This is a genomic window from Ramlibacter pinisoli (assembly GCF_009758015.1).
GTDB classification, from domain to species: domain Bacteria; phylum Pseudomonadota; class Gammaproteobacteria; order Burkholderiales; family Burkholderiaceae_C; genus Ramlibacter; species Ramlibacter pinisoli.
In genome coordinates this window covers 1619114-1673117 of the sequence record NZ_WSEL01000009.1, presented here as the reverse complement: position 1 = coordinate 1673117, position 54004 = coordinate 1619114, and the positions used below count along the sequence as shown (strand labels likewise).

Here is a 54004-nt window from a genome sequence, read left to right as displayed (position 1 = left end):
ACGCGCTACCCGCCCCTGGGCGTGCGCGGGGTGGGCAGCGCCGTGGGGCGCGCGTCGCGCTGGAGCAGCCGCACCGACTACCTCGACGTGGCCGACGGCGAGGTCTGCCTGCTGGTGCAGGCCGAGACCACCACCGCGCTGGCGAACATCGAGGCGATCTGTGCCGTCGACGGCATCGACGGCGTCTTCATCGGCCCGGCCGACCTGGCGGCGTCGATGGGACACCGCGGCCGCCCCGGCCACCCGGAGGTGCAGGCGGCCATCGAGCAGGCCATGCGCACCATCGTCGGCTGCGGTAAGGCAGCCGGCACGCTGACCTCCGACCCGGCGCTGGCGCGCCGCTACCTCGAACTGGGCTGCACCTTCGTGGCCACCGGCGTCGACGTGCTGCTGTACGCGGGGGCCGCGCGCAAGCTCGCCGCCTCGTTCCTGCAGCCGGCGGCCGCCGCCGACGACGCGCCGCGCGCCGGCTACTGAGACCGGATCAGCCCCGGGCCTGCCAGCCGCCGTCGATCGGCAGGGTGGCGCCGGTGATGTCGCGCGCGTCGTCGCCGCCGGGAAGGCGGGCGACGCAAGACCATGCCAACCGCCGCCGCGGGCAGGCGCACCGCCGGCAGTTGATCGTTTGATGGGATGGCAGCCGCGGGCTGCCGGTCGGCCTAGCCCGAACGGGCGCGCGAACCGGTGCCGGCGCGCACGCGCTTGCGCACCAGGGGCTGGGTGAGGGTGCTGTCGTCGTGGCTGGAGTCGAGCGACACCCGCACGCCGTAGTCATGGCGCACTTCGGTGAAGCGCAGGAACTTCGCCTCGCAGTGGGTGCAGTGGTAATGCTTGGAGAACGGCAGCAGGCGCATCCACCAGGTGCGCGGGATGCGGACCACGTAGGCGTTTTTGACGATGCAGGTGCACTTCACGGCTTCAGATTACTTCTTTTTGTTGCGCTCGCCCCCCGGCGAGCGTCCTTCGGGCGTCCGGTCGTGAGATGCATCACGACGGGGTGCGAGCGGCTGGCATGGAAGCAACATTTGTTCATCCGGTACAGCGCAAACGCACATGGAGCGCATCTTAGGTGGCGGGCGCGAGGAGTCCATCGCCCATCCGGGCGACAGCGGCTCTGGCTGGGCGTTGCGGCGGCGCGGTGGGCCTACAGGCGGGCAACTGGAGGCGCGCTAGGCTGCAGCCATGTTCCAGATCGGGGGCGCCAGGCCCCAGGCACCGTCCAGGACATCACCGGACCGACCGAAGCGCGCTGCGACGCCGCGAAGGGTGGCGGTGACCGTCCAACTCGAACCGCACCAGCGGGACAAGCTGGCCCGGCTGGGCGGGGATGCCTGGTTGCGCGAGCAGATCGATGGCGCCCGCCTGCCGGCCGACGGCGCCGACTGACCTCAGGAAGCGGTCGGCGCGAGGACGTCCGGCAACGCGTCCAGCAGGTTGGAATGGTCGGCGGTGCGCGCGTACAGGCGTTCGCTTCCCGTCTCGCCCAGCAGCTCCGCGCGGTGCCGTTCGCCGGCATGTTCCATCTCGAACACGTAGCGCCCGGTGCGCGCCGCCAGCAGGGCATCGGCCAGGCTGAGCCGCCAGCGGCGCTGGCCATTGGTGCCGTGCAGCGCCGTCACGCTCGACGTGCCGTCGGGCTGGGGCTGGCGCTCGACGCCCGTGACGACGAGCCGGACGATGGGGCCCTGGGGGCGGACTCTGGAGGTACTGACCACGGCGACACTTTACGCACCGGTTGGTCACTGAACTGTAGGAACAGGCCGTGCGCTGCCGTCATGCCCAGCGCGTGGCCGTTGGCGGGAGGGCCGCCGGTCATGGAACAATCCGCCGCTTCCAACCGAACAGGAACCGTTCCCGATGCCCACGCTCACGCTGGCCCAGGCCAACCAGATCATCTCCGCCGCCCTCGCCCACTCCAAGGCAGCCGGCTACAAGCCGATGGGCATCGCCGTCCTGGACGATGCCGGCAACGTCAAGGCCTTCGCCAGCGAAGACGGCGCCAGCATGTTCCGTTTCGACATCGCGCGCGGCAAGGCCTGGGCCGCCGTCGGCATGGGTGCCTCCAGCCGGGCGCTGGCCGAGCGTGCCAAGGACAACCCCAATTTCTTCGTCGCCCTGGCCGCCACGGCCGGCGGCAAGTTCCTGCCGCAGCCGGGTGCCGTGCTGATCAAGGATGCCCAGGGCACCATCCTGGGCGCGGTGGGTGCCAGCGGCGGCACCGGCGACGAGGACGAGGCCATCTGCAAGGCCGGCGTCGCCGCCGCCGGACTGGTCAGCGGCTGAGCGGCTCAGGCCGGCAGCGGCTCGTTCGGCCCGCGCCGGTTCACCGCGTGCACCACCCCGCGCAGCCAGACATGGCCGGCGTCGTGGTGCATGCGCCGGTGCCAGAACTGCTGCACCTCGATCTGCGGCGGCTTGAACGGCAGCTCGATGCGCCGCACGGCGATGTGGCGCTCCAGCACGGTGGCGATGTCCTGCGGCACCGTGGCCACCAGGTCCGTGCCGGGCAGCAGCGCCAGGAGGCTGATGAAGTGCGACAGCTCCAGGGCCACGTCGCGCTCCAGGCCCTTGTCGCGCAGGAACCGGTCGAGCGCGTGCTCGCGCCCGTCCGGCCGCACCACCACGTGCTTGGCCGCCAGGTACTGCTTCATCGTCATGCGTGAGGGCGCCGCCGCGTTGCCGGCCGCCGTGATGCAGGCATAGGACGTCCGGAACAGCCCCTGCTGGAAGAACCCGGCCTTGTGCAGGTCGGGGAAGAAGCCCACCGCCAGCTCGGCGGCCCCGGACTCCAGCGCCCCCGCCGCCGCCTCGCGCGGCATCGCCCGCGCCTGCAGTTGCACGTGCGGCGCCTCCGCCCGCAGCCGGCGCAGCACGCCCGGCAGGAACGCCACTTCGCCGATGTCCGGGGTCAGCAGGGTGAAGGCGCGCCGCGACCTGGGCGGGTCGAACGCGGCCGGCTGCAGGATCTCGCGGTGGATGGTCTCCACCACCTGGCGCACCACCGGCGCCAGCTCCAGCGCGCGCGGCGTCGGCTCCATCTGCGCGCCGGCGCGCACGAACAGCGGGTCGCCGAACACCGCCCGCAGGCGGGCCAGGGCGGCGCTGGTGGCCGGCTGGCTCAGGCCCACGGCCTCGGCCGTGCGGCTGACGCCGCGGTGGCGCGCCATGGCGTCGAAGATCACCAGCAGGTTGAGGTCGACGTCGCGCGGATTCATGGCGTGGATTCTAGGTATCCACGGAATCATCTAGGCGGATGGGGTCGGGTTGCCTAGCATCCGCCCCGGAGACACCCATGACGATGCCGACCGAGAGGGCGCACGACCGCCCCATCCGCCTGCGCTGCGCCTGCGGCATCGATGCCCACGCCCACGTGGTGCCGGAGCACTTCCCGCGCTACCTGGGGTCGGCCGTGCCGGCCGACTGGCCGTCGATGGAGGCGGCGCACGCCTGCCACCGCAACGTGGTGATCGCCGGCAAGACCTACCGCACCGTCTCGGACCGGTGCTGGGACGCGCCCCGGCGCATCGCCGACCTGCCTGCCATGGGCCTGGACCTGCAGGTGCTCTCGCCGATGCCGGAGCTGCTGTCGTACTGGATGCAACCGTCCGATGCGCAGCAGCTGCTGCGCTACACCAACGAGGTCATCGCCGGCATGGCCGCCTCCAGCGGCGGCCGGCTGGCCGGCCTGGGCGCGGTGCCGCTGCAGGACGTCGACCTCGCCATCCGCGAACTGGAGCACGTGGTGCGCACGCTCGGCTTTCCCGGCGTGGAGGTGGGCAGCAACATCAATGGCGTGCCGATCGGCGCGCCGGCGTTCGATCCCTTCTTCGAGGCCTGCGAGGCGCTGGGCGCCGCGGTGTTCGTGCACGCCATCCGCCCGGCCGGCATGGACCGGCTGGTCGGCCCGCCGGCGCTGCAGCAGGTGCTGGGCTATCCCGGCGACGTCGGCCTGGCCGCCGCCTCGGTGATCACCGGCAACCTGCTGGTGCGCCGGACCGGGCTGCGCATCGCCTTCAGCCACGGCGGCGGCACGCTGGCCTCGCTGCTCCCGCGCCTGCAGCAGGGCTGGAACGTGTTTCCTGCGCTGCAGGAGGCCGTGACCCAGTCGCCCGCCGAGCAGGCCCGCCGCCTCTACTACGACACCCTGGTGTTCGACACGCCGATGCTGCGCCACCTGGTGGCGACCTTCGGCGCCTCGCAACTCCTCATCGGCACCGACTACCCGTTCAACTTCCACGACCGCACGCCGGTGGCGCGCATCGAGGAGGCGGGCTTCGAGCCCGCCGTCGCGGCGCAGCTGGTGCGCCACAACGCCGAGCGCTTCCTCGGCCTTCCGGACACCGCAACGACATGAGCTCTCCCTGGATCCTCGGCCTGCGCAGCGTGGCGCTGGACGTCCCCGACCTGGCGCGTGCCGAACGCTTCTACACCCAGGTGTGGCACCTCGAGGTGGCGCACCGCGCCGACGGCGTGCTGTACCTGCGCGGCAGCGGCGCGGACGGCTACCTGCTCGCGCTGCACGCGGGCGGACCGGTGCCGCAGATCCGCCACGTGACGCTGCGCGCCCGCGACGAGGCCGGGCTGCAGGCGGTGGCCGACCACGCCGTGGCGGCCGGCGGCACGCTGGTGCGCGCCATCGGCCCGCTCGCGGACGACCCGGCCGGCGGCATCGGCCTGCTGCTGCGCGACCCGCACGGACGCGTGTTCCAGGTCGTGCACGGCGACCGGCGCGGCACGCCGGCGCCGGCCCGCGACCGGCCCGAGCGCATCACCCATGTGGTGCTGAACAGCCATGCCGTCGACGACACCCAGCGCTTCCTGGAGCAGGCGCTCGGCTTCACCCTGGCCGACCGCACCGTGGCCATCGCCTTCATGAACTGCAACGGCGACCACCACACGCTGGCGGTGGGCGTGGCCGACAACGACGCGCTGAACCACATCGCCTTCCTCATGCCCGACGGCGAGTCGGTGATGCGCGGCGGCGGCCGCATGAAGGACGCCGGCTTCCCCATCCAGTGGGGGCCGGGACGGCACGGACCCGGCAACAACCTCTTCAACTACTTCATCGACCCGTTCGGCATCGTCATCGAGTACACGGCCGAGGTGCAGCAGGTGGACGCCGGCTACGTGCCGCGCGGCCCCGCCGACTGGAAGTGGCCGCCCGGCCGCGTCGACCAGTGGGGCATCTCGCCGCCGCCGGGCCCCGACCTGAAGGAGGCGCAGCGGCGGGTGCTGTTCGCGCCCATCGCCTGACACCCCTGTTCCCCTGCGAGCCCACCCATGCAATTCACCACCTACCTGCGCGACGGCGCACCCCGCCTGGCGGTCGCCGCCGGCACCGACCTGATCGACCTGAACGCCGCGCAGCCGCACGTGCCGCCGGACCTGCGCGCCGCGCTCAAGGCCGGCATCGACCTGCACGCGGCCGCCCGCGCCGCCCTGGACAGCCGGGCCCCGCGCATCCCGATGGCATCGGTGCGGCTGGCGCCGCTGGTGCCCGAGCCCGGCAAGATCGTCTGCCTGGGCCTGAACTACTACGACCACGCCAAGGAAGGCGGCCGCGACAAGCCCGACTACCCCTGGTTCTTCTTCCGCGGCGCCTCCTCGCTGATGGCGCATGGCGAGCCGGGCGTGGTGCCCCGCGTGTCGACCCGGTTCGACTACGAGGCCGAGATGGCCGTGGTGATCGGCAGGACGGTGCCGCGCCACACGAAGGAGGCCGATGCGCTGCCCTACGTGTTCGGCTACAGCTGCTTCAACGACATGAGCGTGCGCGACTACCAGAAGCGCACGCCGCAGTGGACCATCGGCAAGAACTTCGATGCCACCGGCGGCTTCGGCCCGGTGCTGGTGACCGCGGACGAACTGCCGCCGGGCGCCACCGGCCTGCGCATCCAGGGCCGCCTGAACGGCCGGGTGATGCAGGACGCCGACACCACCGACATGATCTTCGGCGTGGCCGAGACCATCGCGCTGCTGGCCGACGTGATGACGCTGGAGCCGGGCGACGTGCTGGTGATGGGCACGCCGGCCGGCGTCGGCCAGGCCCGCACGCCGCCGGTGTGGATGAAGGCCGGCGACACCTACGAGGTGGAGATCGAGCGCGTCGGCGTGCTGTCCAACCCCATCGTGGACGAGGCGGCATGAGCGGTCCCGTGGTCGACGTCGCCATCGTCGGGCTGGGGCCGAGCGGCGCCGTGGCGGCGGCGCTGCTCGGGCAGGCGGGCCACAGCGTCTACGCCTGCGACCGGCTGCCCGGCGTGTACGAGATCCCGCGTGCCATCGCGCTGGACCACGAGATCATGCGGGTGTTCCAGCAGCTGGGCCTGGTGGACGCGATCGCGCCGCACTGCGAGCCCTTCACGCCGTCGGAGTACTTCGGCGCCGACGGCCAGCTGATCCGCCGCATGACGATGGTCGCGCCGCCCTATCCCCAGGGCTACACGCCGTCCATCGTCTTCACCCAGCCGCCGGTGGAGCGGGCCCTGCGGGACCGCCTCGCGGCCCTGCCCAACATGCGGGTGGAGCTGGAGGCGCAGGTGGTGGCGGTGGCGCAGGGACCGCAGGGCGCGTCGCTGCAGGTGCTGGACGCGCAGGGGCGCACGACCACCGTCACGGCCCGGTACGTGATCGCCTGCGACGGCGGGGCCAGCTTCGTGCGCACCGCGCTCGACCTGCCGCTGGACGACCTCGATTTCGACGAGCCCTGGCTGGTGGTCGACGTGCTGGTCAACGACAAGGGCCTGGCCCGGCTGCCGGCGACCAGCGTGCAGTACTGCGAGCCGCAGCGGCCCTGCACCCTGGTGATAGGGCCGAAGAACCACCGCCGCTGGGAGATCTCGCTGCTGCCGGGCGAGGACCCGCGCGAGGCCGCCACCGAGGCGCGCACCTGGGAGCTGCTGGCGCGCTGGATCACGCCCGACGAGGGCCGGCTCTGGCGCCAGGCGAGCTACCGCTTCCATGCGCTGGTGGCCAGCCGCTGGCGCGCCGGCCGCATCTTCCTGGCCGGCGACGCCGCCCACATGCAGCCGCCGTTCCTGGGCCAGGGCATGTGCCAGGGCGTGCGCGACGTCGCCAACCTGGCCTGGAAGCTGGATGCCGTGCTGCGCGGCGAGGCGACCGGTGCCGCCGCCGACGACCTGCTCGACAGCTACGGCACCGAGCGGCAGGCGCACGTGCGCGAGCTCACCAGCCGCATCAAGGCGATCGGTGCGGTGATCTGCGAGCGCGACCCGGCCAGCGCGCGGGCGCGCGACGCCAGGCTGCTGGCCGACTGCGGCGGGGTGGTGAAGGACACGCCGCGCCAGGACGTGCTGCCCCGGCTGGAGGGCGGCTTCCTGGCCGCCGGCGACACCAGCGGGCGCGGCACGCTGTTCCCGCAACCCCGGCTGGCCGACGACGGCCGGCTGATGGACGAGAGCGTGGGCCGCGGCTGGCGCCTGGTGCTGGCCGCCGGCGCACGCGCGCCCCGCCACCTGCCGCACCGGCTGGCGCTGCTCGACCTGGCGCAGCGGCCGGAAGCCGACGGCGTGGTCGCGCAGTGGATGGATCGCCACGGCTGCGTTGCCGCGCTGGTGCGGCCGGACCACTACGTGTACGGCACCGCGACGGACGACGCCGGAATCGCCTCGCTGCTGGCGGGGTGGGCGCGGCGCCTGCAGTCCATCCCCGCATCCGAACCATCCCTCGAGGAGACAACACCATGAGACGCCGCACCTTCGCCCTGTCCGCTGCCGCCTCCGCGCTGGCCGGACTGCACCCGCATGCCTTCGCCCAGGGCCAGTGGCCGGAGCGGCCCGTCAAGCTGATCCTCTCGCAGCCGGCCGGCTCGGGCCCGGACATCCTGGCGCGCTACCTGGGCGAGCAGCTGTCGCGCAGCTGGAAGCAGCCGGTGGTGATCGACAACAAGCCCGGTGGGCAGAACGTGATCGGCGCGCAGGCGGCGGCGCGGTCGCCGGCCGACGGCTACACCTTCTACTACGCCACCACGGCGGCGATGGTGACCAATGTCTACACGTTCAAGTCGCTGCCGTACGACCCGGCGAAGGACTTCGTGCCGGTGCGCCTGGTCGGGCGCAGCCCGTTCCTGCTGGCGGCGCGGGCCGATTTCCCGGCCCGCACCCTGGCCGAAGTGCTCGCCAAGGCCAAGGCCGCGCCCGGCTCCGTGAGCGTCGCCACCGAAGGTCCCAAGACCTTCTCCGGCATGCTGGCCGACAGCGTGGCGGAGCTGGGCGGGGTGAAGTTCAACCACGTGCCCTACACCAAGGCCACCGATGCCATGCAGGACGTGATCGGCGGCCGGATCGACCTGGTGTGCCTGCCCGACGCCGCCCTGTCGGCCTACGTCAAGGGCGGCCAGGTGCGTGCCCTCGCCACCAGCACCGCGCAGCGGCTGGCCGAGATGCCCACCGTGCCCAGCCTGTCGGAAACCTTCGCCGGCTTCGAGTACACGGGGTGGAATGGCCTGTTCGCGCCGGCCGGCACCCCCGCCGATGTGGTGGCGCGGGTGAACCGCGACGTCGAGGCCCTGTTGCGCCAGCCCGAGGTGGTGCAGCGCCTGCAGGCGCTGGGCTCCATCGCGGAACCGAAGATGTCCGTCGCCGAGTTCGACGCCTTCATGCGCGCCGAGCGCGAGCGCTGGTCGCGCCTGGTGCAGACGCTGCGCATCCAGGCTGAATAGGCCAGCCGGCGGCGCTCAGGCACCGCGCGCGTGCACCTCGATCCGCATCCAGGCGCGCAGCGTCTCGCCCGGCGCCAGCGCCGTGCGGCCGAGCAGCCCGGGCGGCAGGCCCTCGCCCAGCGCCGGCTCGCCGAACACGTTGTTGGCATGGCTCACCGGCTCGATGGCGACGGCGGCGCGCGACGGGTTGGTGAACACCACGACGTGGCGCAGCGACGAGGTGACGCGCACCGCGAGCGCGTCGTCGACCAGCTCCGCCTGGCCGTCCCAGCCATCGAAGCAGTGGTCGACGTCGAGCGTGTCGCATGGCTGGTCGATGCCGCGGTCGGGCGTGCGCACCGTCGGCAGCTTGTCCTCGCCCATCTGCCAGCGGGCCGTCGTCGCCACCTGCAGCCGGGCGCCCGGCCGCTTGACGAAGAAGGGATGCCAGCCGAGCCCGGCGGGGGCCGGTTCGGGCGCCCGGTTGGTCAGGGCCAGCTCGAGCACCAGCGCCTGGGGCTCGATGCGCAGTGCCTGCTCGCAGCGGAAGGCGAACGGCCAGCTGGCGTCGCCCGGGTGGTCGAGCGCGAGCAGTGCGGAGGCCCCGTCGTGCCGCACGACCGTCCAGGCCCGCTGCCAGCCGATGCCATGGATGGCGTGGGGCTCCGGCGGGTTGTTGGGCGTGAGCGGCCAGGTCCTGCCGTTCCAGGCCAGCCGGGCGTTCGCCACGCGGTTCGAGCAGGGCACGAGCGGGTAGCTGCCGGCCTGGCGGGCGGTCGGCAGGTCGGCCGGCGAGGGGCGCAGCACGGGCAGCGTGCCCAGCGTCAGCGAGCGCAGGCAGGCGCCCAGCGCCGGTTCGACCACGCAGGCGAGGGCGCCGGATTGCAACTGCAGGGAGGAGGCGGGGGAGGGGGACGGCATGGGCAAGGTCATCGTACAACTTTGCCGAATGCATTCAAGATGGATGAGCTTGGAAGGTAGCGCAACCTCCGGGATTACCCGTAGATGTCCCGGGGAGCGAGTCACGATAATCCCCGAAGTCGTACGACAACTGACATCTGAATTCAGGCCATGACCACCGACGCGCGCTTCCACCGTCTCCTGCTCACCGGCGCCGCCGGCGGCCTCGGCCTGGTCCTGCGCGACCGCCTGCCAGCCTTCGCCGAGGTGCTGCGGGTGTCCGACATCGCTCCGATGGCCCCGGCCCGTGCCGGCGAGGAGGTGGTGCCCTGCGACCTGGCCGACAAGGCGGGGGTCGACCGGCTGGTGCAGGGCTGTGACGCCATCGTGCACCTGGGCGGCATCTCGACCGAGCACGCCTTCGAGCAGATCGTCGAGGCCAACATCAAGGGCGTGTTCCACCTCTACGAGGGCGCCCGCCGCCACGGCGTCAAGCGCGTGGTGTTCGCCAGCTCCAACCACGTCATCGGCTTCCATCCGCAGGGCCTGCAGCTGGACGCCGATGCGCCGCGCCGGCCCGACAGCTACTACGGCCTGTCCAAGTCGTTCGGCGAGGACCTGTCGCGCTTCTACTTCGACCGCTACGGCATCGAGACGGCCTGCGTGCGCATCGGCTCGTCCTTCGCCGAGCCGAAGGACCGCCGGATGATGGTCACGTTCCTCAGCTACGACGACCTGACCGAGCTGGTGCGCTGCTGCCTCTTCGCGCCGGAGCTGGGCCACACCATCGTCTACGGCATGTCGGCCAACCGCGAGGTGTGGTGGGACAACGCCAAGGCCGCCCACCTCGGCTACCGTCCCAAGGACAGCTCGGAGCCGTTCCGCGCCAAGGTCGAGGCCCAGCCCGCGCTGGATCCGTCCGACCTGGGCGGCAAGTTCCAGGGCGGCGGCTTCGTCAAGGCCGGCCCCTTCGAAACCCTCTGAGCCGACCGATGGACGCCGAGCTGCTGCTGGATGCCCGCAATGCGGTCGGCGAGAGCCCGGTGTGGTCGGTGGCCGAGCAGGCGCTGTACTGGTCCGACATCCCCAACCGGCTGCTGCTGCGCTGGCGCGAGGACGGCAGCGTCACGCGCTGGACCCTGCCCGAGATGGCCGGCTGCATCGCGGCCGACGGCCAGGGCGGCTGGATCGCCGCGATGGAAAGCGGCGTGTTCCGGCTCACGCTGCCGGCCGGCGGCGGGGCCGCCGCCGCGACGCGGCTGGCGGCCGTGCGGCACGCGGCGGGCGGCATGCGCTTCAACGACGGCCGCTGCGACCGCCAGGGCCGCCTGCTGGCCGGCACCATGGTGATGGACATGGGCCTGGCGCGCCCCGACGGCGTGCTCTACGCGCTGGACGGCCGCGGCCTGCGGACGCTGGAGCAGGGCTTCATCACCCCGAACGGCATGGCCTTCAGCCCGGACGGCCGCACCATGTACCTCAGCGATTCGCACCCCCAGGTGCAGCAGGTCTGGGCCTACGACTACGACACCGACAGCGGCACGCCGCGCAACCGCCGGCCGTTCGTCGACATGCGCCCGCTGCCGGGCCGCCCCGACGGCGCGGCCGTCGATGCCGACGGCTGCTACTGGATCTGCGGCAACGACGCCGGCCTGGTGCATCGCTTCACGCCCGACGGCCGCCTCGACCGCTCGCTGGCCGTGCCGGTGAAGAAGCCGGCCATGTGCGCCTTCGGCGGCGCCGGGCTCGACCTGCTGCTCGTCACTTCCATCCGGCCGGGCGGCGACCTCGCCGACCAGCCGCTCGCCGGCGGCCTGTTCGCGTTGCGCCCCGGCGTGCGCGGCCTGGCCGAGCCGGCCTGCACCGTGTTCCCCACCCAAGACTTCACCACCCAGGAGACAGCATGAAGCTCAAGACGCTCGCCACCGCCGTCCTGGCCCTGACGGCGCTCGGCGCCCAGGCCACGGAATTCCGTTCGTCCGACATCCACCCGGACGGCTATCCCACCGTCGAGGCGGTGAAGTTCATGGGCGAGCGCCTGAAGGCGCTGACCAACGGCAAGCACACCATCAAGGTGTTCAACAACAGCGCCCTGGGCAGCGAGAAGGACACCATCGAGCAGACCAAGATCGGCGCGCTGGCGATGACCCGCGTGAACATCGCGCCGATGAACAACATCTGCCCCGAGACGCAGGTGCCCACCATGCCGTTCCTGTTCCGCAGCAAGGCGCACATGCGCCAGGTGCTGGACGGCGCGATCGGCGAGGAGATCCTGGCGGCCTGCGCGCCGCAGGGCTTCGTCGGCCTGGCCTACTACGACAGCGGCGCGCGCAACCTGTACACGGCCAAGAAGCCGGTCAAGACGCTGGCCGATGCCAAGGGCATGAAGATCCGCGTGCAGCAGTCCGACCTGTGGGTCGCGCTGCTGGAGGCCATGGGAGCCAACGCCACCCCGATGCCCTTCGGCGAGGTCTACACCGCGCTCAAGACCGGCCTGGTCGACGGCGCCGAGAACAACTACCCCTCGTTCGAGAGCTCGCGCCACTTCGAGGTGGCCAAGTACTACTCGGTCACCGAGCACTCGATGGCCCCCGAGATGCTGCTGTTCTCCAAGCGCGTGTGGGACACCCTGACGCCGGATGACCAGAAGGCGATCCGCCAGGCCGCCAAGGAGTCGGTGCCCTACATGCGCAAGCTGTGGGACGAGCGCGAGGAGAAGTCGCTGGCCACCGTCAAGGCCGGCGGCGCCGAGATCATCCAGGTCGACAAGGCCTCGTTCCAGAACGCCATGAAGCCGGTGTACGACAAGTTCATCACCGACGCCAAGCTCAAGGCGATGATCAAGCGCGTGCAGGACACCAAGTGAGCTCGCAGGCGATGCCCCTCCCGGCCGATGGCAAGGCCCCGCTGCCGCTGGATGCGGCGCAGGCCGCGCAGGCCGCCGGCACCGAAGGCGTGCCGGCGGCCGCGCCGGCCAGCTGGTACACGCGCCTGTGCCGCGCCATTGCGCGCGGCTGCATGTGGCTGGGCATCGCCGGCATCGTGGCCCTGATCTGCGCAGTCACCTGGCAGGTCTTCGGCCGCTACGTCCTGAACAGCACGCCCACCTGGGCCGAGAGCCTGGCGCTGCTGCTGGTGCTGTACGTCACCATGCTGGGCACCGCCGTGGGCGTGCGCGACGCCGGCCACATCGGCCTCGAATCGTTCCTGGTGCTGGCGCCCGAGGCGCTGCGCCTGAAGATGGAATACCTGATCCAGGCCCTGATCCTCATCTTCGGCGCGGCCATGGCCTGGAACTGCGCCTACCTGGTCCACTCGGTGTGGACCTACCGGCTGCCCACGCTGGGCATCTCGGAAGGCTGGAAGTACGTGCCGGCCGCCGTCTGCGGCGCCCTCATGGTGCTGTTCTCGATCGAGCACCTGATCGCCCTGGCACAGGGCCGCGAAGTGGAGCCTGCCTGGCAATGACGATCCCTCTCCTCATCCTCTCGGGCAGCTTCTTCGGGCTGCTGCTGCTGGGCGTGCCGGTCGCCTTCTCGATCGGCCTGTCGGCCCTGGGCACGCTGCTGTACGAGGGCCTGCCGCTGGCGGTGGGCTTCCAGCAGATGACCTCCGGCATGGGCGCGTTCTCGTTCCTGGCCATCCCGTTCTTCATCTTCGCCGGCGAGCTGATGCTGTACGGCGGCATCGCCGACCGCATCGTCGACTTCGCCAAGAGCCTGATCGGCCACGTGCGCGGCGGCCTGGGCATGTCCAACGTGGTGGCCTGCACGCTGTTCGGCGGCGTCTCGGGCTCGCCCGTGGCGGACGTCTCGGCCATGGGCGCCGTGATGATCCCGATGATGAAGAAGGAGGGCTACCACGCCGACTACGCCGTCAACGTGACGACCCATGCCTCGCTGGTCGGCGCCCTCATGCCCACCAGCCACAACATGATCATCTACACGCTGGCGGCGGGCGGAAAGGTGTCCATCGCGGCGCTGATCCTGGCCGGCCTGATGCCCGCGGCCGTGCTCACCATCTGCATGCTGGTGGCGGCCTACCTGGTGGCCGTCTCGCGCGGCTACCCGGCCGGCAAGTTCCCGGGCTGGAATGCCGTCGCCCGCGCCTTCGCCTCCGCCCTGCCGGGGCTGCTGGTGGTGGTGCTGATCCTGGCCGGCATCCTGTCGGGCGTGTTCACCGCCACCGAATCGGCGGCGGTGGCGGTGCTGTACGCGCTGGCGCTGACGGTGTTCGTGTACCGGTCGCTCAGCCGCCAGCAGTTCATCAAGGCGGCGTCCAAGGCCGTGAAGACCACCGGGGTCATCCTGCTGCTGATCGGCATCTCGTCGACCTTCGGCTACCTGATCAGCCTGTACGGCGTGGCCGACCTCACCGGCAAGATGCTGGGTTCGATCACCACCCAGCCCTGGCTGATCTTCCTGCTGGTCAACGTGTTTCTGTTCATCCTGGGCACGTTCCTGGACATGGCGGCCACCATCCTGCTGTGCACGCCGATCTTCCTGCCGATCTGCCAGCACTACGGCATGAGCTCGGTGCAGTTCGGCATGATGCTGCTGATCAACTGCGCGCTCGGCCTGAACACGCCGCCGGTGGGCACGACCCAGTTCGTCGGCTGCGCCATCGGCGGGGTCTCGGTGGGCTACGTCATGCGCACCATCTGGCCGTTCTACGGCGCCCTCATCGCCGCGCTGCTGATCGTCACCTACGTGCCGGCCTTCTCGCTCTGGCTGCCGTCGGTGGTGCTCGGACACTGATCCAGGACGCCCCCCCGGGGGGCGTCCTGCTTCCTGGCCCCAGGCCGGCACGCCGGCCGCAACAAAAGGAGACAAGCCATGCACCGCAGGACCCTCACCCGCCTTGCCGCGCTCGCGGCCTTCGCGCTGGCGGCGCCGCTGGCCGGCGCCCAGACCACCAAGCTGAAGTGGGCGCACGTCTACGAGACCTCCGAGCCGTACCACAAGCAGGCGGTGTGGGCGGGCGAGGAGATCAAGAAGCGCTCGGGCGGCCGCTACGAGATCGAGGTGTTCCCGGCCTCGTCGCTGGGCAAGGAGACCGAGATCAACCAGGGCCTCACGCTGGGCACGGTGGACATCATCTACACCGGCATGGCGTTCGCCGGCCGCGCCTACCCGCCGATGTCGATCGCGTCGGCGCCGTTCGTGTTCCGCGACTACGCGCACTGGCAGGCGTTCCGCAACGGGCCGGTGTTCAAGGACATCGTGGCCGCCTACGGCCAGAAGACCGGCGGCCAGCACATCGCCGGCTACACCTACTACGGGCTGCGGCACATGACGTCGAACAAGCCCATCACCAAGCCCGAGGACATGAAGGGGCTGAAGCTGCGCGTGCCGGACGCGCCGTTGTTCACGATGTTCCCGAAGGCGGTGGGCGCCAACCCGACGCCGATCGCGTTCGCCGAGGTCTACCTGGCGCTGCAGAACGGTACCGTCGACGCGCAGGAGAACCCGCTGCCGACCATCGAGGCCAAGAAGTTCTACGAGGTCCAGAAGTACATCACCCTCACCGGCCACATCACCGAGTCGCTGGTCACCATCGTGGCGGGGCCGACCTGGAACAAGCTGAATGCGGCGGACCGCAAGCTGTTCGACGAGGTGCTCTGGGAAGCGTCCTCGCGTGCCGGCCAGGAGATCTACGACGCCGAGACGCGCCTGGTGGCCGACTTCGAGAAGAAGGGCAAGACGGTGGCCAAGGTCGACCGGGCGCCGTTCGCCGCCGCGGTGAAGGGACCGCTGACCGCGCCCGACGCGCCGTGGCCGCGCGAGCTGTACGACCGCATCCAGGCGATCAAGTAGCCTGCACCGGCGCGCCCTGCGGGTGCGCCTTCTCCCAGGCCTCCTCGTGCTGCAGGCACAGGCGGGCCTCCGGACGGGCCTGCAGGCGGCCCAGGGGAATCGGCTCGTCGCACTCCTCGCAGCGCCCGTAGTCGCCGCTGCGCATGCGGTCGCGGGCATGCAGCACGGCGTGCAGTTCGTCCTCCAGCCGGCGCAGCTGCGTCAGCTCGGTGCTGGAGGCGGCGCGCGCGTCGCCGTCCTCCACCGAGTCGCGTACCTCCGCCACCCCGGCAGGGGCGGCCAGCGCCTCGCGCAGCAGGCGGATGCCGGCACGCAGGTCGGCCTCGCGCCGATCGAGCAACTGGCGCAGTTCACCGCGCTGGGCGTCGGTGATCGAGGGGGTCTGGACAGTGGCCATCGGACCATTCTTGCGCGTTTGGCGCCCCGCCAGCAGACCAAGGTACCGGGTTGTTACCGAGGGCCCTGGGGCTGTCGCCGGAACGAGCTCATCAGTCGAAGGACTTACTCCCGCCGGCCCGCGCGGGCCTTCCGACGACCTGGCGACGGCTGCCGACGACCGCATGGGGCTTTGTCCTACACGACCCCCGCTGAGCTTGGCCAAGGATGGGGTACCTCTTTTCTTCACCCAGGAGCCAACCATGACCCAGCCTTCGGATACCCCTCGCAAGCGCGGTTTCGCCCTTCTCGACGCCGAGAAGATGAAGCAGGTGGCAGCCCTCGGTGGCCGCACTGCCCATGCAGCCGGCCGCGCCCACCAGTTCTCGCGCGAGGAGGCCCGGGCGGCTGCCCGTCGCAGCGTCGAGGTGCGCACCCGCCGCGCCGCCGAAGCCCGCTCCACCCCGTCCAGCGAAGGCCCGAGCGCCTGATCCCGGCGGCCCGCCTGGGTCGCTGGTCGCGAGACAGCAGAAGCCCCGGTCTCCCGGGGTTTTTTCATGGGGCACCCCTAGGCCGGGAAGACGGACTCGGGTTCCGCGTCCACCAGGCCCTCGCCGGCCGCCCGGCGCAGCCGTTCGGCCAGTCCGTGCACGGCCAGCCGCTGGTCGGCCCACAGGGCCATGAAGCGGGCGTCGTGGTCCGACTCCAGCCAGGCCTCGGGGTCGCGGGTGCGCAGCAGCTGCTGCTGCCACAGGAAATCGAGGATGCGCGCATGCACCTCCAGCAGGGGCACCAGGGCGGCGGCCAGCTCGGGGAAGCACGCCTGCTGGGCCCGGCGCACCTCCGCCAAGGGAGAGCTCCCCGCCGCCCGGTCGCCCTGGAAGAGCGCCGTGCGGCGCTGCAGCGCGAGCCACTCCGAATAGCGTGCCAGCGCGTCCAGCGCCTGCTCCGCCGTGGCGCGGCGCAGGTCGCTCCAGCGCAGGCGGCGCGCGATCAGGGCGCTGGCCAGCGCGATCAGCGCCAGCGCCGCGGCAACCCAGAGCGCGTGGTAGAGCAGGGGCTGCACGGTCAGGCGGCGCGCTTGGCGCGCGACTTGGCGGGTGCCGCCTTCTTGGGGGTGGCGGTCTTGCGGGCGGCCGGCTTGCGTGCCACGGCCGGTGCGGGCGCAGCGGCGTCCTTGCCGCCCCGCAGGCTGCGCCTGAGCAGTTCGGTGAGATCGATGACGTCGGCGCCGCCGGCCGGCGTGGCGGGCTCGACCTTGGTCACCTCGGCCGTGTCACCTGCCTTGGCCTTGGACTCGACCAGCTTCATGATCTCGTCCTTGAACGAATCGCGGAAATCGTCGGCGCTCCAGTGCGCCGTCATGCCCTCGATCAGCTGCTTGGCCATGGTCAGTTCGGCTTCCTTGACGCCCGCCGACTTGGCGTCCGCGGGCGGCAGCCGCAGGTCCTCCCAGGAGCGGATCTCGCCGCCCCAGCGCAACAGGTTCAGCACCAGCGCCGGCCCGCACGGGATCACCACCGCCAGGTGCTGCCTGGTCTGGATCACCACCTTGGCGATCCCGACCTTGTTGGTCTGCTTCAGTGCCTCGCGCAGCAACGCGTAGACCTTGTCGCCCTTGTTCACGGGACCGACGTAGTAGGGCCGCTCGAGGTAGACGAAGGGCACCTCGTCGGCGTCGACGAAGGCCTCGATCTCGATCGTCTGGGTGGTGCGCGGATAGGCCTTGGCGATCTCCTCCGCACTGACCACGACGTACTCGTCGCCCTGCCACTTCACGCCCTTGACGATGTCGGCCTTGTCGATGTCCTTGCCGGTCTTCTTGTTGATGCGCTTGTAGCCCACCGGGTCCATGGTGCGGCGGTCGAGCCAGTCGAAGTCGACGCCGCTCTCCGCAGTGGCGGAATACAGGCCGATCGGGATGTGGACCAGGCCGAACGTGATGGCACCCTTCCACAGCGCGCGCGTGGAGGTGGGGGCCATGCCTTTGGTCTTCGCCATCGTGCGGGGTTCAGGTGGAAGGCGAAGTCTGCAGTTCGCGCGCCCGCGCGCTTGTCGGCACCACGCGCCGCGTGGTGTAGGTGCGTGCGCACAGTCGCGCCGCGCTCACCGTAGCCCGAGCCGGTGCAGCAGCGTGGTCCAGCGCGACGGTGCGGTACCGGCGTGCAGCCGGTCGGCCTGTGCCTGCCAGCGCGCGCCCAGGCGGGCGAAGCGCCGCCGGCAATCGGGCGAGAAGCATTCCTGCTGGTGCAGCGTCTCGAAGTTGCGGGCGATGCGGCGCGCCATCAGCACGCGGTGCGCCGGCGCCTGCGTCTGCATGAACGCGGCCATCAGCGACAGCGTCGCGAGCCACAGCGCCCGACTCGCCTCGTGCAACGGGGCGAGCGGGTCGGAGTGGGTCTCGGTGGTCATCGGATCCTGCCTGCGCCATATCGTGGAACGGATGCAGGCAGCGCCGTGTCGGCGGGGAGGGGTGGCCGACCGCCGCCGTGTCCTACAGCTCGACGGTGAGGCCGGCTTCAGCGCGGGCTGTCGGCGCCACTGCGTGCCGCGTGCCGCTTCTTGCCGGCGGCACGGGCCTCCTCGGTGGTGAATTCGTGGGCATGCCCGCTCTGGTGGGCGGCACGTCCGCCGAGACTGGCGATCTCGCGCTGGCGCTGCGGGTCCATCGCCGCGAAGCCACGCAGGCTGCGACGCGGGCCGGAGCCCGAGGTGTCCTGCTTCTGGGGGGTGGAGTCTTGCGAAGCCATGGGATGCCTGTCCTTTCCGGTTGGATGAACGTTGTCGGAGCCCGAAGATTGGCAACGGGCGTGCCCGGCCCCACTGCCTGCGTGCCCATCCGCAGGCGCGCCCAAACCTTGTGCGGTCTGCATCCGGATGAAAAAGAAGCGATCGGCAAGGACCCGGTGGTGTCCGGTGGCGTCCGCGCGCACTAGAGGCCGTAGTCCTTCAGCCGGTTGTACAGGGTCTTGAGCGACACGCCGAGAGCCGCGGCGGTGCGCTCCTTGTGGTGGCCGTAGTAGTTCAGGGTTGCCAGGATCACCTGGCGTTCCACCGCCGCCAGCGTCGTGCCCACCGTCACCTCGATGGTGGCGGCTCCCGGGGCGGCGGCTCCCGGGGCCGGGGCCGCCACCGCCGGCACCGCCACGCCTGCCGTGAGCGGCACGTTCCGGGGCAGCCACTGGTCGGTGATCTCGGGCCCGCTGGTCATCACCCAGGCGCGCTGCAGCACGTTGCGCAACTCGCGCACGTTGCCCGGCCAGCGGTACTGCGCCAGCCGGTCCAGCGCTGCCTGGGTCACGCGCTTGGTGGCGCCTTCGCGCTGTCCGATGTCGTGCAGGAAGTGCGTGACCAGCAGCGGCAGGTCGTCGGGCCGCTCGCGCAATGGGGGCAGCTCGATCGGGAAGACGTTCAGGCGGTACAGCAGGTCCTCGCGGAAGCGGCCCTGCGACACCGCCTGCGCCGGGTCGCGGTTCGCTGCGGCGACCACGCGCACGTCGGTCTCCTGGGGGGTCGTCGAGCCCACCCGCATCAGGGTGCCAGTCTCCAGCACCCGCAGCAGCTTGACCTGCAGCTCCAGCGGCATCTCGGTGATCTCGTCCAGGAACAGGGTGCCGCCGTGCGCGCGCTCGAAGAAGCCCTGGTGCTGGCGCTCGGCGCCGGTGAAGCTGCCCTTCTCGTGGCCGAAGATCTCGCTCTCGATCAGGTTGGGCGAGATGGCGCCGCAGTTGACGGCCAGGAAGGGCTTGGCGCGCCGGCGGCTCAGGTCGTGCACGGTGCGCGCCACCAGTTCCTTGCCGGTTCCGCTCTCGCCGGTGACGAAGACGGTGACCGAGGTCCCGGCCACGCGGGCGACCTGCTCGTAGACCAGCTCCATCGCCGGCGAGGTGCCCACCAGGTGGCCGAAGCGGCCGGTGCGCCGCAGGTCGTCGTGCAGCGTGCGCACCTCGTCCTGCAGCACCGAGGGCTTCATCACCCGCGACAGGATGCCCTGCAGCTGGCGCGCACTGACCGGCTTGACCAGGTAGTCGGCGGCACCGTAGCGCAGCGCCTGGATCGAGGTCTCCAGGGTAGCGTGGCCGGTCATGAGCACGACTTCGGAGTTGCCCATCAGGTCGGCGTCGTCGAGCAGGGCCATGCCGTTGCCATCGGGCAGCTGCAGGTCGAGCAGGACCACGTCGGGTTGCTGCATGGCCATCTGGCGGCGCGCCTCGCGCAGCGACTGCGCGGTGGCTGCAGAGAACCCTTCGGCCGCGACCAGCTGCGCCATCATGCGTGCGGCGTCGACGTCGTCTTCGACGATCAGTGCGTGGGCCATGGGAATCCTGAACCTCCCCCTGCTTCCCTCCCGCCTGCGGGCGGGCAAATGCCGGGCTGATTATTCGCGCGCATGGGCCTGCGGTGGTGTAACCGCACGCATGCGTTGGAAGAAAGATCAGCTCCCTCGCACTGAAGCCCAGCGGTCAGGCCGCGCGGAGGCTGGCGCGCAGCTCGCCCCGTTCCACCGGCTTGACGAGGTAGGCGTCGAAGCCCGCCACCAGGGCATCGTGGATGTCGCGCTCCTGCCCGTAGCCCGACAGCGCGATCATGCGGCCCGCATAGCCCGCGGCGCGCGCATGGCGGGCCAGTTCGTAGCCGGTGAGGCCGGGCAGGCCGATGTCGACGATGGACACCTCGGGCTGCTGGCGCAGCAGGCGGTTGAGCCCGTCGATGCCGTCGGCGGCCGTGCTCACGCTGTGGCCGTCGAGCTCGAGCTTGCTGCGCAGTGCCGCCAGCACGTCGGCGTTGTCGTCGATCACCAGCACCCGGCGCCGCCGTCCCGGCGGCAGGGTGTCGCCCTCCGGCTGCAACGGCGGGTCGATGGCCGGCAGGCGCAGCGTGAAGCAGGTGCCCTCGGGCGAGCTGGTGGCCGCGACGGTGCCGCCGTGCAGTTCCACCACGCGGCGCACCAGCGTGAGGCCGATGCCCAGGCCGCCGGCACGCCGGTCGAGCGGGCGTTCGCCCTGGACGAAGAGGTCGAACACGCGCGGCAGCAGTGCCGGCGCAATGCCGCTGCCGGTGTCCCGTACCTCGATCACGGCCGTGGCGCCCTCGGCGCGGATCGTCACGTCGATCCGGCGGCCGGCCGGCGTGTACTTCAGGGCATTGCCGAGCAGGTTGGACAGCACCTGTTCGAGGCGCACGGCGTCGCCGTGGACCCAGACATCCTGCGCATCCAGGTGCAGCTCGTGGGCCCCGGATTCGCCGGTCACCTGCAGGGTGCCACGCAGCCGGTCCAGCACGCTGGCCAGGTTGACCGGGCGGCGCGCCAGCGTGAGCTGGCCGGTGATCGCACGGCCGACGTCGAGCAGCTCGTGGACCATGTGGGCCAGGTTGCGCGCCTGCCGGCCGATGATGGCGCGGGCCTCGCCGGCACTGTTGCTGGCCGGCGGTGCGGCCTCGAGCACGTCGGCGGCGGCCGAGATCGCACCCAGCGGGTTGCGCAGCTCATGGCCCAGCATGGCCAGGAGTTCATCCTTCGCGCGGCTGGCCGCCTCGGCGTCGCGCCGGGCCGTCACCTCGCGCCGGGTGAGCTCCTCGCGCTGCAGCTCGGCTTCGCGCTGGTCGGTCATGTCGACCGAGACGCCCGCGAACTGCAGCGGCGCACCGGCGTCGTCGTATTCGAACTGCAGCCGGCTGGACAGCCAGCGGGCGGTGTCGTCCGGCTGCGGCACCGCGTACTCGACCGTCAGCGCGTCGTGCCGTTCGGCACAGGCGGTGTCCAGCAGGCCGCGCACGCGCTCGCGATCCTCCGGTCCGATGCGGTCGAGCCAGGCAGCCAGGCCGTCACCGTCCAGCCCGTCGAGCCCGAACAGCTTGCAGTGGCCCTGGGTCCAGAACAGCTCGCCGGTGTCGAACCGGTACTGGCAAAAGCCCACCCGCCCGGCCTCCTGGGTCAGCTCGATCAGGCGTTGCTGCTCCTGCAGCACCTGGTGGGCCTCGAGCAGTTCGTCCTCGATGCGGCGCCGCTTCGCGATGTCCTCTTCCAGCGCCCGGCGCGAGCGGGCATCGCTGAGCGAGGCCGCCTGGAGGGCGTCGCGCAGCATGGCGATCTCCTGCACCTCGATGGGGCCCGGCAGCCCCGCATGGCCTTCGGCCGCCAGCGTCCTGAGCGGTCGGGTGACCCGGCGCGCGGCGAGCGAGGCCAGCAAGGCCCCTAGCAGCAGGCTGCCGGCGCCGGCCGCCAGCGCGGTCGCCACGGTGCGCTGGCGGGCGGCCACGATGGGGGCGGCCGGCACCATGATCTGCACCCCCCAGCCCGGCGCGGACCGCACCACCTGCCAGGCCGCATAGACCTCGCTGCCGTCGAGGCCGGCCGTGCGCTCGACGCCGAACGGGCGGCCGCGGGAGGCGGCGACGGGGCCGGGCGGCAACTGGGCGCCCGGCTTCAGCGGGCCGGGCAGGCTGGTGGCGATGACGCGCTGGCGGGCGTCGTGCAACACCGCGTACCCGCCTTCCGGCCGCCCCGCCGCCCCCGCCAGGCGCTGCCAGGTGGCGGCCGGCAGGCGCGCGCCCAGCACCCCGGTCTGGTCGTCCAGGGCAACCGGCACGGCCAGCAGCACGAGCTCGCGGCCAGGTCCTTCCAGCACCGACGACACGGCGGGCTGGCTGGTCTCCAGCACCCGTTGGCGCAGCGCCGGCAACGCGTCGGCAATCGGCGCGCGGTTCGCGCCGGAATCCAGCAGCAAGCGGCCGCGCGGGTCGACCAGGAAGACGCCCTGCCAGTCGCGGCGCGTCGGCGGGCGCGTGCGCAGCAGGCGCTCGAAGGCCGCCGGCAGGTCGCGGCGCAGGGCCTCGGCGTGCGACAGCGCGGTGAGGGCGTCGAGCGAGGCCAGGATCTCGCTGTCCACCGCTGCCGCGAACGCGGCCGCCGAGCGCGCGAGGTCGCCCTCGATCTGCGCCTGTTCGTCGCCTGCCGTGCGCACGATCTGCCAGGCCAGCAGCGCCGCGAGCGGCAGCAGCGCCAGGACCACCACGCTCACCAGGTAGCGCCGCAGCGGCGCGAGCAGGCGGTAGCGTTCCGGCGGCGCGGCCAGGGGATCCACGGACGGCGCGGCGGAGTTCCGCATGACCTGGCAAGAGTAGACCCCGCTCAGTTCGGGCGGGGGGCTGGGCAACATCCTGTTTCCACGGCCGCGCTGTGCTCGGCCGTTCTTGCTGCAAGTCCTGCCGTCAGTGCCGATCGGTCCGGCTGGCATTCCGCAGGATCGACGGCCACCTGGCGCCTTTCCGCCACGGTCGTCGGACTTGCGCCGCGCCTGCGGCGGCTGCCGTTGTGACGGACGGTCTCAATGGTGACCGCCCGGCAACCCGCAGCGCGACCGGCACGGCCTTTGCGGCTGCGTCGCATGCGCGCCCGTCGCGCCAGGAGATCCGATTGCATTCCCTGAGCTTGCAGGTCACCTCGACCCTCCAGCCCACGCTTTCGCCGCGCCTGCAGCGCGCGGTGCGGTTGCTGCAGATGTCATCGCTCGATTTCGCGCAGGCGGTGCGCGACGCGCTCGACAACAATCCCTTCCTCGAAGCCGACGAGACGGCGCCGGTGGCCGACCTGCCGCTGGTGGCCGCGGCGCCCGACGCTGAGGCCCCCGACGACGCGGCGGCGCCGCCGGCCGACGGCAGTTCCTGGGGCGCCGAGCCCATCGCCCGCTCGCGCATGGTCGACGGCGACGGGGTGTTCGACACGCTCGCCGCGCCTTCGTCGCTCGCGGACTACCTGACCGGCCAGCTCAACCTGCTGAACCTGCCCGAGCGCGACTGGGCGCTGGCCGCGGCGGTCATCGAGTCCCTGGACGACGACGGCTACCTGCGCGCGCCGCTGGCCGACATCGGCACCCTGGTCCCGCTCGATCCGCCCGCCGACAGCGACGAACTGGCCATCGCCCTGTGCCGCGTGCAGTCGCTGGAACCGGGCGTCGCCGCCCGCGACGTGGTCGAGTGCCTGCGGCTGCAGCTGCCGCTGATCGAGCCGCCGCCGCGCCGGGCGCTGGCCGCCCGCATCCTGCGCGACTGCGTGCAGTGCCTGGCCCACCACGACGTGGCGGCGGTCGCCCGCCGGCTGGACGCGACGCTGGCGCAGGCCGAGGAGGCGTGCGTGGCGTTGCGCCGGCTCGATCCCCGCCCGGGCTGGCGCCACGGCACGCCGCAGACCCAGTACGTCACGCCCGACGTGCTGGTGCACAAGGTGCGCGGGCAGTGGACCGCGGTGCTGAACGAAGCCGTGGTGCCCAGGGTGCGGCTCAACCGCGGTTATGCGGAGCTGTTCCGGCGCCATCGCAACGCCGAGCATGCCGAACTGGGGGCCCACCTGCAGGAGGCGCGCTGGACGGTGCGCAACGTGGAGCAGCGCTTTTCCACCATCCTGGCGGTGGCGCAGGCCATCCTGAAGCGGCAGCACCGCTTCCTGGCCTACGGCGCGATGGCGATGAAGCCGCTGGCCTTGCGCGAGATCGCGCAGGAGGTCGGCGTGCACGAGTCCACGGTCTCGCGCGTGACCAACAACAAGTTCATGGCCACGCCCTGCGGTGTCTTCGAGCTGAAGTACTTCTTCTCGCGCGGGCTGGCCACGGCCAGCGGCGGCGAGTGCTCGCCCACCGCGATCCGGGGGCTGATGCAGGAACTGATTGCCGCCGAGGCGCCGGCGCAGCCGCTGTCGGACGTCGAGATCGCGCGCCAGCTCTCGGTGCAGGGCCTGCAGGTCGCGCGGCGCACCGTCACCAAGTACCGCCAGCAGCTGAAGATCGCGTCGGCCGAGCGGCGCCGCCACTGAGGGCCGGGGCCGCGGCCCGGCGCGGCCAAGTGACAATCGGGGGGTGAAGCCGCACGCCATCCCCGCCGAGCCCGCCGCCGACGAGGCCGCCTGGGTCGAGGGCGAGCTGGTGCGCGGGCTGATGCGCACCCAGCGCACCACCCGGATCCTGGGCCTGCTGCTGATCGCGCTGGTGCTGGCCGTGCTGTGGCCGGACGTCCCGCGCCCGGCGCTGCTGGGATGGGCCGTGCTGACCACCGCCGTGGGCGCCGTGCGCCTGGCCATCATGCGGCTCTATGCCCGCGAGGTCGCGCCGGCCGGCCCGCACGAGCACCTGGCCTTCGTGCGCCGCTGGGGACTGGTGTGGCCGGTCACCGGCGCGATGTGGGGCCTGAGCACGCTGCTGTTCTTCGACCGCGCCTCGCTGGAGGACCAGTTCGTGTGCTGGCTGGTGCTCTCGGGCCTGTCGATGTTCGCCATCAACACCCTCTCCAGCCACCTCGCCACCATGCGCTCCTACCTGGATGCCCTGGCGGCCACCGCGCTGGGCGTGATGGTCTGGCGCATGGGCTTCGACCTGCGCTTCACCGGGCCGGCCTACCACTGGTGGATGGTGCTGCTGCTGATGCTCTTCTGGCAGGTGCTGCGCCAGGCCGGCCTGCGCCAGCACGTGACGCAGCGCAAGAACTACGAGCTGCAGTACCGCAACAACCAGCTGATCGAATCGCTGACGCGCCAGACCCAGGCCGCCCTCGACGCGGTGGAGGTCAAGAACCGCTTCCTGGCCAGCGCGGCCCACGACATCCGCCAGCCGGTGCATGCGCTGGGCCTGTACGCCGACTGGCTGGGCAGCGAACCGGAGCTGGTGCACGACCTGGCGCCCAAGATCGTGGAGTCGACCAAGGCGGTGAACTCGCTGTTCGACTCGCTGTTCGACATGGCCCGGCTGGACTCCGGCAAGATCCGGCTGCACGTCGAGACCCTGCGGCTGGACAAGTTGCTGCAGGACCTGGAACTGCACTACCGCCCGCTGGCCGAAGCCAAGGGCCTGAAGTTCCGCGTCCACTCGGTGACCGGCAGCGTGGCGTCCGACCCCATCCTGCTGCAGCGGGTGGTGGGCAACCTGATCTCCAACGCGGTGAAGTACACCCAGCGCGGCGGCGTGCTGGTGGCCGCGCGCGTGACGCCCGCTGGCGCCCGCATCGAGGTCTGGGACACCGGCGTGGGCATCGCGCCCATGCACCAGCGCGAGATCTTCCGGGAGTTCTACAAGGTGCCCAGCCACGCCGGCACCGACGACGGGTTCGGCCTGGGCCTGTACATCGTGGCGCGGCTCGCGCACATCCTGGGCCATCCCCTGCACATGGCCTCGCGGCCCGGCCGCGGCACCGTGTTCCGGCTGCTGCTGCGGCCCACCGATCCGGTCGAGGCTGCGCAGCGCGCGGCCTCGTCGATCGACACCATCAAGTACGGCCGGCCGGAAGTGCTGCTGGGGCCGCCCATCATCACCGGGCGCGACGCCCGGCCCGCGACCTCAGTGGCTCAGTAGCCCGTGGGTGCGGGCGTAGTGGATGGTCTGGGTGCGGCTCTTGACGCCCAGGCGGCGGAACAGCCGCCACAGGTGCACCTTCACCGTGTGCTCGCTGATGCCCAGTTCGTCGGCGATCTCGCGGTTGGACAGGCCGCGGTCGAGCATCACGATGAGCTGGTTCTGCCGCTTGGACAGCTTGCTGTCGGTGGGTGCCAGCTCCTCGAAGCTGCCATCGGTGGTGAGCAGGGCGCGCAGCGCGTTGCCGATCTCCTGCGCGCCGGACGACTTCTCGATGTAGATGTCGGCGCCGGCCTCGATGCAGGCCTCCTCGGCATCGGCGGCGGGCGACGCCGACAGCACCGCCAGCGGCGCGTCGGCGAAGCGGTTCTTCATCTCGTGCACGCCCGAGGTGCCGGTGGTGTCGGGCAGCTTGAGGTCCAGGCAGATCAGGTCCGGGAAGCCGTGCTGGCGCACCGACGACTCCATGCCGCCGATGCGATCGAGTTCGATGACGTTGGCGCCCGGACGCATGCGACGCAGGAGCATCACCACCGCTTCGCGCATCAGCGGGTGGTCGTCGATGACGTACAGGGTGGCGGGATTCGGGGTGGGCTTCATGGCAACGGGAAGGATACCTTGGCCGCCGGCGGCGGCGGATGCGGGGGTGGTCATGCGGCGAGCTGCGCCAGGGCCGCGCGGATGGTGGCTTCGTCGATGCCCGGTGCGGGCTGGGCGGCGGTCTCGGCGCCTGCCGGCCAGCCCTGCTGCTTCAGGCGGGCGACCGCCCGGCCGGCCTCCTGCGGCGCCTCGAAGCCGGTGCTTTGCAGCAGCAGCGCGCCGGCGGCGTCGACCAGCTTGAAATAGTGCTTGCCGTCGGCCTCGCGGTACTGCTTGAAGGCGGGCAGCGCCGCCTTGCCGGCCTTGGACCTGGCCGCTTGCGGCTGGTCGGCCAGGTTGCGCAGGCCGACCGCGTGGCGCAGGCGCTGCAGGAACGGTGCCGAGCGGCCGCGGGCCTTGTCGGCGCCGGCACGCAGGATGGCCTCCAACTGCGCCGGCTCGGCCACCAGGGCGTCGTAGCGCTCGCGCATGGGCGCGATCTCGCGGTCGATGCGCTCGAACAGCACCTGCTTGGCGTCGGCCCAGGCGATGCCGTCGGCGTAGGCCTTGCGCAGCTGCGCGGTCTCTTCGGCGTCGGCGAAGGCCTGGTAGATCTGGAACAGGGCGGAGCCCTCGGTGTCCTTGGGCTCGCCGGGCGCGCGCGAGTCGGTGACGATGGAGAAGATCTGCTTGCGGACCTGCTCGCGCGGGGCGAACAGGCCGATGACGTTGTCGTAGCTCTTGCTCATCTTGCGCCCGTCCAGGCCCGGCAGCAGGGCCACCGAGTCGTCGACGGCCGCCTCCGGCAGCACGAAGTGCTCGCCGTACAGGTGGTTGAAGCTGGCCGCCATGTCGCGCGCCATCTCGATGTGCTGGACCTGGTCGCGCCCGACGGGAATCTTGTGGGCGTTGAACAGGATGATGTCGGCCGCCATCAGCACCGGATACATGAACAGGCCGGCCGTGACGTCGGCGTCCGGGTCGGCGCCGGCCGCGGCGTTGCGGTCCATCGCGGCCTTGTAGGCATGCGCGCGATTGAGCAGGCCCTTGCCGGTGACGCAGGTGAGGAACCAGGTCAGCTCCGTCACCTCGGGGATGTCGGACTGGCGGTAGAAGAACACCTGGTCGGGGTCGAGGCCGGCGGCCAGCCAGCAGGCGGCGATCTCCAGCGTGGAGCGCTGGATGCGGGCCGGCTCGTCGCACTTGATCAGCGCGTGGTAGTCGGCCAGGAAGTAGAAGTTCTCGGTGCCCGGGCGGCGGCTGGCCTGCACGGCGGGACGGATGGCGCCGACGTAGTTGCCCAGGTGCGGCGTGCCGGTGGTGGTGATGCCGGTGAGGTAGCGGATCGGTGCGGTCATGGCGTCAGAACAGCGCGGTGAGCGGCGTGAGCAGGAGGCCGAGCACGGTATAGCCCACCGAGATGAGCGGCCGCAGCCACCAGGTGCCGACGATGCCGGCGACCACCAGGCCCATCACGATGAAGAAGCCCCACGGCTCGATGCGGCTGAAGTTCCAGGCGGCGCGCCGCGGCAGCAGGCCGGCGACGATGCGGCCGCCGTCCAGCGGCGGCAGCGGGAACAGGTTGAAGGCCCACATCACCAGGTTGACCAGCACGCCGGCCTTGGCCATCTCGATGAAGAAGCGCTCGGTGACGCCGCTGCCGGCCAGCACCGTGAACACGATGGCCCACAGCAGGGCCTGGATGAAGTTGGAGGCCGGGCCGGCCAGCGCCACCCACACCATGTCGCGCTTGGGCCGGCGCAGCTGGCCGAAATTCACCGGCACCGGCTTGGCGTAGCCGAAGAGGAAGGCGCCGGAGGTGGCGAAATACAGCACCAGCGGCATCAGGATGGTGCCGACCGGGTCGATGTGCTTGATCGGGTTGAGGGTCACGCGGCCCATGGCGTAGGCCGTGTTGTCACCCAGGTAGCGGGCCACGTAGCCGTGCGCCGCCTCGTGGACCGTGATCGCGAACAGCACCGGGAGGGCGTAGATCAGGACCGTCTGTATGAGGGAGTCGATATTCACCCGTCGATTGTCTCAGAGGGCCGCCGGGCGCCGCCGCGCCCTCCGTTCACAGCCCCAGGGTGGCGGGGTCGCCGCGCCCCAGGCGCGTGATCACCGGGTCGCCGCCCGTCCCCATGGGCGACAGGTCGACCACCGTGGTGGGCTGCAGCGGGCAGGCCCCGGCGTCCACCACGCCGGCGATCTGGTGCTGCAGGCGCTGGCGGATCTCCTGGGCGTCGTTCAGGGGAGCGTCCTCGCCGCGCGGGATCAGCGTGGTGGCCAGCAGCGGGCCGCCGTGCAGGTCCAGCAGCTGCTGCAGCACCGGGTGGTCGGGCACGCGCAGGCCGATGGTCTTGCGCTGCGGGTGGCTCAGGCGCCGGGGCACCTCGCGCGTGGCCTCCAGGATGAATGCGAACGGCCCCGGGGTGGCGAGCTTGAGCAGCCGGTACTGGCGGTTGTCGACGCGGGCGTACGTGGACAGCTCGCTCAGGTCGCGGCACAGCAGGGTGAGGTGGTGCTTCTCGTCGACCCCGCGCACCTGGCGCAGGCGGTCGGCGGCGGCCTTGTCGTCCAGCTGGCAGGCCAGGGCGTAGCTGGAGTCGGTGGGAACCGCGAGCACGCCGCCCTGCGCCAGCAGCGCCACGGCCTGCTTCAGCAGGCGGGGCTGCGGGTTGTCGGGGTGGAGCTCGAAATATTGCGCCATGGCCGCCTCAGGCTCGCGCGGGGCGCGGTGCCGCCGCCGACCGCGATTCGAACACGGTGAGCCACGCGCCGGCCGCGCCGCAGATCGCGATGGTCACCATGCCCAGGAGCGACCAGCCGTCCGGGACATGCGAGAACACCAGCCAGCCCAGCAGCATGGCGAAGCCGATCTGCGAATACAGGTAGGGCGTGAGCGTGGCGGCGGGCGCATTGCGGTAGGCGAGGATCAGCAGGAAGTGGCCGACGGTGCCCATCAGCCCCATGAAGCACAGGCCGACCCAGAGCAGCGGGTCGTGCACCGGCGTCCACACGAACGGCAGCGCCAGCGATGCGAGCAGCGTGCCCACCCAGCCGGTGTACAGGTGCATGGTGACCGGGTCCTCGGTCCGCGCCATCTTGCTGGTGAGCACCTGGAACCAGGCGTTGGTCACCGTCAGGCCCAGGGGCAGCAGCATGGCCCAGCTGAACGACTCGCCGCCCGGCCGGATGATGACCAGGGTGGCGGCGAAACCGCCGGCCACCAGGGTCCAGCGCAGGCGCGAGACATGTTCCTTCAGCACCGTCGCCGCCAGCAGCGTCACCGCCAGTGGCGCCATCATCACGATGGCGGTGAACTCCCCGACCGGCATGTAGCGCAGGCTGAGGAAGGCCAGCAGGCTGCTGGTGAGCAGCAGCACGCCGCGCAGGCACTGGAACGGCAGGTGGCGGGTGCGCAGCGCCGCGGTGCCGCGCCAGGGCAGGACGACGGCGGTGGTGGCGAGCGCCTGGAAGGCGTAGCGGAACCACAGCGCCATCAGCAGGGGCACGGAGGCGCTGACGCCCTTGGTGGTGGTGTCCAGCGCGGAAAAGCAGGCCGATGCGGCCAGCACGAGGCCGATGCCCAGCAGCTCGTTGCGCGCCGGGCGTGGCGCCCCGGGGCCGGTCACCGGATGCGATCCGCCAGCAGATGCCAGACCGGCGTCAGCGCGTCGGGCAGGTAGGGCAGCTGGCCCAGGTCGGTGTGGCTCTCGCCGGGGCTGTGGAAGTCGCTGCCGCGCGAGGCAGCCAGGCCGAACTCCCGCGCCGTGCCGGCGTAACGCACGGCCTCGGCGGCGGTGTGGCTGCCGGTGACCACCTCGACCCCGCGACCGCCATGGGCCTTGAACTCCGAAAACAGCGCGTATTCCTCGTTGGCCGTGAACTTGTAGCGCGCCGGATGGGCGATGACGGCCACGCCGCCGGAGCGCGAGATCCACTGCACCGCGTCCTTCAGCGACGCCCAGCGGTGCGGCACGTAGCCGGGCTTGCCCTCGGTGAGGAACTTGCGGAAGACCTCGGCGGTGTCGCGGCAGGCGCCGACCTCGACCAGGAAGCGGGCGAAGTGGGTGCGCGAGATGAGTTCGGGGTTGCCGGCGTACTTCAGGGCGCCCTCGTAGGCGCCCGGGATGCCCACCGCGGCCAGCTGGCTGGCCATCTCGCGGGCCCGGCCGCCGCGGCCGCCGCGCGTGGCTTCCAGCCCCTCGAGCATGCGCGGGTCGTCGGCATCGAAGCCCAGGCCGACGATGTGCACGGTCTCGTTGGCGAAGGTGACCGAGATCTCGACGCCGGTCAGGTACTGCAGGCCGTTGGCACGGGCCGCGGCCAGCGCCCTGGCCTGGCCGCCGATCTCGTCGTGGTCGGTCAGGGCCCACAGCTCGACGCCGTTGGCCTTGGCCCGGGCGGCCAGCTCTTCGGGCGTGAGGGTGCCATCGGACACCACGGAGTGGCAGTGCAGGTCGGCGTTGAGGGTGGCCACGTCCCGATTTTACGGCGCGGCCGGGCAGGGACCGCCGCTCGCGCGGCGCCGGTCGTCAGCTGATCGCGCCGGCCTGCAGGCGGACGTCGACCTGCGTGCGCAAGGCGCACTGCAACGCGACCTCCAGGCCGCGCACCACCTGCTCGTGCGTCATGGAGGGCGCGCCCTGCTGGGGCAGCCAGGGCACGTGCACCATCCCGCCGCGCACCCCGCTCCAGCGCCGGTCGGTGGCCAGCAGGTGCATGAGTCCGTAGAACACATGGTTGCAAACGAAAGTGCCGGCGGTCTGCGAGACGTCGGCCCGGATGCCCTCGGCCAGCAGTGCGGCCAGCATGGCCTTGATCGGCAGGGTGGTGAAGTAGGCCGCCGGGCCGTCCGCGATCACCGGTGTGTCGATCGGCTGCCGGCCGGCGTTGTCCGGGATGCGGGCGTCCTCGATGTTGATGGCCACCCGCTCCAGCGAGAGGGCCGCCCGGCCGCCGGCCTGGCCGGTGCACAGCACCAGGGCCGGCCGGTGCTGGCCCAGCAGGTCTTGCAGAGTCGCCAGCGCATCCCCGAATCGGGTCGGCAGCTGGGCCGCCACCACGCGGTGCCCGTCGATCTCGGCGCCGTCGAGCGTCTGGGTCGCCAGCCAGCTGGGGTTGACCGGCTGGCCGCCGAAAGGGTCGAAACCCGTGACCAGGATGCGGGCTTGGCCGACAGGCGGCTTGGCGGCAGGGCTTAGCATCGGACCACTGTAGCAAGGGAGCCGCACCATGCGCTGGGAAGGCGAACGCGAATCGAGCAACGTCGAGGACTACCGCGGAGACGGCGGCGGTGGTGGCGGCGGCCTGGGCGGCTTCGGCATCGGCGGCCGCAGCATCGGCATCGGCACCATCGTCATCGCCCTGGTCGGCGGGGCCATCTTCGGCATCAACCCGCTCACCATCCTGAGCCTGCTGAGCGGCGGTCCCGCGCCGCAGACGCAGCAGGCGCCGGCCCACCAGCCGCCGGCGCAGGACCGCACGGCCCGCTTCGTCTCCACCGTGCTGGCCGACACCGAGGAGGTCTGGAAGCAGCAGTTCGCCCAGGGCGGCGCGACCTACCGCGAGCCCAAGCTGGCGCTGTTCGACGGCGCCATCCGCACGGGGTGCGGCGCCGGCCAGTCGGCCATGGGCCCGTTCTACTGCCCGGCCGACGAGAAGGTCTACATCGACCTGGGCTTCTACCGCACGCTGCGCGAGCAGCTGGGGGCGCCCGGCGAGTTCGCCCAGGCCTACGTCATCGCGCACGAGGTGGGCCACCACGTGCAGCATTTGCTGGGCATCACCGACCGGGTCGACCAGCTGCGCTCGCGCGGCAGCCAGCAGCAGGGCAACGCCCTGAGCGTGCGGCTGGAGCTGCAGGCAGATTGCTTCGCCGGCGTCTGGGCCCGCCAGTCGCAGCAATCCAAGCAATGGCTGGATCCGGGCGACATCGAGGCGGCGCTCAATGCGGCCCAGAAGATCGGCGACGACACGCTGCAGCGCTCGGCCGGCCGCGCCGTCGTGCCCGAGAGCTTCACCCACGGCAGCAGCGCCCAGCGCCAGCGCTGGTTCCAGGCCGGCTGGCAGGGCGGCAACATCAAGGGCTGCGACACCTTCCGCGCGGCTTCTCTCTAGGCACGTGGGCGGGGCGCTGCGGCGCCCCGGAAAGTGGGCGCCAGCCCCGGTCCGGACGCATCCCCGGTCCAGGTGCGACAATCCGGGGTTCCCATGAGTGCATCCTTCTCCAACTTGTCGCTGGCCGAGCCGCTGGCGCGTGCCGTGGCCGAAATGGGCTACGAGCAGATGACCCCCATCCAGGCGCAGGCGATTCCCGTCGTCCTCACCGGCAAGGACGTGATGGGCGCGGCCCAGACCGGCACCGGGAAGACGGCGGCGTTCTCCCTGCCCCTGCTGCAGCGGCTCCTGAAGCACGAGAACACGTCGACCTCGCCGGCGCGGCACCCGGTGCGCGCCCTGGTGCTGCTGCCCACCCGCGAACTGGCCGACCAGGTGGCCCAGCAGGTCAAGCTGTACGCCAAGCACACCAGCCTGCGCAGCGCGGTGGTGTTCGGCGGCATCGACATGAAGCCGCAGACCGCCGAGCTGAAGAAGGGCGTCGAGGTGCTGGTGGCCACGCCCGGCCGCCTGCTCGACCACATCGAGGCCAAGAACGCGGTGCTCAACCAGGTCGAGTACGTGGTGCTCGACGAGGCCGACCGCATGCTGGACATCGGCTTCCTGCCCGACCTGCAGCGCATCCTGTCGTACCTGCCCAAGCAGCGCACCACGCTGCTGTTCTCGGCCACCTTCTCGCCCGAGATCAAGCGGCTGGCCAACAGCTACCTGAACGATCCCGTCACCATCGAGGTCGCGCGGCCCAACGCCACCGCCTCGACGGTCGAGCAGCATTTCTACAGCGTCTCCGATGACGACAAGCGGCGCGCCGTCAAGCAGATCGTGCGCCAGCGCGGCCTCACGCAGGCCTTCGTGTTCGTCAACAGCAAGCTCGGCTGCGCCCGGCTGGCGCGCTCGCTCGAGCGCGAGGGCATGAAGACCACGGCCCTGCACGGCGACAAGAGCCAGGACGAGCGCCTGAAGGCGCTGGCCGCGTTCAAGGCCGGCGAGGTCGACCTGCTGGTGGCCACCGACGTCGCCGCGCGTGGCCTGGACATCAAGGACGTCCCGGCGGTGTTCAACTTCGACGTGCCGTTCAACGCGGAAGACTACGTCCACCGCATCGGCCGCACCGGCCGGGCGGGCGCGTCGGGCCTGGCGGTCACGCTGGTCTCGCCCAGCGATGGACGGCTGGTCGCCGACCTCGAGAAGCTGCTGAAGAAGAAGGTGGAGCTCGAGGCGCTGGAGTGGGACGACGACCGCCCGCGCGGCCGCATCAACGACGGCCGCCGCACCTGGCGCGAGCGCGGCGAACTGGGCGACGAGCGCGACACCATGGACGCCCAGCGCGAACGCCTGCGCCCCGCGCGGCCCGAACGCACCGAGCGGTTCGAGCGCTTCGAGCGGCCGGTGCGCACGCCGGCCGATCCGTTCTTCGAGCAGCCTTACCAGGCGCCGCAGGGCGACGTGAAGCCGGCCTGGGAAAGCGGCATGAAGCCGGTCACCAGCCGGGTCTCGGCCAACATCAAGACCAAGCGCAAGGTCGCGGCGCTGTTCAAGCAGCCCGAGTGAGTCAGTCGCCCGGGCGCTGCGCCTGCGGGCAGCCCACCTGGATCACCTCGCGCGCGCCGCTCGCCGCGTCGTAGCGCAGCGCGCTCAGGCAGCCGCCCCACACGCAGCCGGTGTCCAGCCCGATCGCGTCGTCGCGCAGCAGCAGGCCCAGCTGGGACCAGTGCCCGAAGGCCATCGGCGTGCCCGCGGTGCGCCGGCCCGGAACGTCGAACCAGGGCATGCCGCCGGCCGGCGCCTGCTCGGGCCCGCCGCCCGCCTGCAGCAGCAGTTCGCCCTCGACGGTGCAGAAGCGCAGGCGGGTGAGCGCGTTGACCACCACCCGCAGGCGATCGGCGCCGGCCAGCGTGTCGCTCCACTGCGCCGGCTGGTTGCCGTACATCTGCGCCAGGAAGGCGCCCAGGCCGGGGCCGCGCAGCACCGCTTCCACCTCGCCGGCCAGGGCCAGCACCTGTGCCAGGTCCCATTGCGGCAGCACGCCGGCATGCACCATCAGCAGGCCATGCGCATGCACGGCCAGCGGCTGCCGGCGCAGCCAGTCGAGCAGCGCGGCGCGATCGGGCGCCTGCAGCACCCCGTCCAGTGTGTCGTCGGCGCGCGGCCGCCGCACGCCGTGGGCGACGGCCAGCAGGCTCAGGTCGTGGTTGCCCAGCAGGCAGGTGGCCGCCCCGTCCAGCGCCGCCAGCCGCCGTAGCACGCCGCGCGAGTCGGGCCCGCGATTGACGAGGTCGCCCAGCACCACCAGGTGGTCGCGGCTGGGCGAGAACGCCACGGCATCCAGCAGGCGGCCCAGCGGTTCGTCGCAGCCCTGCACATCCCCGATCAGATACAGTCCCATCGTGTCGGATTCTCGCCGCGGGCCATGGATTTTTTGTTGATCGCGCTGTTGACTTTGCTCAACGGCGTGTTCGCGATGTCCGAGTTGGCCCTGGCCTCCAGCCGCAAGGCCCGCCTCCTGGCCATGGCCGAGGACGGTGACAGCGGTGCCGCCATGGCGCTGCGGCTGCTGGAGCACCCGACCCAGTTCCTGTCCACCGTGCAGGTGGGCATCACCTCGATCGGCGTGCTGAACGGCATCGTCGGCGAGGCCGCATTCAGCGCCTCGCTGGCGGCCTGGCTCCAGACCTATGGCGTGGCCGAGGGCGTGGCGGGCGTCGCCGCCACCGCGATCGTGGTGGCGCTCATCACGTTCGTCACCATCATCTTCGGCGAGCTGGTGCCCAAGCGCATCGGCCAGCTCTACCCCGAGCCGGTGGCGCGCCTCGTGTCGCGCCCCATGGCATGGCTGGCCAAGGCGGCCGGCCCCTTCGTCAAGCTGCTGTCGGCCACCACGCAGGCCACGCTCAAGCTCATGCGCATCGACACCGCACAGTCGCGCGGCATGACGCAGGAGGAGATCTCGCACAGCCTGGAGGAGGGCGTCGACGCCGGCGTGATCGAGGCGCAGGAGCACCGCATGGTGCAGAACGTGTTCCGCCTGGACGACCGGCCGCTCACGTCGATGATGGTGCCGCGCTCGGACATCGAGTGGCTGGACGCCGCGACCACGGTGGCCGACGGCCTGCGCCTGGCCGGCGAGGGCGGCGCGCACTCGTGGTACCCGGTGTGCCGCGGCTCGCTCGACGACGTGCTCGGGGTGGTGAGCGTGGCCCGCCTGCTGGCCCTGGGCCGGGACCACGAGGGCCTGGTCGCGGCGCAGGCGATTCCCGCGGCGTTCGTGCCCGAGACCCTGAGCGGCATGGAGCTGCTGGAGCAGTTCCGCCGCCAGTCGCACCGCGTCGTGTTCGTGGTCGACGAGTACGGCGTGGTGCAGGGGCTGCTCACGCCGCGCGACATGCTCGAGGCCATCACCGGCGAGCTGCGGCCCGAGGCGCAGACCGAGCCCTGGGCCACGCCGCGCGACGACGGCAGCTGGCTGCTCGACGGCCTGATGCCGGTGGCCGAGCTCAAGGAGCGGTTGGACATCCGCGACCTGCCCGAGGAGGACCGCGGCCGCTACAACACGGTCGCCGGCCTGCTGCTGGCAGTGTCCGGCCATCTGCCCGGCGTGGGCGAACGCATCGAGGCGGGTGGCTGGTTGTTCGAGGTGGTCGACCTGGACGGACGGCGGATCGACAAGGTGCTGGCCAGCCGCCTGGCCATGGAAACACAGGAGGAATGACGATGGCGCAGATGCCCTGGTACGAGAAACCCGTGCTGCTCAATCGCGAGAAGCACCGCGACCGCCGCATCCGGGCGGCCAGCGGGTTCAGCTTCGCGCGCAAGGCCAATTCGCTGTACCTGGCCGGCGTGGAGTTCAACGAAGCCTGCAAGGAGTACGCGATCGTCTTCACGCGGCTGTCCGGCGGCAAGCTGGCGCCGGTGGTGGTGCTGGGGCTGCGCAGCGGCGAGAACCTGTTCATCGACGAGCAGGAGCGCTGGAAGGCCACCTACGTGCCGGCCTTCGTGCGGCGCTACCCGTTCGTGCTGGCGGAATTGCCGGGCCAGCAGATGGGCGTGTGCATCGACGAGGGCTTCGAGGGCGTCAACACCAGCGAGGGCGACGCCCTGTTCGACGCCCAGGGAAACAACACGCCGTACCTGCAGAACGCGCTCGAGTTCCTGCAGCGCTACCAGGCCGAGTACGTGCGCACGCAGGCGTTCTGCAGCAAGCTCGAGGAGGCCGGCCTGCTCACCGAGATGAGCGCCCGCGCCGACCTGGTGGACGGCCGCAGCTTCACCGTGGCCGGCCTGATGGTGGTCGACGAGAAGAAGCTGATGGCGCTGCCCGATGCCACGGTGTTGTCGCTGTTCCGCGCCGGCGAGCTGCACCTGGTGTCGATGCACCTGCTGTCGTTGTCGAACCTGCAGCGGCTGGTCGACCGCATGGCCCAGCGTGGCGGCGCCGCCGTGCAGGCGGCCCCGAAGCCGGCCTGAGCCTCAGGGCGCGACCGGGACCTGCGCCGGGAAGCAGGACGGATCGATGATGTCCAGCGCCCCCTGCTCGGTCAGGGTGCGCAGCAGGCGTTCTATGCGATCGGGCTTCAGCGGCGAGTGCCGGAGCATCCAGCTGCGGTTCACCGGCCGGTTGCTCATGAGCGACAGCAGCCGCAACACGTCGGCCGTGCGCAGGGCGGCGGGCAACCGGGGCCACTCGCGCAGGCGGTAGATCGGTTCCTCGGTGCCGGGCGTGGGCGCGGTCTCCTCGAAGGTGCTGCCGCGCAGTTCGGCGAACACCGACCACGACGACCGGGCCCAGCCAGCCAGTCTCTCAACAACCCGCGCCATGTACTGCCTGCTCCGAACTGCTCCTCATGCGAGGATTGCACCCACACAACATGCAACCAGTGTGTCTGTTTGTTGCTGCCACGGATGAGGAAAACACGGCGAACGGTCTAAGCAAAATACCTAACCCCGGGCGGCGCATCTGTGCTGCAACTGACGGCATCGGAGTGCAACGTATCATCGAAGCACATGGCCGCCGTGCTGCTTATCGAGGACGATCCACACCAGCGTGCGTTCGCCGCCCTGGTGCTGGCGCAGGCAGGGCACACGGTGCGCGAGGCGACCGACGGCCAGCAAGGCCTGCAGCTGGCCCGCGAGCAGGCACCCGAACTCATCGTGTGCGACGTGGTCATGCCGGGGATGAATGGCTACCAGCTGGTGGCCGCGGTCCGCAAGGAACCGACCATCTGCACCACCCCCGTCATCCTGCTGACCTCGCTGGCCGAGCGGGCGCAGGTGCGGGTGGGCATGAATGCGGGCGCCGACGATTACCTGCCCAAGCCGTTCCGGCCCAGCGAACTGGTGGAGGCCGCCGAGGCCCTGCTGCGCCGCCGCCGCACGCAGTACGAGGCCATTGCCGGCAGCCTGATGGAGGACATGGACGCGGCACTGGCGCACCAGCGCGAACAGCTCGCCTCGCGCTACGAGACGCAGCTGCTGCAGGAGCTCAACTCCAAGTGGAAGGTCGATGTCGAGGCCGGCCAGGAGATCGTGTTCGACAACGCCGTGGTGCTGGTGGCCGACCTGTTCAGCCTGCTCGAGCGCGAGTCGGCCGGCCGTCCGGACGCCGCGGAGTTGCTGCAACGCGCGCACCAGGCCGCCAGCGACGCGCTGTACCTGTTCGGCGCCGTGCACGTGCTGCCGCACGGCCAGGCCATCCTGGCCGTCTACCGCGCGGACACCCAGGGCCGTTCGAGCCTGGCCAATCCGCTGCGCTCCGCGTTCGGGCTGCAGACCGCGATCGCCAACGTGCTCGCCGCCACCACGGGTGCCAGCGGCGCGGCTCTGGCGATCGGCATGGACACCGGGCCGGCGGGGCTGGTGCGCCTGCGCGACCCCCTGCATGGCGATGCAGGCATCGCGCCGGTGCCCGGGCCGACGATCCAGCGCGCGCAGGCCTTGCAGGCGTTGGCGCGCGCCCAGGGCTGGCAGCTGGCGGTCACGGCCGCGGTGGCCGGCGAGCTGCCGCCCAACCTGGGCGACCCGGGCCGCACGGCGCTGCTGTCGGAGACGGAGGGGACGGCTGTCGAACTTCGCCGGCCGCGCTCCTGAGGCGCGCTGGGCCCTGTGGCAATCGGGCCTGCGGTATGCGACATTTGTCGCGCGACGCGGCATCCGGCGCTGCGCTCGGGATCGGTTGCGGTGCGTTTGCGCGGCGTGCCCGCTGGAATGTTCGGATACTCAAGTACAAAAGACGACAGGGGAGATCGAGGTGAACGATTTCGAGCGCAGCATGCGCGCGTGGTACCGGGCGGACACGGCCGCGCGGGAGGCCGAGGAAAAGGTCGTCAGCGCCTACATGGCCTATGTCGCCGGCAGTGCGCCGCTGCCCTTCCTCACCTGGGAGACCGAAGCCACGGTGTTGCGCGCCGAGGCCAGCCGCCTGATCGAATTCGTCTACTCGGCCGCCAAGCAGGTCCGCAAGCCGGGCATCGAAGACTTCAGCAAGACCATGCCCAGCTCGGTCGGCGGCGACGTCCCGCTGTTCTCGACGGTCCGTTCGCGCTCCAAGACCTGAGCGTCAGACCGAGGCCAGGCCGGCCAGCTCGAAGCGCGCCGGCGCGCCGGTGCGCTCTTTCAGGTCGCCTGCATGGCGCTCCCAGTGCTCGGCCATGCAGGCATCGGCCGGCCGGCCGCAGGACTCCCCGTCGATCGACCTCGCATTGAGGCCCACGAGCTGCGCGCCGCAACTGCCCAGGTGCGGCAGGTGCGGCGGGAAGGGCGAGCAGACCGTCACTTCCTCCAGCGGCACCACGCGCAAGGGACCGGCCAGCGACAGCGCGGCGGCCTGCAAACCCTCTTCGTCGCGTTCGCAGGTGAACGCCAGCGGCGTCGACACATCGCGCTGGCGGCGCGCCAGGGCCTCGCGCAGCAGCGGCCCCGGGTCGAACCGCGGCGGCAAGGCGCGCAGCCCGGCGTGCAGTGCCCGCCGCGGACATTCGGGAGCGAACTCCCCGAAGCAGGGCTGCACGTCCTCGGCCAGCACGCAGCCGGCATGCCGGACCGGCCGGGCTAACCAGTCCTGCAGGCTGGGCGGCAGCGACCAGAGAATGCAGTCGTTGTCGAGCGAGAGCTCATGCCGGAAGGGGAAGTAGCGCAGCGGCGCGAGCTTCCAGCCGGCACCCTCGGCCATGCCGTTGCCCAGCACCATGCGCAGGAACGGCGGGACGTCGCGCGTGGCGTCGTGCCAGCTGAGCTCGGGAGGGACGGGGCCGGTGCGCGTGCGCGCGACATCGACCGAAATGGCGTGGACGCAGACGACGTACGAGGCCTGCAGCCCGAAGATGTGCCAGGCGCCCCAGATCGACAGGCGCAGCGCGTCGAAGCCGCGATCGCTGACGTCGCCGACGGTCCAGCGGATCCCCACGGGCGGAAGCCCGGCAGTGGTCGATGTCATGTCGCGCTCCCCAGCTTGTCGTGCGGGCGGGGATCGGAGATCCCTCGCCAGTCGCCACCGCGGCGCCGTGCTGCGGCTGTCCGATCGTGGCAAATCGTCGTGCCACCAAGAATGGCCTGCGCAGGCGGCAGGCGCAAGGCGAACAGGGGCCGGTCGACGGTCTCAGCCGCTCAACTGCTTGACCAGCTGGGCGGCGCGCGCGTCCTCGGTCGCGATCAGGCGGGCCAGGTCCTCCAGCATCTCCGGATGCCGGGCCGCCACGTCGGGCACGGCCAGGATGTTCTCGCGCAGGGCCTTCAGGTCGGCCAGGCGCCGCATGCTGCGCCGCCAGGCGGCCAGCGGCAGGTCTTCTTCCCGGCCGCGCAGGGAATCGAAATCCGACGGCGTCGACGGCTCGGTGGCGGACAAGGGCTAGACCTGGCGCAGCCGCTCGACTAGGGACCGCAAGCCCTCGCCGGACGCGCCGGCCGGGGACACCAGCATGGAGGTGGTGTCGTTCAGCAGGTGGCTCACCACTTCCAGTTCCTCGGACGCCGCGTGCACGGCCGACTCGGCCTTCGCGGTGCGGCGTGCCGCGTGCTCGATGGCCTGCTCGTCGTGGCGCGGCAGCGCGTCGAGCAGGGTCGCGTTGGCCGCATGCAGTTCGTGCTCGGCTTCCTGGACCTTGCGCTGGGCGCGCGAGGCCTTGCTGCGCACGGCCTTGGCAATGGATTGGGGGGAAAGCGCCATGCCGCGGTTCTACCACTCCAGCGCGGCCGGTCCGTCGGATCAGGATGAGCGTGGCGTGGGACGGCGCCGACCCCGCCGATGCGCGGTGCCCCCGTGACCGGCGGGCTGGAGCGGGAGACCCCTGCCGTGGCGGTCCGCCTGCTTTTTCGGCAGGATGGCGCCATGTCCGCCTGGGCCAGCAGTCCGCAGCGTTACGGGATCCTCGCCATGGTCCTGCACTGGGCCATGGCGCTGGTGCTGGCGTCGCTCGTCGTGCTGGGGCTGTACATGGTGTCGCTGCCGGACATCGGGCACGACCAGATCAAGATCACACTGATCCTGGTGCACAAGGGCCTGGGGATGGTGGCGCTCGGCCTGGTGCTGGTGCGCATCGCGCTGCGTGCGCTGCACCCGTTGCCCGAGCTGCCGGGCGGGCTGCCCCCCTGGCAGCAACTCGCGGCGCGCGTGATGCACCTGTGCCTGTACGCGCTGATGGTCCTGCTGCCCGTGACGGGCTGGCTGATGTCGTCAGCGGGCGGTTACCCCGTGCCCGTGTTCGGCTGGTTCAACGTTCCGCACCTGATCGGCCTGCAGCCGCGCCTGTTCGAGGCGCTGGAGGTCCTGCACCGCTGGCTGGCCAATGCCCTGCTCGGCCTGGTTGCACTGCATGCCGGGGCAGCGCTGGACCACCACTTCCGGCGGCGCGACGACACGCTCCTGCGCATGCTGCCCTGACTCCGGGCGCTCCGGCCCGGTGGTGGCCGGCTGCGGGCGGGGGCCCCAGACGAGCACGGAGGGGTTGTCACGCACCCGGTCGGCGGTGTCGTCGAGCTTGCTCAGCAGCTCGTTCATGCGCGCCAGCATCTGCCGGGTCTGGGGCAGGAGCTGCCCGTCGATCGTGCGCAGCGCCGCCTGGCCCGACTGCGCCATCGGCGCCAGCGCCTTGCCGGCCGCATCGACCTGCTGCAGGGTGCCGGCCGCCGACTGCGCCACGCCGTCGATGCGCGCCAGCGTGTTCTCTGCGTGCGGCAGTACGCCGTCGCGCAGCCCGCGCGCCACCTCGCCGCCGGCCTGCAGCAGGGGCGGCAGCTGGGCCGACGCGCGTTCCATGTTGGCGAGGGTCGAACGCAGCCTGGCCTGGTCGGCGGCCAGGGTGGTGCTGACCTGCTGGAGGTTGGCGACGGTCGACTTGAGTGCCCGGATGGTGTCGGCGTCCAGCGTGTCCTGGAGCATCGCCGTGACGCCGCGCACGCTCTCGTTCAACTGGTGGATCGAGGTGTCCAGCGTGACCGACTCGACCGGCGCCGTCGGGATGCGGGTGTAGGACTCGCCCGGCTGGCGCACCAGGGCGGCCCCGCCCCCCGGCTTGTCCTCCAGGCTCACGTACACGTAGCCGGTGAAGCCGCGCGTGGCCAGCCCGCGCCCCGAGATGGTGGCCACGGTCGCCTTGGTGACCGGCGCCTCGCGCCTGACGTGCAGCAGCACCTGCACGGTCCGCGCGTCGAGCAGCCGCACCTCGTGGACGGATCCCACCTCGACCCCGTGGAACTCGACCGGCGAGCCTTCGATCAGCCCCGAAACCGGGTCCTGGGTACGCAGTTCATAGGTCGCGTAGCTGCCCGGCAGGCCGACGTACCAAGCCGCGGCCGCTGCCGCCGCGGCCAGCAGAACCGCTGCGAAGACCCACCAGGCGCGCTTCTCGATGCTGCCTTGCATGGCATGCTCCCTTGCAAAGGCGGTTGGACGCCGACGCACTGCCGGGGAACCGCCGCACCCCGTCAGGAACGAGACCTGGCGCAACTGTGCTCCTTTTCGGCACTGCGGTCGCGCAAGGCCCTGCGGGCCGGACTGGCTGGCTCATCCGGAACCCATCACCCCGTGGCGCCCGCTGCCGCCGCCCCGGGGACCGTCCAGGCTGGCGCGAAGACGGCGCCCCGGGCCTGGACCACGCGCATCACCTGCAGCAGCAGCTCCTCGCGCAAGGCCAGGAATTCCAGCCCATCCGCGGTCTGGAAGTAGGCGAACAGTTCCACTTCGATGCCCTGGACGCCGAAGCCCGCGAGCCGCACCCGCGCACCGGTCGGATCGATCCGCGGATGCCCCGCCAGCAGCCCGCGCAGTTCCTCCAGCAGCGTGCGCAGCTCGTGCTCCGTCGGCCCGTAGGCCAGGCGCACGCTGGTCTGCAGCAGGATCTTGCCGCGCGAGGCGAAGTTCTCCAGGGTGTCCTGCGCCAGCACGCCGGCCGGGATGGACAGCAGGGTCTGCTCGAAGGTGCGGATGCGGACCGATCGCAGCGTGATGTCCTCGACCACGCCCATGTGGGCCCCGATGCGGCAGGTGTCGCCGACCGCGATCGCCTGGTCTGCCAGCAGCATCAGGCCGCCCAGGATGTTCTCGACCGTCTTCTGCGCGCCGAGGGCGACGGCGATGCCCGCGATGCCCAGGCCGGCGAGTGCCGCGGTGACCTGGACCCCGGCGACCGCCAGCATGCCCAGCACGGCCGCCACCAGCAGCAGGGCCATGAACAGGCGCTCGCCCAGCAGCAGCAGTGAACGCGGCCCGCTGCGGCCTTCCTGCAGCAGCCGTGCGCTGGCGCGCTCGAACAGGACCCGGGCACTGCGATGCAAGGTCCAGGCCAACGCCGCCACCAGCAGGGCGGCGATCACGCGCACGTAGATGACCCGGAACGCGAGCGAGCTGCCGAAGGCCGGCAGTGCGGCGGTGTGCAGCAGGAGGACCAGGACGACGGCCAAGGGCCATCGTGCTGCGACATACCACTGTGCCCAGAGCGGGCTCCGCTTGCGCGCGAGTCCGCGCGTCAATGCGCGAAGCGCCCACAGCAATGCGGGGACCACCAGCAGCGGCAGCGCCAGCGAAGCGGCCCAGATCACCAGCTGGGGAAGCGGTGCACCCAGCACCACGGTGTGCGACAGGGCGTCGGGCAGGACCCGCTCGGCCCAGGAGCGGTCCATGTCGGCATGCAGCTGCGGCACGCGCGCCAGCGTCTGGCTGGACACCAGCCAGACGAGGCGGCCCTCCGGATCCTGGACCCTGACCAACTCCAGGTAGAACTCGTCGCCGCCGATGCGCATCGGGCCGACGCGGTCCCGGTCGATCGGCAGGCCGTCGTTGATGCGGCCCTCGGGGCGGTCGCTGATGGTGGAGAGCGGAACCAGGAAGTAGCGGTCGGTCAGCTCACCCAGCTGCCTGGCCAGCAGCTCGCCCTTGTCGCGCTGCGCGGCGGACAGCTGCAGGTAGCGCGCGCCCAGCCCGAAGTTGCCGCTGTTCGCGGCGCTCGAAAAACGGGTGAAGCTGCCGCGCGGCGTCTCGCGGCCCAGCGGATCGCGGGCTTGCTGGGCCTCCGCTGGCTGGCTCGGCGCCGGCCGCGTGCCAGGAATCTGGCCGATGGCCCCCCAGGGCAGCAGCGCCAGCCAGGCGGCGAGCACCAGCCCGGCCAGCCTGGACCACACCGCGGCCCAGGCCATGGGTCGGTGCAGGGGACGCGCCATGCGTGGATGCTAGGCATGAGCACGGGGCCCGGGGGATGGGACGATGGTCCCATGGCGGCTGCGCACTTGCACGCATCAGTTCGAGCCGGCGCCTGCAGGGTGGCGTCATGCGCCGAGGCTCGAGCGAATCCAGCTCCGGGAAGATCTTGATGTGCTACGCGTGCGTGTTCGCTAGACTGAACCAATGGCGGAGAACTCCAAGGTACGCAACCTCTACGAAGCGTTCCCATTCCCGGCGCGCAACCCGGTCGCGGAACGTCCGGGCAGTCTCCCCCTGACGCGCACCGACATCCTCGGAAAGGTTCACCACCACGTGTTCGGCGGGCGGCGGGATCTCGGCAAGGGATTCCGGGCGCTGGTTGCCGGTGGCGGCACGGGCGACTCCGCGATTTTCCTGGCCGCGCAACTGAAAGATTCCGACGCCGAGATCGTCTACCTGGACATCAGCGAGGCGAGCCTGGACATCGCGCGCCAGAGGGCCAGCGCAAGGGGACTGGAATCGCGCGTGCGCTGGATCCATGGCTCCCTGTTGGACGCCCCCCGGCTGGGGATCGGCCGCTTCGACTACATCTCCTGCCTCGGTGTCCTGCACCACCTGGCAGATCCCGATGCGGGCCTGCGCGCGCTGGCCGAGGTGCTGGGCGAGGACGGGGGCATGGGGCTGATGGTCTACGGCCGCTATGGGCGTGCCGACGTGTATGCAATGCAGGACCTCATGCGCCTGGTCAACAAGGGCGAGCCGGACCTGCGCAACCAGATCGCCAACTTCAAGGAATCGGTGCGCGCGCTGTCGCCGGCACACCTCATGCTTCGAGGGCGGAGCCGCCAGAAGGTCGAGGCCACCATGGCGGATGACGCAAACCTCGTGGATACGTTCCTGCATGCGCAGGACCGCGCGTACACCGTCCCCGAGCTCTACCAGTTCGTGGAAGCCGCCGGCTTGTCCGTGGCGAACTTCACCAACTTCCACGAAACGCTGCGGCTGGAGTACGAGCCGGACATCTACTTCGAGGGCGAGGAGCTCAGGCAGAAGTTGATGCCGCGCGAACGGCGCGAGCGCCAGGCCATCGGCGAACTGCTGCACGGCCACATGTATGCGCACGGCTTCTATGCGGCGCGTCCCGGGCGTGCGGCGGCAAGCTTCCAGGACCCGGAGATGGTCCCCTACTTCCTGACCGCCACGGCGGCCGAGACCGCAGGGCGCTTGCGCGAGCGCGGAGCCGTCACGGTGCAGTTTTCCTCCCGCCACACGATCCGGCTCCAGCCATCGGCCGCCGCGCTGGCCTGCCTGGCGATGGTCGACGGCGTGCGGTCACTCTCCCAGATCTGGACGGAGGCGGGGCGCCCCCTGAACATGGCGGCCGCCGAGGTAGCGGCCGCGGTCGCCCCCGAGTTCGAGCGCTTCAACGCATTGAATGGGTCTTCCTGCGGCACCAGGATTGTCCGGCGCCGCCGATGCTCGCGTACGCGTTCCGCGGCGACGCGGCAAAGATCGCGCCTGACGCCTAGCCTGCGGGCGCTGGCGAGGCCGCCCGGTGTCACCCCCGGGGATGGGCCCCCGCCGCGGCGCCACGGCGGCGACAGGCCGGACGCAAAAAGGGCCTGCTGCCATTTTCATAGCAGCAAGCCCTTGCGTGATCTGGTGCCGGAGAGAGGAATCGAACCCCCGACCTTCGCATTACGAATGCGCTGCTCTACCAACTGAGCTACTCCGGCACGGAGCCCGCGATTATAGCGGCGGTCGCAGCGCCAGCTGATCGGGCGCCGACACCCGGGCCGAAGCGGGGGCGGGGGCCGGCGCGGCGGCCGTGCGCTGGTCCAGGTGGCGCAACAGGGCCTCGACCACCCCCGGCTGGTTGCCGGGGCGCGAGAAGGTGTGGTCGGCGTCCGGCACGATCTCCATGCGGAACCCCGGCTGGCCGCGCAGGCGGTGGCCGCCGGCGCCGAAGTGGAACTCCACGTAGTCGCGCCCGTCGTCGGCGTCCGACACCAGCATCAGCACCCTGCAGCCGCGCCGGCACAGGCGGCGCATCCGGTCCGTCAGGCTGCCGCCGCTGCCCGGCGCCACCAGCCGCCGCAGGCGGGCCGCCGCCAGGGCGAGGAAGCGGCGCGCGATCAGCGGCACGTCGATCTCGCCGCGGACCAGGCGCTGCCAGGTCTCGGCCCGCAGCAGCGCTCGCCGGTACCAGCTGCTGGACTTGGCGTAGTTCTGCATCGACGACTGCCAGGTGTCGCCCGGCTGGCCGGGGGTCCATTCCAGCAGGCGCGAGTTCATCAGCACCACGCTGCCCACCCGCGGATCGACCAGAGCGGTCTGGAAGGCGACGTACGAGCCCGAGCAGATGCCCATCAGCACGAACTCGCGGCAGCCGCGCTGGGACAGCGCGTCCAGCGCGGCGCGCACGTCGGCTGCCGCGTCCTTGTCGTACAGGCTGGCCCAGGGCTGTCCGGCCAGGGGCGGGCTGTCGCCGATGCCGGGCAGGTCCAGGCGCAGCACGCGGTGGCCGGCCGCGGCCAGGGCTCGCGCCGCCGTCACGTAGAAGCGGTGCGGACCGATGCGGTGATTGCCGCCCACGTTGAGCAGCACGATGGCCGTCTGGCCGCACCGGTCGCGCGGCGCGCCTGCGACCGGCTCCGCCACCACCCCGTGCAGAGGCTGACCCGGCCGCAGTTGCAGCAGGCGCTCGCGCACCGGACCGGTGATGCCGTCGGGCGCCCGGACGGTCGGGCCGGGCGGGGTGTCGCCGCTGCGCAGCGGCACGCCGGCAGCCAGCCAGTCGGCCACGGTGCGCAGCGTCTCGGGCGCGAGCACGCCGGCGCGCGGCTCGTCGACCATGGCGGCAAAACCCGGCAGGACCTGGACCGTCACCTCGATCCCGAGCTGGCGCAGCGCCTTGGGCAGCGGCCCCTCGCCCGGGATGTCGTCGCGGCCCACCACCAGCACCTGGCGTGCCGGCGCGGCGTCCAGACGGGTTGCGTCCAGGGCCAGCAGGTCCTGCACGGTGGCGGCGGTGTAGCGGTAGCCGAAGGCGTGCACGCCGCCGTCGGCATCCACCACCCCGGCGGCGCGCAGTTCGCGCACGAAGGCCTTGCCGCTGGGGCAGGGTGCCCACAGCAGCAGCCGGTCGACACCGCCGAGCCGGGCCGCGGCGGCGACGGCCAGCGTGGCGCCCAGCCGGATGCCCAGCAGCGCGATGCGCCCTGCGCCCGAACAGGCACGGGCCTGCGCGACCGCTGCCTCGACGCTGGCCAGCCAGGCCGCGACGCGGCCGGGGTCGTTGTCGTCGCCGGCCGAATCGCCGGTGCCGTGGTAGTCGAACCGGAACACCGGCAGGCCGGCCTGCGCCAGCGAGCGGGCGAGCTGCACCTGCGTGGGATAGCTGCAGACCGCCTCGTGGCCGATGGGCGGGCACAGCACGACGGCGATGTCGTGCGCCGGCGCCTGGGGTGGATGGAACCAGCCCAGGCACCAGCCACCGGCGGCCTCGACATGCAGCGGCACCGCGTCGGTATGGGCGTGCGTCGGGTGGGTCATGGCTGCGTCTCCAGCGGGACCGCCGCAGCGGCATTCAGGGCAAGGACCTGGCCGGCCAGCACCGCCCCCGCCACCGTGCGGCGCAGGTGGACCTGGCGCGAGGCACCGGGTGCGAGGTGAAAGTGATCGTCGGCCGCCTGCCAGCCGGGAACGTCGAGATGGACGCCGACCGCGCACCGGCCGGTGCGCACCGTGGCGACCGCTTCACCATCGCCGGTGATGTCGACTGCGGCCGCCAGGCCGAGATCGCGCGAACGCGTGGCCACCAGCGGCGCCAGCCCGAGCGGGAAGTGCAGGGCGGTCGCGACCTCCCGGCCGTCCTCCAGCAGGCGTGCACTGACCACCTCGCAAGACGGCGGGCCGAAGCGGTAGGCGTGGTTGAGGTCGAGGAACTGGCCGAGCACCTCGATCGCATTCAGGGTGCAGCCGCCGCGCGCGGTGGCCACCACGGGACGCTCCGCCCGGGCCACCTGCACGTCGCCCTCGCGCCACGCCGACAGTTCCAGCACCAGCCGACGCTCCAGCGGCGTGTCGTTGACCACGTGCACGGCGAGCCCGTTGCCGCCCTCGTCGGTGAGGAACACGGCCAGCGGCTGCAGGCAGCGGCGCACGGCATGCCAGCAGGCCTTGGGGTCGCCTTGCTCGTCGAGCAGTCCCCAGCCGGCACCGGCCCAGAGATCGCGCAGCTGCAGGACCAGCGCGCCGGCGCAGCCCGATGCCGGCCGGCGCCACTCGGCGAACGCGGCCGCCATCGCCTCCGCGGTCGCCAGCCGGCCCAGCGCCAGGTAGCGGTCGTGGTCCTGGTGGCGCAGCCGGGCGGGATCGACGTCGAACAGCCGCTGCAGGTAGTGGTCGCGCACGTCGTCGAAGTCCCAGCCGGCGCCCAAGTCGCGCGGCGAGCGCGCCTTCCACTGCGGGTGGTGCACGCGCGTGGCCAGGCCACCGGGCAGGCGGGCCAGCGCCGCGTCGTCGGGGATGTTGGCGAAGGCCAGGCACTCGGTGGCGAAGCGCAGGCCGCTGCGGCGCGCGTCGTCCAGTGGTCGCTCGTAGGCACCGACGCCGTAGTACGAGGTGGTGCCGGTGTCGGCCTGGTGCGGGAAGGCGCCGCCGTGGGCGCTCGAGGGCCAGTACGGCGTGGCGGGGGCGTGCTGCGCGCACAGCGCCGGCAGCTGCCGGTGGAAGAACGCCGGCTGCCACAGCTCGCGCGGCGCCCCCCACATCGCCGCCTGCTGTTCGACTTCGCTGTTGCCGCACAGCACCGCGACGCAGGCGCGATGGCCGAGGCGCGCGGCGAGCTGGGCGGCCTCGCGTGCCGCCAGGTCCGCGAAGCCGGCATCGTCGAACGGGTAGTCCATGCTGGCAAACGGGAAGTCCTGCCACACCAGCACGCCGAGCGCGTCGCAGGCGTCGTAGAAGTGGTCTTCCTCGGGCGGCAGCGTGCCGGCCAGGCGCAGCATGTTCAGGCCGGCGTCGCGCACCTGGCCGACCGCGGCGCGACATTCGGCGGCGCCGGAGCGCAGGCTGACCGGATCGAGCGGCGTCCAGCCGGCGCCGCGGCAGAAGATGCGCTCGCTGTTCACCCGCAGCGCGAAGCCGTCGCCCGTGCGATCGATCTCGACCTGGCGAAAGCCGACCGTCCCCAGCCCAAGGGTGCGAACGGCGCCGCTGCGCGACCGGGTGCGCAGGGCCGCCGTGGAGAGCAGGGGCTCGCCATGCGTATGCGGCCACCACAGTGCCGGCTGTGCCACCGTCACGTGGGCGGTGTAGCGTTCGCCGCCATGGCTCTCCAACGGCCGCACCTGCTCGGCGCCGTCGGGGCCACGCAGCACGAACTCCGCCTCGACCAGATCCCGCGCCCAGCCGGCCGGGGCGCGCAGCTCGACCGCGCACTGCCCCTGGCCCGCAACCAGCGACGGCTGCAGCCGCCAGGCGATGGCCTGGTCCTCGGGGCAACACCACACGTCGCGCCAGGGGCCAACCGGGGCGGCCGGCGGGGACCATCCCGGCGTGCGGCCGAGCAAGCTGGTGCGCATCCAGCGCAGTTGCTGGTGCGCCACCATGGGCGTGCGCCAGCGCGGCCGCGGCCGGCGTTGCTGCAGGGCGGCCTGTACCGAGGCGAAGCGGATGAGCAGCTCGTTCGCGCCTGCGTGCACGAGTGCTGCGGGCCGCGCCTGGTGGGCGAGGAACATCGAGTCCGAGTGCAGCAGCGTCTGCCCGTTGAGCCGCACCTCGGCCAAGGTGGCGAGCCCGTCGAAGCCGAGCACCATGTCTTGCAGTGCGGCGCCGTCGACCTGCGCGGCGTACCACCAGTCCTGGGCGTCGAAGTCGTGCGGTGAACCATCGAGCGACCAGCGGCCGGCAGCGCGCCAGGCCGCTGCTGCGGTGAGGGGCCGTTCGAGCGGCACCCAGTCGGCGGATTCCCCCGGCGCCGGTGCGCCGGGTTCGGTGGCGCACAGGCGCCAGCGCGCGGGCAGCGCCCCGCGCCGCGGCAGGCCATCCATGGGCATGGAGGCTCAGTCCGCCATCAGCTCCTGCAGCGCACGCTCGATCGAGCCGATGCTGCGAAACACGTTGCGCTTGAGCATGTGGTCGGGGAACTCGACGTCGAACTCGCCTTCGAGCGCGAGCATGACGTTCACGCTCGCATGCGAGGTCATGCCGTGCTGGTAGAGGTCGGCGTCCGGGGCCAGCTGTTCGGGGTCGGCGCCCAGGCGCCCGTGGTCCCGCAGCACGCGGCGGATGGTGGTGTCAGCTTGTAGCAGAGTGCTCATGGCGTCGCATTCTGTTCAGCGACCTGACCCGACCGTGTCGGACACAGCCGCAACCGTCGCCATCGCGTATGCGCCCTCATGGCTCCAACAGACTAGCGCCCTGGCAACGCCTAGTTCCCGCGCCTTGTCGCGTGCCACGCCATGCAAGACGAGGCGACATGCGCCGCCGGTGCCGGCAACGACCTCCATCTCGCGCCAGTTCACGCCATCGTCGCTGAGCGACAGCGCCTTGATGGTTGCTTCCTTGACGGCAAAGCGCAGCGCGAAGCCCTCCGCCTCGCGGCCCGGCACGGCGCGCGCGTCGGCCTGCTCGCGCTCGGTGAACAGCCGCGTTGCGAACGCGTCGCCGAACGCGCGCAGCGATTCTTCGATGCGCGGGATGTGGACGAGGTCGATGCCGAGCCCGACCACGGCGGGCAACGTGGCCCACATGGCTCGTTCGAGTGGCTGGATGAGGTGCTTGCTCGGCAATTTCGGGCTCTTCTCCGCCCCACGGACGAGAACGGCGATGCTAGTGTGGCTCACACCTTCTCATGCATGGGAGAACGAGCAAGACATGGATTCGCACACCGCAACGGGATTTCCGCAACTCATCGATTCCGTGCGCAAGGTCGCGGCCGGCGTGGCCGCGGCGCAGGCGCCGGACGTCGATGCCAGGGCGCGCTTTCCGATCGAGACCCTGGCCGCGCTGCGAGAGGACCACGTGCTGGCCGCCGCGGTCCCGCGTGAACTCGGCGGGCCAGGTTGCAACGTGCAGGAGCTCTCGCAGCTGTGTGCCGCGCTGGCCCAGGCCTGCGGATCCAGCGCCATGGTGCTGGCCATGCACTACATCCAGCTCGCCTGCCTGGCGCGCCACGGGATGGGCAGCGACTACCTGCGCGACTACCTGCGCGACCTGGTGCGCCGGCAGGATCTGCTGGCCTCGATGACGTCGGAGGTCGGCCCGTCCGGCGACACGCGTTCCAGCGTGTGCGCAGTGCGCCGCGCCGGCGACCGGTTCCAGCTCGACAAGGACGCCACCACCGGCTCCTACTGCGCGCATGCCGATGCCATCCTGGTCACCTGCCGCAAGGACGAGGAGGCGGCCCGCAGCGACCAGGTGCTGGTGCTGGTGCGGCGCGAGGACTGCACGCTGACCCAGACGACGAGCTGGGACACGCTGGGCATGCGCGGTACCTGCAGTCCGGGCTTCCAGTTGCGCTCGAGCGGCGCGGTGGAGCAGATCGTGCCCGGCGCCTTCGCCGACTGTTCGGCCCAGACCATGGTCCCGTATTCGCACATCCTGTGGTCGGCGCTGTGGTGGGGCATCGCGGCTGGCGCGGTGGCCAAGGCCGCCAGCTTCGTGCGCGGCCAGGCCCGGCAAACGCCCGGCACGGTGCCGCCCACCGCCACCCGCCTGGCCGAGTTGCAGGTGCAGCTGCAGGCCCTCAAGCAGAACTGGCTGTCGGCCGCACGCGACTTCGATGCGCTGGGCGACGACCGCGAGGAGCTGATGGGCATGGGCTGGGCCCTGCGGCTGAACAACCTCAAGATCGCCAGCTCCGAGGCGGCACCGCGCATCGTGCACCAGGCGCTGCAGATCGTCGGCATCCTCGGCTACAAGAACGACAGCCCCTTCGCCCTGGGGCGGCACTACCGCGACGCCCTGTCGGGCTCGCTCATGATTTCCAACGATCGCATCGCCGCCAAGAACGCGTCGATGCTCCTGGTCTACAAGGACGCTGCCTGAATGGACATCCGCACCTACGAAATCCACGGCTTCACCGAAGCGCTGATCGAGAACGGCCTGATCGTGCCCACCGGCATCGCCGGTGCCTACGGCCGCGGCCCCGTGTTCGAGGACATCCTGCGCCGCTTCGACGACCTCGTCACCCGCACGGCCGCGCCGGACAACGCCCAGGAACTGATGTTCCCGCCCATCCTGGCGCGCGCCCTGATCGAGAAGGTCGGCTACATGGACAACTTCCCGCAGCTGGCGGGATCGGTGCACAGCTTCCGCGGCAGCGACCAGCAGGCCCGCGAGCTGTCGGCGCGCGTGCATGCCGGCGAGCGCTGGGAGGACCTGCTGGCCCCCACCGACGTCATGCTGACGCCGGCTGCCTGCTATCCCGTCTATCCCACCTTCAGCGGCCTGCTGCCGGCGGGCGGCCGGCTGGTCACGGTGATGAACTGGGTGTTCCGCCACGAGCCGTCGGACGAGCCCACGCGGCTGCAGCACTTCCGCATGCGCGAGTACATCCGGGTCGGCCGGCCCGACGAGGTGGTGGCCTGGCGCGACGCCTGGCTGCAGCGCGGCCTGGAACTGCTGCGCGGGCTGCAACTGCCGGTGGACAGCGACGTCGCGTCCGATCCGTTCTTCGGCCGCGCCGGCCGGATGATGGCCGCCAACCAGGTCGACCAGCGGCTGAAATTCGAGATCCTGTGCCCGGTGATCTCGCGCGAGAAGCCCACCGCCATCTGCTCGTTCAACTGGCACCAGGACCACTTCAGCGGCAAGTTCGGCATCCTCAATGCCGACAGTTCGGTGGCGCACACGGCCTGCCTGGGCTTCGGCCTGGAGCGGGTGACGCTGGCATTGATCAAGACGCACGGCTACGACCCGGCCGACTGGCCGCAGACCGTGCGCGCGCAGCTGTGGCCCTGAGTGCGAGCGGGAGCCGTCCCATGAGCCTCGCCGCCTTGCCCGGCCTGGTGCCGGAGAGCTACCGCCGGCACCGCCTGCACGGCGATGCCGCGGCCTGGCCGGAGAAGAACTGCTACGCCGACCTGTGGATCGGGTTCCTGCACACGCTGGGGCTGGAGCCGCTCGCGATGCTGTCGTTCACGCTGGCGGTCGACTTCGAGGGCGACCAGTGGACGTTCTTCAAGCCGCCCGCAGCCGAGCTGCGCAGCCTGTACGGCGTCGACGTGCAGGAGCTCACCATCTGGCGCCCGCTCGTCGAGCATGCCCAGGAGCACCTGGCCGCCGGCAAGCTCATCGCCACCGAGTCCGATGCGTTCTGGCTGCCCGACACCGCCGGCACCGACTACCGGCGCGCCCACACCAAGACCACCATCCTGATGGCGGAGCTCGACCTCGCGCGCCAGCGCCTGGGCTACTTCCACAACGCCGGCTACTTCGAGCTGGAGGGCGAGGATTTCCGCCAGCTGTTCCGGCTCGACGCCGCGCCCGATCCGGCCTTCCTGCCGCTGTTCGCCGAGGTGGTGCGCATCGACCGGCTGGTGCGGCGCACGCCGTCCGACCTGTCCGACCTGGCGTTCGA

55 protein-coding genes, 1 tRNA gene and 2 pseudogenes (2 of these 58 cut by a window edge) are annotated in these 54004 nt (G+C 71.5%); 27 read left to right on the top strand and 31 right to left on the bottom strand.

Going from position 1 to position 54004, the window contains the following annotated elements:
- A protein-coding gene (hpaI, locus tag GON04_RS22375) for a 4-hydroxy-2-oxoheptanedioate aldolase (RefSeq protein ID WP_157400184.1) crosses the window boundary here: on the top strand, positions 1-477 show its 3' portion. The gene continues 327 nt to the left of window position 1, outside the view; the window shows 477 of its 804 coding nt (coding positions 328-804); the start codon falls outside the window, past its left edge; it ends in the stop codon at positions 475-477.
- Positions 478-659: 182 nt separating this feature from the next.
- On the opposite strand, the gene GON04_RS22370 is transcribed toward hpaI, so the two are convergent.
- Both GON04_RS22370 and GON04_RS22365 read right to left on the bottom strand, forming a co-directional pair.
- The gene (locus GON04_RS22370) at positions 660-914 is read right to left on the bottom strand and encodes a hypothetical protein (RefSeq protein WP_157400183.1); all 255 of its coding nucleotides are present in this window, start codon (positions 912-914) and stop codon (positions 660-662) included.
- 474 nt (positions 915-1388) lie between these two features.
- Positions 1389-1715 carry a hypothetical protein gene (locus tag GON04_RS22365; RefSeq protein WP_157400182.1) on the bottom strand — a complete coding sequence of 109 codons (327 nt, stop codon included), beginning with the start codon at positions 1713-1715 and terminating at the stop codon, positions 1389-1391.
- Between the two features lie 142 nt (positions 1716-1857).
- Here GON04_RS22365 and GON04_RS22360 point away from each other — a divergent pair, with 142 nt between their 5' ends.
- A complete protein-coding gene (locus GON04_RS22360; protein WP_157400181.1) occupies positions 1858-2283 on the top strand; it encodes a GlcG/HbpS family heme-binding protein in 426 nt (141 codons plus the stop codon).
- Between the two features lie 5 nt (positions 2284-2288).
- On the opposite strand, the gene GON04_RS22355 is transcribed toward GON04_RS22360, so the two are convergent.
- The gene (locus tag GON04_RS22355) at positions 2289-3215 is read right to left on the bottom strand and encodes a LysR family transcriptional regulator (RefSeq protein WP_181653714.1); all 927 of its coding nucleotides are present in this window, start codon (positions 3213-3215) and stop codon (positions 2289-2291) included.
- Between the two features lie 77 nt (positions 3216-3292).
- On the opposite strand from GON04_RS22355, the gene GON04_RS22350 reads away from it, so the two are divergent.
- The 5 genes from GON04_RS22350 to GON04_RS22330 are packed head-to-tail and all read left to right on the top strand — an operon-like array spanning position 3293 to position 8680.
- Positions 3293-4354, top strand: a complete 1062-nt coding sequence (locus GON04_RS22350; protein ID WP_232533168.1) for an amidohydrolase family protein — start codon at positions 3293-3295, stop codon at positions 4352-4354.
- Positions 4351-5253, top strand: coding sequence for a VOC family protein (locus tag GON04_RS22345; protein WP_157400179.1), 903 nt, complete (start codon positions 4351-4353; stop codon positions 5251-5253). The genes GON04_RS22350 and GON04_RS22345 overlap by 4 nt, the downstream gene beginning before the upstream one ends.
- A 27-nt stretch (positions 5254-5280) precedes the next feature.
- Entirely contained in the window at positions 5281-6147 is an 867-nt protein-coding gene (locus tag GON04_RS22340; RefSeq protein ID WP_157400178.1) for a fumarylacetoacetate hydrolase family protein, read from the top strand.
- A complete protein-coding gene (locus tag GON04_RS22335; RefSeq protein ID WP_157400177.1) occupies positions 6144-7706 on the top strand; it encodes a bifunctional 3-(3-hydroxy-phenyl)propionate/3-hydroxycinnamic acid hydroxylase in 1563 nt (520 codons plus the stop codon). The genes GON04_RS22340 and GON04_RS22335 overlap by 4 nt, the downstream gene beginning before the upstream one ends.
- Positions 7703-8680: a Bug family tripartite tricarboxylate transporter substrate binding protein gene (locus tag GON04_RS22330; RefSeq protein WP_157400176.1), complete on the top strand. Its 978-nt coding sequence runs from the start codon at positions 7703-7705 to the stop codon at positions 8678-8680. Before GON04_RS22335 ends, GON04_RS22330 begins: the two co-directional genes overlap by 4 nt.
- Before the next feature lie 15 nt (positions 8681-8695).
- Here GON04_RS22330 and GON04_RS22325 read toward each other — a convergent pair whose 3' ends face one another.
- Positions 8696-9580: an aldose 1-epimerase gene (locus GON04_RS22325; protein WP_157400175.1), complete on the bottom strand. Its 885-nt coding sequence runs from the start codon at positions 9578-9580 to the stop codon at positions 8696-8698.
- Positions 9581-9730: 150 nt separating this feature from the next.
- Here GON04_RS22325 and GON04_RS22320 point away from each other — a divergent pair, with 150 nt between their 5' ends.
- From GON04_RS22320 to GON04_RS22295, 6 genes are all read left to right on the top strand, one after another.
- The gene (locus GON04_RS22320; RefSeq protein WP_157400174.1) at positions 9731-10543 is read left to right on the top strand and encodes an NAD-dependent epimerase/dehydratase family protein; all 813 of its coding nucleotides are present in this window, start codon (positions 9731-9733) and stop codon (positions 10541-10543) included.
- Between the two features lie 8 nt (positions 10544-10551).
- Positions 10552-11466: an SMP-30/gluconolactonase/LRE family protein gene (locus GON04_RS22315; RefSeq protein ID WP_157400173.1), complete on the top strand. Its 915-nt coding sequence runs from the start codon at positions 10552-10554 to the stop codon at positions 11464-11466.
- Positions 11463-12425: a TRAP transporter substrate-binding protein gene (locus tag GON04_RS22310; protein ID WP_157400172.1), complete on the top strand. Its 963-nt coding sequence runs from the start codon at positions 11463-11465 to the stop codon at positions 12423-12425. The genes GON04_RS22315 and GON04_RS22310 overlap by 4 nt, the downstream gene beginning before the upstream one ends.
- Before the next feature lie 152 nt (positions 12426-12577).
- A complete protein-coding gene (locus tag GON04_RS22305) occupies positions 12578-13027 on the top strand; it encodes a TRAP transporter small permease (protein WP_181653786.1) in 450 nt (149 codons plus the stop codon).
- Complete coding sequence (locus tag GON04_RS22300; RefSeq protein WP_157400170.1) at positions 13024-14316, top strand: TRAP transporter large permease; 1293 nt, start codon at positions 13024-13026, stop codon at positions 14314-14316. The genes GON04_RS22305 and GON04_RS22300 overlap by 4 nt, the downstream gene beginning before the upstream one ends.
- 78 nt (positions 14317-14394) lie before the next feature.
- The gene (locus GON04_RS22295) at positions 14395-15375 is read left to right on the top strand and encodes a sialic acid TRAP transporter substrate-binding protein SiaP (protein WP_157400169.1); all 981 of its coding nucleotides are present in this window, start codon (positions 14395-14397) and stop codon (positions 15373-15375) included.
- Here the strand turns inward: GON04_RS22295 and GON04_RS22290 are convergent.
- Complete coding sequence (locus tag GON04_RS22290) at positions 15368-15772, bottom strand: TraR/DksA family transcriptional regulator (protein ID WP_157400168.1); 405 nt, start codon at positions 15770-15772, stop codon at positions 15368-15370. The genes GON04_RS22295 and GON04_RS22290 overlap by 8 nt on opposite strands.
- Before the next feature lie 241 nt (positions 15773-16013).
- On the opposite strand from GON04_RS22290, the gene GON04_RS22285 reads away from it, so the two are divergent.
- Positions 16014-16241, top strand: coding sequence for a general stress protein (locus GON04_RS22285; RefSeq protein ID WP_157400167.1), 228 nt, complete (start codon positions 16014-16016; stop codon positions 16239-16241).
- A 77-nt stretch (positions 16242-16318) separates the two neighbouring features.
- Here GON04_RS22285 and GON04_RS22280 read toward each other — a convergent pair whose 3' ends face one another.
- The 6 genes from GON04_RS22280 to GON04_RS22255 form a co-directional block, all read right to left on the bottom strand.
- Positions 16319-16816, bottom strand: a complete 498-nt coding sequence (locus GON04_RS22280) for a hypothetical protein (RefSeq protein ID WP_157400166.1) — start codon at positions 16814-16816, stop codon at positions 16319-16321.
- 2 nt (positions 16817-16818) lie between these two features.
- Entirely contained in the window at positions 16819-17751 is a 933-nt protein-coding gene (ku, locus tag GON04_RS22275; protein WP_157400165.1) for a non-homologous end joining protein Ku, read from the bottom strand.
- 105 nt (positions 17752-17856) lie between these two features.
- Positions 17857-18162 carry a hypothetical protein gene (locus tag GON04_RS22270; protein ID WP_157400164.1) on the bottom strand — a complete coding sequence of 102 codons (306 nt, stop codon included), beginning with the start codon at positions 18160-18162 and terminating at the stop codon, positions 17857-17859.
- Positions 18163-18269: 107 nt separating this feature from the next.
- Positions 18270-18500, bottom strand: coding sequence for a KGG domain-containing protein (locus GON04_RS22265; protein WP_157400163.1), 231 nt, complete (start codon positions 18498-18500; stop codon positions 18270-18272).
- A 182-nt stretch (positions 18501-18682) separates the two neighbouring features.
- Complete coding sequence (locus GON04_RS22260; RefSeq protein WP_157400162.1) at positions 18683-20068, bottom strand: sigma-54-dependent transcriptional regulator; 1386 nt, start codon at positions 20066-20068, stop codon at positions 18683-18685.
- A 145-nt stretch (positions 20069-20213) separates the two neighbouring features.
- Positions 20214-22859: a hybrid sensor histidine kinase/response regulator gene (locus GON04_RS22255; RefSeq protein WP_198349390.1), complete on the bottom strand. Its 2646-nt coding sequence runs from the start codon at positions 22857-22859 to the stop codon at positions 20214-20216.
- Between the two features lie 308 nt (positions 22860-23167).
- On the opposite strand from GON04_RS22255, the gene rpoN reads away from it, so the two are divergent.
- Both rpoN and GON04_RS27225 read left to right on the top strand, forming a co-directional pair.
- On the top strand, positions 23168-24559 hold the full coding sequence (gene rpoN / locus GON04_RS22250; protein ID WP_232533167.1) for an RNA polymerase factor sigma-54: 1392 nt from the start codon (positions 23168-23170) through the stop codon (positions 24557-24559).
- A 43-nt stretch (positions 24560-24602) separates the two neighbouring features.
- Positions 24603-26087, top strand: a complete 1485-nt coding sequence (locus GON04_RS27225; RefSeq protein ID WP_338051033.1) for a sensor histidine kinase — start codon at positions 24603-24605, stop codon at positions 26085-26087.
- On the opposite strand, the gene GON04_RS22240 is transcribed toward GON04_RS27225, so the two are convergent.
- The 7 genes from GON04_RS22240 to pcp are packed head-to-tail and all read right to left on the bottom strand — an operon-like array spanning position 26073 to position 31876.
- Positions 26073-26687, bottom strand: a complete 615-nt coding sequence (locus GON04_RS22240; RefSeq protein ID WP_157400160.1) for a LuxR C-terminal-related transcriptional regulator — start codon at positions 26685-26687, stop codon at positions 26073-26075. The genes GON04_RS27225 and GON04_RS22240 overlap by 15 nt on opposite strands.
- A 50-nt stretch (positions 26688-26737) precedes the next feature.
- Positions 26738-28024: a tryptophan--tRNA ligase gene (locus tag GON04_RS22235; protein WP_157400159.1), complete on the bottom strand. Its 1287-nt coding sequence runs from the start codon at positions 28022-28024 to the stop codon at positions 26738-26740.
- A 4-nt stretch (positions 28025-28028) separates the two neighbouring features.
- Complete coding sequence (locus GON04_RS22230; protein WP_181653713.1) at positions 28029-28694, bottom strand: site-2 protease family protein; 666 nt, start codon at positions 28692-28694, stop codon at positions 28029-28031.
- Positions 28695-28740: 46 nt separating this feature from the next.
- Positions 28741-29376, bottom strand: coding sequence for an L-threonylcarbamoyladenylate synthase (locus GON04_RS22225; protein WP_157400158.1), 636 nt, complete (start codon positions 29374-29376; stop codon positions 28741-28743).
- A 7-nt stretch (positions 29377-29383) separates the two neighbouring features.
- Positions 29384-30301, bottom strand: coding sequence for an EamA family transporter (locus GON04_RS22220; protein ID WP_181653712.1), 918 nt, complete (start codon positions 30299-30301; stop codon positions 29384-29386).
- The gene (locus GON04_RS22215) at positions 30298-31149 is read right to left on the bottom strand and encodes a 3',5'-nucleoside bisphosphate phosphatase (protein ID WP_181653711.1); all 852 of its coding nucleotides are present in this window, start codon (positions 31147-31149) and stop codon (positions 30298-30300) included. Before GON04_RS22215 ends, GON04_RS22220 begins: the two co-directional genes overlap by 4 nt.
- A 55-nt stretch (positions 31150-31204) precedes the next feature.
- The gene (pcp, locus tag GON04_RS22210; RefSeq protein ID WP_157400157.1) at positions 31205-31876 is read right to left on the bottom strand and encodes a pyroglutamyl-peptidase I; all 672 of its coding nucleotides are present in this window, start codon (positions 31874-31876) and stop codon (positions 31205-31207) included.
- A gap of 28 nt (positions 31877-31904) precedes the next feature.
- On the opposite strand from pcp, the gene ypfJ reads away from it, so the two are divergent.
- Together ypfJ and GON04_RS22200 are read left to right on the top strand one after the other, a co-directional pair.
- Positions 31905-32789: a KPN_02809 family neutral zinc metallopeptidase gene (ypfJ, locus tag GON04_RS22205; protein WP_157400156.1), complete on the top strand. Its 885-nt coding sequence runs from the start codon at positions 31905-31907 to the stop codon at positions 32787-32789.
- Between the two features lie 93 nt (positions 32790-32882).
- On the top strand, positions 32883-34340 hold the full coding sequence (locus tag GON04_RS22200) for a DEAD/DEAH box helicase (protein WP_157400155.1): 1458 nt from the start codon (positions 32883-32885) through the stop codon (positions 34338-34340).
- A gap of 1 nt (position 34341) precedes the next feature.
- Here the strand turns inward: GON04_RS22200 and GON04_RS22195 are convergent, their stop codons facing one another.
- Complete coding sequence (locus GON04_RS22195) at positions 34342-35175, bottom strand: symmetrical bis(5'-nucleosyl)-tetraphosphatase (RefSeq protein WP_157400154.1); 834 nt, start codon at positions 35173-35175, stop codon at positions 34342-34344.
- A gap of 24 nt (positions 35176-35199) precedes the next feature.
- On the opposite strand from GON04_RS22195, the gene GON04_RS22190 reads away from it, so the two are divergent.
- Positions 35200-36498, top strand: a complete 1299-nt coding sequence (locus tag GON04_RS22190; protein ID WP_157400153.1) for a hemolysin family protein — start codon at positions 35200-35202, stop codon at positions 36496-36498.
- Between the two features lie 2 nt (positions 36499-36500).
- Positions 36501-37253: a SapC family protein gene (locus GON04_RS22185; protein WP_157400152.1), complete on the top strand. Its 753-nt coding sequence runs from the start codon at positions 36501-36503 to the stop codon at positions 37251-37253.
- Between the two features lie 3 nt (positions 37254-37256).
- Here the strand turns inward: GON04_RS22185 and GON04_RS22180 are convergent, their stop codons facing one another.
- Complete coding sequence (locus tag GON04_RS22180; protein WP_157400151.1) at positions 37257-37604, bottom strand: hypothetical protein; 348 nt, start codon at positions 37602-37604, stop codon at positions 37257-37259.
- A 186-nt stretch (positions 37605-37790) separates the two neighbouring features.
- Between GON04_RS22180 and GON04_RS22175 the strand changes: the two genes are divergently transcribed.
- Both GON04_RS22175 and GON04_RS22170 read left to right on the top strand, forming a co-directional pair.
- Positions 37791-38873, top strand: a complete 1083-nt coding sequence (locus tag GON04_RS22175; protein WP_157400150.1) for a response regulator — start codon at positions 37791-37793, stop codon at positions 38871-38873.
- Positions 38874-39033: 160 nt separating this feature from the next.
- Positions 39034-39339 (top strand): hypothetical protein, encoded by a 306-nt coding sequence (locus GON04_RS22170; protein WP_157400149.1) that lies wholly within the window; start codon positions 39034-39036, stop codon positions 39337-39339.
- A gap of 3 nt (positions 39340-39342) precedes the next feature.
- Here the strand turns inward: GON04_RS22170 and GON04_RS22165 are convergent, their stop codons facing one another.
- The 3 genes from GON04_RS22165 to GON04_RS22155 all read right to left on the bottom strand — a co-directional run bounded on the left by GON04_RS22165 (position 39343) and on the right by GON04_RS22155 (position 40947).
- A complete protein-coding gene (locus tag GON04_RS22165; RefSeq protein ID WP_181653710.1) occupies positions 39343-40218 on the bottom strand; it encodes a hypothetical protein in 876 nt (291 codons plus the stop codon).
- A 162-nt stretch (positions 40219-40380) separates the two neighbouring features.
- On the bottom strand, positions 40381-40626 hold the full coding sequence (locus GON04_RS22160) for a hypothetical protein (protein ID WP_157400148.1): 246 nt from the start codon (positions 40624-40626) through the stop codon (positions 40381-40383).
- A gap of 3 nt (positions 40627-40629) precedes the next feature.
- A complete protein-coding gene (locus tag GON04_RS22155; RefSeq protein ID WP_157400147.1) occupies positions 40630-40947 on the bottom strand; it encodes a hypothetical protein in 318 nt (105 codons plus the stop codon).
- Positions 40948-41109: 162 nt separating this feature from the next.
- On the opposite strand from GON04_RS22155, the gene GON04_RS22150 reads away from it, so the two are divergent.
- Positions 41110-41661, top strand: coding sequence for a cytochrome b (locus GON04_RS22150; protein ID WP_157400146.1), 552 nt, complete (start codon positions 41110-41112; stop codon positions 41659-41661).
- Positions 41662-42348: 687 nt separating this feature from the next.
- Here GON04_RS22150 and GON04_RS26920 read toward each other — a convergent pair.
- Together GON04_RS26920 and GON04_RS22140 are read right to left on the bottom strand one after the other, a co-directional pair.
- Positions 42349-42642, bottom strand: a pseudogene (locus GON04_RS26920) (MlaD family protein); the annotation flags it as partial.
- 155 nt (positions 42643-42797) lie between these two features.
- Complete coding sequence (locus tag GON04_RS22140; RefSeq protein WP_157400144.1) at positions 42798-44435, bottom strand: mechanosensitive ion channel family protein; 1638 nt, start codon at positions 44433-44435, stop codon at positions 42798-42800.
- A gap of 184 nt (positions 44436-44619) precedes the next feature.
- On the opposite strand from GON04_RS22140, the pseudogene GON04_RS27305 reads away from it, so the two are divergent.
- Positions 44620-45081 (top strand): annotated as a pseudogene (locus GON04_RS27305) (class I SAM-dependent methyltransferase); the annotation flags it as partial.
- Between the two features lie 518 nt (positions 45082-45599).
- On the opposite strand, the gene GON04_RS22130 reads toward GON04_RS27305, so the two are convergent.
- The 6 genes from GON04_RS22130 to GON04_RS22105 form a co-directional block, all read right to left on the bottom strand.
- On the bottom strand, positions 45600-45869 hold the full coding sequence (locus GON04_RS22130) for a hypothetical protein (protein WP_157400143.1): 270 nt from the start codon (positions 45867-45869) through the stop codon (positions 45600-45602).
- A 206-nt stretch (positions 45870-46075) separates the two neighbouring features.
- Positions 46076-46151: transfer RNA gene (locus GON04_RS22125), tRNA-Thr, on the bottom strand.
- 13 nt (positions 46152-46164) lie between these two features.
- Complete coding sequence (locus GON04_RS22120; protein WP_157400142.1) at positions 46165-47970, bottom strand: alpha/beta fold hydrolase; 1806 nt, start codon at positions 47968-47970, stop codon at positions 46165-46167.
- Positions 47967-50471, bottom strand: a complete 2505-nt coding sequence (locus GON04_RS22115; protein ID WP_157400141.1) for a glycosyl hydrolase 2 galactose-binding domain-containing protein — start codon at positions 50469-50471, stop codon at positions 47967-47969. Before GON04_RS22115 ends, GON04_RS22120 begins: the two co-directional genes overlap by 4 nt.
- Before the next feature lie 12 nt (positions 50472-50483).
- The gene (locus GON04_RS22110) at positions 50484-50741 is read right to left on the bottom strand and encodes an acyl carrier protein (protein ID WP_157400140.1); all 258 of its coding nucleotides are present in this window, start codon (positions 50739-50741) and stop codon (positions 50484-50486) included.
- Between the two features lie 15 nt (positions 50742-50756).
- Positions 50757-51212: a holo-ACP synthase gene (locus tag GON04_RS22105; protein ID WP_181653709.1), complete on the bottom strand. Its 456-nt coding sequence runs from the start codon at positions 51210-51212 to the stop codon at positions 50757-50759.
- Positions 51213-51297: 85 nt separating this feature from the next.
- Here GON04_RS22105 and GON04_RS22100 point away from each other — a divergent pair, with 85 nt between their 5' ends.
- The 3 genes in view from GON04_RS22100 to GON04_RS22090 are tightly spaced (at most 20 nt apart) and all read left to right on the top strand, a layout consistent with a single transcriptional unit that may run on beyond the window.
- On the top strand, positions 51298-52470 hold the full coding sequence (locus GON04_RS22100) for an acyl-CoA dehydrogenase family protein (protein ID WP_181653708.1): 1173 nt from the start codon (positions 51298-51300) through the stop codon (positions 52468-52470).
- Entirely contained in the window at positions 52471-53385 is a 915-nt protein-coding gene (locus GON04_RS22095) for an amino acid--[acyl-carrier-protein] ligase (protein ID WP_157400137.1), read from the top strand.
- A gap of 20 nt (positions 53386-53405) precedes the next feature.
- On the top strand, positions 53406-54004 hold the 5' portion of the coding sequence (locus tag GON04_RS22090; protein ID WP_157400136.1) for a DUF1839 family protein. The gene runs 382 nt beyond the window's last position; only the first 599 of its 981 coding nucleotides appear in the window; its start codon is at positions 53406-53408; its stop codon lies off the right edge, out of view.

What these genes read in the sequence shown, in the direction of transcription:
- GON04_RS22360 (WP_157400181.1), top strand. Translation starts at nt 1,858, where the DNA reads ATGCCCACGCTCACGCTGGCCCAGGCCAACCAGATCATCTCCGCCGCC.
- GON04_RS22355 (WP_181653714.1), bottom strand. Translation starts at nt 3,215, where the DNA reads ATGAATCCGCGCGACGTCGACCTCAACCTGCTGGTGATCTTCGACGCC.
- GON04_RS22350 (WP_232533168.1), top strand. Translation starts at nt 3,293, where the DNA reads ATGACGATGCCGACCGAGAGGGCGCACGACCGCCCCATCCGCCTGCGC.
- GON04_RS22345 (WP_157400179.1), top strand. Translation starts at nt 4,351, where the DNA reads ATGAGCTCTCCCTGGATCCTCGGCCTGCGCAGCGTGGCGCTGGACGTC.
- GON04_RS22340 (WP_157400178.1), top strand. Translation starts at nt 5,281, where the DNA reads ATGCAATTCACCACCTACCTGCGCGACGGCGCACCCCGCCTGGCGGTC.
- GON04_RS22335 (WP_157400177.1), top strand. Translation starts at nt 6,144, where the DNA reads ATGAGCGGTCCCGTGGTCGACGTCGCCATCGTCGGGCTGGGGCCGAGC.
- GON04_RS22330 (WP_157400176.1), top strand. Translation starts at nt 7,703, where the DNA reads ATGAGACGCCGCACCTTCGCCCTGTCCGCTGCCGCCTCCGCGCTGGCC.
- GON04_RS22325 (WP_157400175.1), bottom strand. Translation starts at nt 9,580, where the DNA reads ATGCCGTCCCCCTCCCCCGCCTCCTCCCTGCAGTTGCAATCCGGCGCC.
- GON04_RS22320 (WP_157400174.1), top strand. Translation starts at nt 9,731, where the DNA reads ATGACCACCGACGCGCGCTTCCACCGTCTCCTGCTCACCGGCGCCGCC.
- GON04_RS22315 (WP_157400173.1), top strand. Translation starts at nt 10,552, where the DNA reads ATGGACGCCGAGCTGCTGCTGGATGCCCGCAATGCGGTCGGCGAGAGC.
- GON04_RS22310 (WP_157400172.1), top strand. Translation starts at nt 11,463, where the DNA reads ATGAAGCTCAAGACGCTCGCCACCGCCGTCCTGGCCCTGACGGCGCTC.
- GON04_RS22305 (WP_181653786.1), top strand. Translation starts at nt 12,578, where the DNA reads ATGTGGCTGGGCATCGCCGGCATCGTGGCCCTGATCTGCGCAGTCACC.
- GON04_RS22300 (WP_157400170.1), top strand. Translation starts at nt 13,024, where the DNA reads ATGACGATCCCTCTCCTCATCCTCTCGGGCAGCTTCTTCGGGCTGCTG.
- GON04_RS22295 (WP_157400169.1), top strand. Translation starts at nt 14,395, where the DNA reads ATGCACCGCAGGACCCTCACCCGCCTTGCCGCGCTCGCGGCCTTCGCG.
- GON04_RS22290 (WP_157400168.1), bottom strand. Translation starts at nt 15,772, where the DNA reads ATGGCCACTGTCCAGACCCCCTCGATCACCGACGCCCAGCGCGGTGAA.
- GON04_RS22285 (WP_157400167.1), top strand. Translation starts at nt 16,014, where the DNA reads ATGACCCAGCCTTCGGATACCCCTCGCAAGCGCGGTTTCGCCCTTCTC.
- ku (WP_157400165.1), bottom strand. Translation starts at nt 17,751, where the DNA reads ATGGCGAAGACCAAAGGCATGGCCCCCACCTCCACGCGCGCGCTGTGG.
- GON04_RS22270 (WP_157400164.1), bottom strand. Translation starts at nt 18,162, where the DNA reads ATGACCACCGAGACCCACTCCGACCCGCTCGCCCCGTTGCACGAGGCG.
- GON04_RS22265 (WP_157400163.1), bottom strand. Translation starts at nt 18,500, where the DNA reads ATGGCTTCGCAAGACTCCACCCCCCAGAAGCAGGACACCTCGGGCTCC.
- GON04_RS22260 (WP_157400162.1), bottom strand. Translation starts at nt 20,068, where the DNA reads ATGGCCCACGCACTGATCGTCGAAGACGACGTCGACGCCGCACGCATG.
- GON04_RS22255 (WP_198349390.1), bottom strand. Translation starts at nt 22,859, where the DNA reads ATGCGGAACTCCGCCGCGCCGTCCGTGGATCCCCTGGCCGCGCCGCCG.
- GON04_RS22240 (WP_157400160.1), bottom strand. Translation starts at nt 26,687, where the DNA reads ATGAAGCCCACCCCGAATCCCGCCACCCTGTACGTCATCGACGACCAC.
- GON04_RS22235 (WP_157400159.1), bottom strand. Translation starts at nt 28,024, where the DNA reads ATGACCGCACCGATCCGCTACCTCACCGGCATCACCACCACCGGCACG.
- GON04_RS22225 (WP_157400158.1), bottom strand. Translation starts at nt 29,376, where the DNA reads ATGGCGCAATATTTCGAGCTCCACCCCGACAACCCGCAGCCCCGCCTG.
- pcp (WP_157400157.1), bottom strand. Translation starts at nt 31,876, where the DNA reads ATGCTAAGCCCTGCCGCCAAGCCGCCTGTCGGCCAAGCCCGCATCCTG.
- ypfJ (WP_157400156.1), top strand. Translation starts at nt 31,905, where the DNA reads ATGCGCTGGGAAGGCGAACGCGAATCGAGCAACGTCGAGGACTACCGC.
- GON04_RS22200 (WP_157400155.1), top strand. Translation starts at nt 32,883, where the DNA reads ATGAGTGCATCCTTCTCCAACTTGTCGCTGGCCGAGCCGCTGGCGCGT.
- GON04_RS22195 (WP_157400154.1), bottom strand. Translation starts at nt 35,175, where the DNA reads ATGGGACTGTATCTGATCGGGGATGTGCAGGGCTGCGACGAACCGCTG.
- GON04_RS22190 (WP_157400153.1), top strand. Translation starts at nt 35,200, where the DNA reads ATGGATTTTTTGTTGATCGCGCTGTTGACTTTGCTCAACGGCGTGTTC.
- GON04_RS22185 (WP_157400152.1), top strand. Translation starts at nt 36,501, where the DNA reads ATGGCGCAGATGCCCTGGTACGAGAAACCCGTGCTGCTCAATCGCGAG.
- GON04_RS22180 (WP_157400151.1), bottom strand. Translation starts at nt 37,604, where the DNA reads ATGGCGCGGGTTGTTGAGAGACTGGCTGGCTGGGCCCGGTCGTCGTGG.
- GON04_RS22175 (WP_157400150.1), top strand. Translation starts at nt 37,791, where the DNA reads ATGGCCGCCGTGCTGCTTATCGAGGACGATCCACACCAGCGTGCGTTC.
- GON04_RS22165 (WP_181653710.1), bottom strand. Translation starts at nt 40,218, where the DNA reads ATGACATCGACCACTGCCGGGCTTCCGCCCGTGGGGATCCGCTGGACC.
- GON04_RS22155 (WP_157400147.1), bottom strand. Translation starts at nt 40,947, where the DNA reads ATGGCGCTTTCCCCCCAATCCATTGCCAAGGCCGTGCGCAGCAAGGCC.
- GON04_RS22150 (WP_157400146.1), top strand. Translation starts at nt 41,110, where the DNA reads ATGTCCGCCTGGGCCAGCAGTCCGCAGCGTTACGGGATCCTCGCCATG.
- GON04_RS22140 (WP_157400144.1), bottom strand. Translation starts at nt 44,435, where the DNA reads ATGGCGCGTCCCCTGCACCGACCCATGGCCTGGGCCGCGGTGTGGTCC.
- GON04_RS22120 (WP_157400142.1), bottom strand. Translation starts at nt 47,970, where the DNA reads ATGACCCACCCGACGCACGCCCATACCGACGCGGTGCCGCTGCATGTC.
- GON04_RS22115 (WP_157400141.1), bottom strand. Translation starts at nt 50,471, where the DNA reads ATGGATGGCCTGCCGCGGCGCGGGGCGCTGCCCGCGCGCTGGCGCCTG.
- GON04_RS22110 (WP_157400140.1), bottom strand. Translation starts at nt 50,741, where the DNA reads ATGAGCACTCTGCTACAAGCTGACACCACCATCCGCCGCGTGCTGCGG.
- GON04_RS22100 (WP_181653708.1), top strand. Translation starts at nt 51,298, where the DNA reads ATGGATTCGCACACCGCAACGGGATTTCCGCAACTCATCGATTCCGTG.
- GON04_RS22095 (WP_157400137.1), top strand. Translation starts at nt 52,471, where the DNA reads ATGGACATCCGCACCTACGAAATCCACGGCTTCACCGAAGCGCTGATC.